Annotated in this window: 35 protein-coding genes (2 of these 35 running past the window's edge); 8 read left to right on the top strand and 27 right to left on the bottom strand. The window is 48.3% G+C overall.

All coding sequences use genetic code 11. The annotated features are described in order from the left end of the window. On the top strand, positions 1-48 hold the 3' end of the coding sequence (locus tag KW844_RS03915) for a sugar phosphate isomerase/epimerase (RefSeq protein WP_218375407.1). It extends 885 nt beyond the left edge of the window; the window shows 48 of its 933 coding nt (coding positions 886-933); the start codon falls outside the window, past its left edge; the stop codon is at positions 46-48. 25 nt (positions 49-73) lie between these two features. After that, a complete protein-coding gene (locus KW844_RS03910; RefSeq protein WP_218375406.1) occupies positions 74-1,513 on the top strand; it encodes a DUF2231 domain-containing protein in 1,440 nt (479 codons plus the stop codon). Positions 1,514-1,562: 49 nt separating this feature from the next. On the opposite strand, the gene KW844_RS03905 is transcribed toward KW844_RS03910, so the two are convergent. From KW844_RS03905 to KW844_RS03870, 8 genes are all read right to left on the bottom strand, one after another. Continuing rightward, positions 1,563-3,368: an endonuclease/exonuclease/phosphatase family protein gene (locus tag KW844_RS03905; RefSeq protein ID WP_218375405.1), complete on the bottom strand. Its 1,806-nt coding sequence runs from the start codon at positions 3,366-3,368 to the stop codon at positions 1,563-1,565. Positions 3,369-3,569: 201 nt separating this feature from the next. Further along, the gene (locus KW844_RS03900; RefSeq protein WP_218375404.1) at positions 3,570-4,736 is read right to left on the bottom strand and encodes a TlpA disulfide reductase family protein; all 1,167 of its coding nucleotides are present in this window, start codon (positions 4,734-4,736) and stop codon (positions 3,570-3,572) included. Continuing rightward, positions 4,723-6,825: a S9 family peptidase gene (locus KW844_RS03895; protein ID WP_218375403.1), complete on the bottom strand. Its 2,103-nt coding sequence runs from the start codon at positions 6,823-6,825 to the stop codon at positions 4,723-4,725. Before KW844_RS03895 ends, KW844_RS03900 begins: the two co-directional genes overlap by 14 nt. 11 nt (positions 6,826-6,836) lie before the next feature. Beyond that, the gene (locus KW844_RS03890; RefSeq protein WP_218375402.1) at positions 6,837-8,501 is read right to left on the bottom strand and encodes a RagB/SusD family nutrient uptake outer membrane protein; all 1,665 of its coding nucleotides are present in this window, start codon (positions 8,499-8,501) and stop codon (positions 6,837-6,839) included. Positions 8,502-8,527: 26 nt separating this feature from the next. Then, positions 8,528-11,944 (bottom strand): TonB-dependent receptor, encoded by a 3,417-nt coding sequence (locus KW844_RS03885; RefSeq protein ID WP_218375401.1) that lies wholly within the window; start codon positions 11,942-11,944, stop codon positions 8,528-8,530. Positions 11,945-11,998: 54 nt separating this feature from the next. Continuing rightward, positions 11,999-13,057: a FecR family protein gene (locus KW844_RS03880; protein ID WP_218375400.1), complete on the bottom strand. Its 1,059-nt coding sequence runs from the start codon at positions 13,055-13,057 to the stop codon at positions 11,999-12,001. 98 nt (positions 13,058-13,155) lie between these two features. Then, positions 13,156-13,752, bottom strand: a complete 597-nt coding sequence (locus KW844_RS03875) for an RNA polymerase sigma factor (protein WP_218375399.1) — start codon at positions 13,750-13,752, stop codon at positions 13,156-13,158. Positions 13,753-13,893: 141 nt separating this feature from the next. Next, complete coding sequence (locus KW844_RS03870; protein WP_255578202.1) at positions 13,894-15,330, bottom strand: arylsulfatase; 1,437 nt, start codon at positions 15,328-15,330, stop codon at positions 13,894-13,896. A gap of 144 nt (positions 15,331-15,474) precedes the next feature. Here KW844_RS03870 and KW844_RS03865 point away from each other — a divergent pair, with 144 nt between their 5' ends. Continuing rightward, positions 15,475-16,893: an amino acid permease gene (locus KW844_RS03865; RefSeq protein WP_218375398.1), complete on the top strand. Its 1,419-nt coding sequence runs from the start codon at positions 15,475-15,477 to the stop codon at positions 16,891-16,893. A 216-nt stretch (positions 16,894-17,109) separates the two neighbouring features. Here the strand turns inward: KW844_RS03865 and KW844_RS03860 are convergent, their stop codons facing one another. Next, positions 17,110-17,544, bottom strand: a complete 435-nt coding sequence (locus KW844_RS03860; protein WP_218375397.1) for a cupin domain-containing protein — start codon at positions 17,542-17,544, stop codon at positions 17,110-17,112. 84 nt (positions 17,545-17,628) lie between these two features. On the opposite strand from KW844_RS03860, the gene KW844_RS03855 reads away from it, so the two are divergent. Further along, the gene (locus tag KW844_RS03855) at positions 17,629-18,249 is read left to right on the top strand and encodes a 2,3-diphosphoglycerate-dependent phosphoglycerate mutase (protein WP_218375396.1); all 621 of its coding nucleotides are present in this window, start codon (positions 17,629-17,631) and stop codon (positions 18,247-18,249) included. Here KW844_RS03855 and KW844_RS03850 read toward each other — a convergent pair. Further along, a complete protein-coding gene (locus KW844_RS03850; protein ID WP_218375395.1) occupies positions 18,242-18,733 on the bottom strand; it encodes an Lrp/AsnC family transcriptional regulator in 492 nt (163 codons plus the stop codon). The genes KW844_RS03855 and KW844_RS03850 overlap by 8 nt on opposite strands. A gap of 150 nt (positions 18,734-18,883) precedes the next feature. Between KW844_RS03850 and ppsA the strand changes: the two genes are divergently transcribed. From ppsA to KW844_RS03830, 4 genes are all read left to right on the top strand, one after another. Next, a complete protein-coding gene (gene ppsA, locus KW844_RS03845) occupies positions 18,884-21,313 on the top strand; it encodes a phosphoenolpyruvate synthase (RefSeq protein WP_218375394.1) in 2,430 nt (809 codons plus the stop codon). A gap of 59 nt (positions 21,314-21,372) precedes the next feature. Beyond that, positions 21,373-21,798, top strand: a complete 426-nt coding sequence (locus KW844_RS03840; protein WP_218375393.1) for a VOC family protein — start codon at positions 21,373-21,375, stop codon at positions 21,796-21,798. 231 nt (positions 21,799-22,029) lie between these two features. Then, on the top strand, positions 22,030-22,764 hold the full coding sequence (locus KW844_RS03835; protein ID WP_218375392.1) for a hypothetical protein: 735 nt from the start codon (positions 22,030-22,032) through the stop codon (positions 22,762-22,764). A 364-nt stretch (positions 22,765-23,128) separates the two neighbouring features. Next, on the top strand, positions 23,129-25,045 hold the full coding sequence (locus tag KW844_RS03830; RefSeq protein WP_218375391.1) for an SPFH domain-containing protein: 1,917 nt from the start codon (positions 23,129-23,131) through the stop codon (positions 25,043-25,045). Positions 25,046-25,227: 182 nt separating this feature from the next. Here the strand turns inward: KW844_RS03830 and KW844_RS03825 are convergent, their stop codons facing one another. From KW844_RS03825 to KW844_RS03745, 17 genes are all read right to left on the bottom strand, one after another. After that, positions 25,228-26,556, bottom strand: coding sequence for a polysaccharide lyase family 1 protein (locus KW844_RS03825; RefSeq protein WP_255578201.1), 1,329 nt, complete (start codon positions 26,554-26,556; stop codon positions 25,228-25,230). Positions 26,557-26,830: 274 nt separating this feature from the next. Next, positions 26,831-28,423, bottom strand: a complete 1,593-nt coding sequence (locus KW844_RS03820; protein ID WP_218375390.1) for a DUF5123 domain-containing protein — start codon at positions 28,421-28,423, stop codon at positions 26,831-26,833. 11 nt (positions 28,424-28,434) lie between these two features. Next, positions 28,435-30,267, bottom strand: coding sequence for a RagB/SusD family nutrient uptake outer membrane protein (locus KW844_RS03815; protein ID WP_218375389.1), 1,833 nt, complete (start codon positions 30,265-30,267; stop codon positions 28,435-28,437). A gap of 20 nt (positions 30,268-30,287) precedes the next feature. After that, the gene (locus KW844_RS03810) at positions 30,288-33,518 is read right to left on the bottom strand and encodes a TonB-dependent receptor (protein WP_218375388.1); all 3,231 of its coding nucleotides are present in this window, start codon (positions 33,516-33,518) and stop codon (positions 30,288-30,290) included. Between the two features lie 567 nt (positions 33,519-34,085). Then, positions 34,086-35,210, bottom strand: coding sequence for a glycoside hydrolase family 88 protein (locus KW844_RS03805; protein WP_218375387.1), 1,125 nt, complete (start codon positions 35,208-35,210; stop codon positions 34,086-34,088). Further along, a complete protein-coding gene (locus KW844_RS03800) occupies positions 35,207-35,980 on the bottom strand; it encodes a rhamnogalacturonan acetylesterase (RefSeq protein WP_218375386.1) in 774 nt (257 codons plus the stop codon). The genes KW844_RS03805 and KW844_RS03800 overlap by 4 nt, the downstream gene beginning before the upstream one ends. Then, positions 35,977-37,836, bottom strand: a complete 1,860-nt coding sequence (locus tag KW844_RS03795) for a rhamnogalacturonan lyase (protein WP_218375385.1) — start codon at positions 37,834-37,836, stop codon at positions 35,977-35,979. Before KW844_RS03795 ends, KW844_RS03800 begins: the two co-directional genes overlap by 4 nt. Then, on the bottom strand, positions 37,836-39,245 hold the full coding sequence (locus KW844_RS03790; protein WP_218375384.1) for a glycoside hydrolase family 28 protein: 1,410 nt from the start codon (positions 39,243-39,245) through the stop codon (positions 37,836-37,838). The genes KW844_RS03795 and KW844_RS03790 overlap by 1 nt, the downstream gene beginning before the upstream one ends. 68 nt (positions 39,246-39,313) lie before the next feature. Then, complete coding sequence (locus KW844_RS03785) at positions 39,314-40,231, bottom strand: glycoside hydrolase family 43 protein (RefSeq protein WP_218375383.1); 918 nt, start codon at positions 40,229-40,231, stop codon at positions 39,314-39,316. Between the two features lie 11 nt (positions 40,232-40,242). After that, a complete protein-coding gene (locus KW844_RS03780; protein ID WP_218375382.1) occupies positions 40,243-43,440 on the bottom strand; it encodes a DUF4450 domain-containing protein in 3,198 nt (1,065 codons plus the stop codon). After that, a complete protein-coding gene (locus tag KW844_RS03775) occupies positions 43,413-45,515 on the bottom strand; it encodes a hypothetical protein (RefSeq protein WP_218375381.1) in 2,103 nt (700 codons plus the stop codon). The genes KW844_RS03780 and KW844_RS03775 overlap by 28 nt, the downstream gene beginning before the upstream one ends. Continuing rightward, positions 45,512-48,334 carry a glycoside hydrolase family 2 TIM barrel-domain containing protein gene (locus KW844_RS03770; RefSeq protein ID WP_218375380.1) on the bottom strand — a complete coding sequence of 941 codons (2,823 nt, stop codon included), beginning with the start codon at positions 48,332-48,334 and terminating at the stop codon, positions 45,512-45,514. The genes KW844_RS03775 and KW844_RS03770 overlap by 4 nt, the downstream gene beginning before the upstream one ends. Then, positions 48,334-51,135 (bottom strand): glycosyl hydrolase, encoded by a 2,802-nt coding sequence (locus tag KW844_RS03765; protein WP_218375379.1) that lies wholly within the window; start codon positions 51,133-51,135, stop codon positions 48,334-48,336. Before KW844_RS03765 ends, KW844_RS03770 begins: the two co-directional genes overlap by 1 nt. 100 nt (positions 51,136-51,235) lie before the next feature. After that, entirely contained in the window at positions 51,236-52,993 is a 1,758-nt protein-coding gene (locus tag KW844_RS03760) for a RagB/SusD family protein (RefSeq protein WP_218375378.1), read from the bottom strand. Between the two features lie 26 nt (positions 52,994-53,019). Beyond that, positions 53,020-56,208 (bottom strand): SusC/RagA family TonB-linked outer membrane protein, encoded by a 3,189-nt coding sequence (locus KW844_RS03755; RefSeq protein WP_218375377.1) that lies wholly within the window; start codon positions 56,206-56,208, stop codon positions 53,020-53,022. Between the two features lie 2 nt (positions 56,209-56,210). Continuing rightward, positions 56,211-57,656, bottom strand: a complete 1,446-nt coding sequence (locus tag KW844_RS03750; protein WP_218375376.1) for a fasciclin domain-containing protein — start codon at positions 57,654-57,656, stop codon at positions 56,211-56,213. 10 nt (positions 57,657-57,666) lie between these two features. Further along, positions 57,667-57,671, bottom strand: partial view of a fasciclin domain-containing protein gene (locus KW844_RS03745; RefSeq protein ID WP_218375375.1) — the 3' portion only. Its footprint extends 1,675 nt past the window's final position; only the last 5 of its 1,680 coding nucleotides appear in the window; the start codon falls outside the window, past its right edge — the gene reads right to left on this strand; its stop codon occupies positions 57,667-57,669.

Here is a 57,671-nt window from a genome sequence, read left to right as displayed (position 1 = left end):
GTATATATGATGCAGCAACTGCGTGCGCGTTACGCCGCTGCCAAATGATCTGAATTACTCAACTATTTTGTGCATGATTCTTTTAGAAAGTACAGGCAGCTGGGCTAGTCTCACAGGGCGTATGCACCCGCTGCTGGTACACTTACCAATAGGCATTCTGATACTGGCGCTCCTGTTTGTGCTGATCAGCAAATTACCCAGGTGGCAGTCACTGCGCGCTGCCATTCCGTTCACCTTGTTCCTCGCCTTTGCTGCAGCGGCTTTCAGCTGTATCACCGGTTACTTACTATCGCAGGACGGTGGTTATGAGGAACGTACATTAGACACACATTTCTATCTCGGTATAGCCGTTGCCGTTATCAGCGGCATCTGGTGGGTGGCATACCGCCTGCTGAAAAAAAGCCCAAAGATAGAATTGGTGCTGGCGCTGGTAATGCTGGCGCTCATCAGTATCACCGGGCATTATGGTGGTACGCTCACGCATGGCGACAACTACCTGGAAGCGGCCATGCCGGCGGCGCTCAGCGGGTTCTCGAAAAAAGCGGTAGCCGCAGGCACCAGTAATTACAAAGACATAGGGGATGCATTGTTGTATGAAGACCTCGTGCAACCTGTGCTCAACAATCGCTGCATCAGCTGCCATAGTCAGCAAAAGCTGAAAGGCGGCCTGCAACTGGAAACATTGGCATTGATGCGTAAAGGTGGTGAAAATGGGCCCGTGCTGAAAGACAGTATGCCGGAGGAAAGCGAACTATACAAACGTATTATACTCCCTGAAAATGATGAACACCGCATGCCACCGAAAGGGAAACCTTCGCTGTCGCCAGCGGAAACAGAATTGTTACATTGGTGGATTGCCTGCGGCGGCCCTGCCGGTAAAAAGGTAAAAGACCTGCCAAAAAATCCCCGGATCAGCGCTGTGCTGGCAGCTATGCAGCCATCCAAACCGGTGGACCAGCTGGTCACCGTGCCTGAAAAAACAGTAGGCGCAGCACCGGAAGCTGCTATTGCAGCGTTGACCTCCAAGGGTCTGAAAGTATTGCCGGTAGCGGAAAACAGCAACTACCTGTCTGTCACAGCTTTTACTGCGCAAACATTTAACGATCAGGATGCAGCGCTGCTGCTGCCTTTGAAGGAACAGCTGATATGGCTGGATTTATCCGGCACCGCAGTAACCGATCAGGTGTTTGGCATCATCGGCCAGCTGAAAAAGCTCACGAAGTTAACGCTGAAAGGCACCGCCATCAAAGGCAAGGAGCTGAAATCGCTCAACCAGTGCGCTGGCCTCATGTACCTTAACCTGGTACAAACGGCTGCCGGAGCGGCAGATATCATCTCCCTAAAAAATAATAAACAACTGGAACAGCTGTATGTAGGCCAAACAGGAATACCTGCAAAAGACTTACAGGAGTTGCAAAAACAGTTAGAGCTGGTAAAAATTGATACCGGCGGATACAGGCTGGCCCAACTGCCTGGCGATACGGTGGAGTATCATAAAGTAGCAAATAATTAATATGCACAGGCTTCACCAGGTTAAATACAACCTGGTGAAGCCTGTGTTCCTATAAGTCAAATGTTCCGATCATCAGGTAATGATCACTTGGAAAACCCGATGGCCAGGTACTGATAATGCTTGTACCGGTATTCTTCACCCCATTCCCCTTGTAATACATCTGGTCAATTCTTACACCTTCCCGATGACTATACCCCGGGTATGTCTTTACATCCGGAAACAGACTTCTGTAGGCATCCGTAAAGCCACTGGACAGCATTTTGCGGGAGGCTCGCGTATCATCTGCGTCACTGTCGGTATGGGGAATGTTATTGAAGTCGCCGGCAAAAATAGTGGGAATGCTATCTGATTGCGCAAAACGCTGCGCATGAAAATCATAGACCTCCTGAAATTGATTCATACCATACCAGTTAGACATCACATATACCTGCTGCCCTTTACTAATGTCGATTTTGGCACCTACGTTCATAAACGGTGCACCTTTGGGAACATATATTTCTTCGATCGGATAACGGCTGAGCACTGAAATATTAGCACCCTGGTTCAGGTAATCCCAATCTACCGTGGTGGCATAATAGTAGCCTAGTTCAGCAGCAATAAAATCGCCCGAAGAGTAAGTTTCCTGCATCATGATGACATCCGCATCTTTTGCACGTAAGATTTCTGCAATGCGTACCCGGGAATCAAAACCATCTTTAGCAGGGGTAAAATGTTTGCCACCATGCCAGATATTCCAGTCGGCTGCAATGAGCTGCGTTTTATTCTTAGGTAAACTTTTAATGGTGGACGGGAAATATTTGGTGTAGGCAGCATTAATTTCTTCCGGTGTCAAAGCCCGGTCGTATACCATTAACTTATCCAGTGCAAAATCCGGGCGGGAGAGTTTTTCTGCTGCCAGGTAAGTATCGGCGACTTCTTCCCTGACAAAAACTTTACCGTTGGAAATGCCATAGAGTTTCAGCAGGGGGGCCAGTTCCATGAACTCGCTGATTTGGTGTACCGTATATGGATTTTTGCCCAGGGCTGCCCTGATTTTTTGGATGCCGCTCAGGTCGGGTTTAACTAAGCGGTTGCTGTCAGCGCCCATTTGTTTTTTTAACAGGGCAGATTTTTGAGACACTAACGCTGACGGGTCAACGATCAGCATCTCAAGGTCGTCATTGGTAAGAGGAGGCAACCGGAAGCTATTAAAGCTATCCAATAGTTCCTGCAGTTTTATGGCTCCCTTTTCTATTTCCGGCCTTGAATTAACCTGCTGCTGCACCCATCCCGCACGGAGATCAGCTTTGCTGGCGAAATTAAAGCCAACAGCATCTGCAACATTAAACAGTACTTTATTATCTCCATCAAAAAATAGCCGGATGGTTGATTGCACATGATTATAGGTCATAGTAAGCTGATGCCATTTCCCATCGTTGAGTGGCATGATATGGCCGTTACTTCTTTCATGCGTGATACGGCGGTTACCACTACCCATGTTCCAGGCCCAGGTACCACCGTATTGATAAAACACCCATCCTGCCAGCTTCTGGGAAGCCAGACTGTTGTCAGGAAAATCCTTCTGCGATAATAGCACTGCTGTTTTATTGGCATCCATAGTAGATTTCACCCAAAACTGTATGGTGAAATCCTGATCAGGCCGGAATGGCAGCTTTTCGGCCGGAAAGGACAGTAACGTATTGTTACTGATCTGCAGCGCTTTTCCGCTCAGGCCTTTCGTGTAGGCAGGCTGTGAAATAGTTGCGGGAGCTATATCCTTGTTTGTGTCGAACTGCAGCGACAAGGGTTGCGATTGCCCTGAAGCAGCGCTGGCAGCTGCCATCAATGATAAAGCCAGTACAAATTTGTTTTTCATGTAGAGGTAGTTATTCCGCTGTTTTAGCAGAGATTTCAATTGTTCACTGTATGTAAAATAGGAAATTACTGCCAAATCGTGTAGCCAATGAGGGAAATAATCCCTCTCTGGCTACTCACGCGCTATATCACATACCTGGCATAAAAAAACCGTGACACATCATTGTGTCACGGTTCGTAAAGGAATGGTTGGTTGGTATAATTATTTCACGAATTTCTCCAGTGCCTTCTCCAGTTCTTCCCCTCTGAGGTTCATGGCTATTATTTTCCCGTTAGGATCAATCAGGTAATTAGTAGGAATGCCGTTTACCATATACATCTTAGGAATGCTGCCATTGAAGCCCTGCAATTCGGCAATATGGTGCCAGATTAATCCGTCATCGTTGATAGCTTTCAACCAGGCTGCCTTACCATCGGGCCGGTCGAGTGACACGGCGAGTATATCAAAATTCTTATCCTTAAAACGGTTATATGCCTTTAGCACCGTTGGATTTTCGTGACGGCATGGTCCGCACCAGCTGGCCCAGAAATCAAGCAGTACATACTTGCCTTTAAAGCTCGCGAGGGATAGTTGTTTCCCGTCTTTATCAGGCGCAGCAAAGCCAGGTGCGGGCTGACCAACATTAATACGTGCAGAGCTTTCTATTACGGCGGTAATTTGTTGACCCAATTGTGATTTTTTCAGTGCAGGTGTAAACGTGTTGAAATCAGCTTTTGCCTGCCCTATATCTTTCGCCCTGTTTCCTATCATCCTGCTAAACGTAAACAAACTTACGTAGTACTCCGGATGTGCTTTAATGTAGGCACGCTTAATACTATCCTGCACACCTATTGCAGCCATTATCCGCTTGCTGTTGGCAACTACTGCGGCAGTGTCTTTGGCGGTCAATCCACGATTTACTTTCCTGAGTTCATCCAACAATTTTTCAGAAGGTGCCAGGATGGCCAGCAATTCATCCTGTTGTTTCGTATAGGCGGAACCGGTAACCACCGCTCCTTCCATACTATTTTTATCACTTTTCATTTCCGGTTGAGTAATCACTGTTACGTCCCCGGGTTTTACGAAAATACGACGATAGCCAGGTAACACATTTTGACCAGGTTTGCGCAACACAGCTGAAATCATCCCGGAAAAAGGCTGATGCGTGGTATCTTTCAGCTCAAATTTCCCATTTTTAATAACCGCAGAATCCAGTAACGATGAGCGTAAGTTGCCATCATCCCTGATTAGGTAGATAGTAACGCCGTTAAGTGCAGCCGGAGCGGTACCTTTAATAATACCAGGCTGTTGCTGTGCGTGTGCAGGCAGGATATTGGCAGCTGCCAGCAGGGCGGATGCGGCCCACCGGATAGATTTATTTTTTATCATCAGTCAGGTTTAAAAGGTATTTTTTTTGAAAAAGGTTCATTACCTCATTGTAATGGGAAAGTTTTTCAGATATCACACCGTGCCTGTTGCCAGGGTACACCATCAGCTCAAAGTGTTGGTTATTATCACGTTCCAGTTTATCTACCAGTGAGAGGGTATTATTAATATGAACGTTATCATCTTTTACTCCATGCATCAGCAATAGTCTACCCTTCAGTTTATGCGTATACGTTAGTACGGATGATTTTTCGTAACCTTCCGGATTATCAGCAGGCGTATCCATGTAACGCTCGGTGTAATGGCTGTCGTACATACGCCAATCCACCACACTGCCGCCGGCAATGCCGTATTTGAAATAATCCGCACCGTAGGTAAGCGCATAGCAGGTCATATAACCACCGAAGCTATATCCACTGATACAAACTTTTTCGGTATCCACAGGTACATTGGCAATAAGCCATTTTAGACCATGTATATAGTCTTGCAAGGCCTGGTAACCCAGGTTACGGTACATATAATTTTGTCCTGCTTTACCAAACTCCCCGCAGCCCCGGTGATCAATACTGGCATGAATTATTTCTTCCCCACTGGTAAACTTTGGGTTTACAAATCTGTCGTATACATTGGAGGAGCCGGGCCCTCCATATATTACAAGTATCAATGGATACTTTTTACCGGGGGTAAAATTCCGGGGCAATGAATAATTGATAGGCAGTTCGAATTTACCATCTTCACTTTTCACGTACACGGTACGTCGTCTTGCCGCTACTTCCTCATTGAAAGCCGGTCCTTTACTATCTGCCAGTTCCTTTACTATTTTACCAGTAGTAGTAACAAGGGCAAGTCGGTCAGGAGTGGCGGTATTGCTGTATTTGGTGGTAAAATATTTTGCATCCGGCGAAAATTTCACCTCATGGTTATATGGCCCAAAAGTGAGGCGCTGGAAATTTTTACCATTGAAATCCACCCGGTACAAGTCCTGCCGGTTTAATCCGTCTTTATTACAGCTGAGGTAGATAACTTTCTTTTGCTCATCAATGTACTGGATATCGTTAACTTCAAAGTTGCCGCTGGTGAGCTGGTTTTTCAAGGTACCATCTGCATTGTGCAGGTACAGGTGCCGGTGTCCTGACTTATCAGAAACAAAAATAAATTGCTTCCCACCGTTTACAAACGTGATGCGATCTTCTTCATCCAAACTAATCCAGGTAGGTTGTGTTTCATCATAGAGCAGTACTTTGCTGCCATTAGATGGGTTTACGGCCTGCAGCTGGTAATGATTCTGATCGCGATTCACCCACTGCACCAGCAGGGATTTATTATCCGGGCTCCATACCGGCGTACCGAAGTATTGATCCACGGCAGGGTTAAAATCTGCCCAGGTAGTATTACCGCCGGTAGCTGATATGATGCCAATTTTTACAGATGGATTGGCATCCCCAGGCTGCGGGTAACGTTGCTTTTCCACATAACCATGGTAGCCTGTTCCAGCATCAGTTATAGTGTATTCAGGTACTTTACTGTCGTCAGTCTGAAAATAGGCGATGGACTTGCTATCGGGGCTCCACCAGAATGCCTGGCCTTCGTACTGGCGGCCTAGTATTTCTTCCATGTACACCCAGGAAGACATACCGTTCATGAGTGTGGCGGTCCCATCGAAGGTAAGCCTGGTTTCCTTACCGGTTGAAAGTTCCAGGGTATATAGGTCGTGCTGCCGGGTAAAAGCGATGCGGCTGCTGTCTGGTGAAAACACCGGCGTTGCCTCCGGAATGCTGTCATGTGTTAACTGTTTCCTGTTATTACCGTGTTGCAGGAAGATGTCATTGTCGCGCACCACGAGTTTTTTCTGTACCGGTTTAGGCCTAGGACGGTAGGTGGAATCAATAGTTTCCTTTCCCGTTGCAGCATCTACTTTCAAATAGGTGGTACGGTATTTTTCATTTGTCTGGGAGAGAATGAAATGCTGGTTATCGGTCCATTCTACCAGTGTCGGCAGCGGTCGTACATAATCGTGATCTCTCTGCTGTGCCATGGTGCTGACGGAAATCAACATCCCTGCGGCCATGAAGCCGTTCCTGAGTATTTGCATCTAAATTGACTTTATTTCCAGTAAGTGTTTTGGATCATTTTTGAATTTGCCTGCAACTCCGCATTCGGGATAGGCATGCAATAGTTTTTCAGCTCAAAGAACCGGCTTTCCAGCAGCACGGGGCTACCGTATACTTTAGTGGCACCGGAAAGTTTGATGCTGGCGCCGTAAATCTTTTTAAAGTCATCTTTGTCTGCAATATGCCAGCGGCGCACATCCCAGAAGCGCTGATCTTCGAATGCGAATTCGATTCTCCTTTCGTGGCGGATGCGCTGGCGCATCTGATCCTGGTTAAGACCTTCCGGCAGTGCAGGCTGTTTAGCACGTGTGCGGATGGCATTAACGGCATTGTACACGGTAGCATCCGGGCCTGTTGCCTCGTTTTGTGCTTCGGCATAGTTCAGCAGTATTTCCGCATAGCGGAGATATTGCCAGTTCTGATCGCTGCCGTAGGTAGCATCGCCGAGGAAGTTGAAGGATTCGTTGCAGGCTTTACGCACCAGGTAGGTAGTTTGTGTTTCGTATAACCCCGCATTCGTTTGATCGAAACCGTTAGCATAGGTTTGCAAAACAGATCCTCTGTAGTTAGCGCCATCATAGGCTACACTGGCGTAAAACCTGGCGTCCCTGTTAGCATAAGGAGTGGCAGGATTGTAAAGGTCTGACCCCAGCGGTAATTTCCCATCCGTCATCTCATAATCATTAATGAGGTTCTGGGTGGGATTGCTCCTGGAAAAACCACTCATAGAACCTACGGCCATATCCCGGTCGTAAGTATGCCCTCTCTCCTTAGCCATATTATTATGCTGCACAGAGAGGATACATTCTGCGTTGTTTTTTACTGTAAACAACGTTTTATAATCAGGATACAAACTGTAGGTTCCCAAATCCATCACTGCCTTGGCAGCAGCTGCTGCAGCCTGAAACCGCCCTGCATACAGGAGTACACGCGCTTTGAGCGCCATAGCTGCACCTTTGGTAAGGCGGCCGGAAGGGCTGGTGAAGCTGGCAGGAAGCGAGCCTAGTGCGGTTGCCACCTCGTCCAGTTCTCCTGTGATGTAATTCACAGTTTCCCTGCGGGTGCTGCGGGGAATGTTGAGTGTATCCGTACCATATTGTTGTGCTTTTTCTATCAGCACTACGCCAAGTGCATCCTCATACCCATCTACAAGCCCTGATGGCGCCGCAGCGCCGGAAGCTTTGATTGGATCATCTCCAAAAAAGTTCAATAATTCCGTGTAGTAATATGCACGGAAAAATCGGATTTCTGCCTTCATTTGCCTTTTGAGGACAGAATCACCTTTCACTCCATCAATGTGCGCCAGGAAATCATTTGCCTTACGGATATTTTGATACGTGCTGGTATAGTAACCATTGAACGGCGCGTTGGTGGCATTCCAACTGGCATCCATGGTAAGAGGTTTGATAAAAAATATATCGTTTGCCAGGCCGTTCATACCATCATCAGTAGCGGCTGACAGGTAGTACCCACGGGTATAACCACTTTGCAGTGTCGAATAAAAATAGTTCACATAATTACCTACCAATCCTATATCATTCCACACGGTGATTTCGTTGATACTATCCTGTGGTTTTTTATCAAGAATATCTTTTGTGCAGGAAGCAAAGCAAACCAGGCCACCAGCCAACAGACCGAATATTATATTTTTTTTCATGACATTCAGGTTAATGGATTAAGAAATCAGAAGCTAACGTTTACGCCTGCACTGAGTGTTTTCTGCGGGCCGTAAGGCGTGAGGTTATCATTTTCAGGATCAGTGAATTTCACGCGGGAGAATACCAGCAGGTTACCTCCCTGCAAATTGATCACCACGTTATTAAATCCTGCTCTTTTCAACCATTGCGGTGCAAGCGAGTAGGCCAATCGCAAATTACGTAATCGCAGGTAATTGCTATTTAATCCATAATAATCTGACACACGGGTATCACTGGCTACCGATCCCAGCTTAGGCCAGGTAGCATCCGTATTTTCCGGCGTCCATCTGTCCAGCTGGCGGGAGTCGTAGTTGGACCATGTTTTATACAGGTAGATATTTGTGTAATCACCTATCCCCTGAAAGGTAAGGTCGAGTGACAACTGTTTCCAGGTGCCCCCCACTGAAAATCCATAGTTCAGTAAAGGCATACTGATATTATCCTTCACCATCACATCCTGTTGGTCAATGATATGATCCCCGTTCAGGTCTGCATATTTTATATCGCCCGGGTTGATGGTGGTATTATTTCTTCCATCCTGTACCGCCCATGCATTTATTTCTTCACGCGTCTGGAATAATCCTAATGATTTATATACACGTGTGATATTGGCGCCCCAACCATTTACCTGTCGGGTGTCCCAGGCTGGCAAGCCGCTCTGCTCACCGGAGAAATCAGTAATTGTTTTGGTATGGGAGATATTGCCACGTACGTAATAGCTAAAATCTTTGGAGATTCGATTGTTATGCGTAAGCGATAGCTCGAAGCCACTGGTATGATTGCTTCCCCTGTTTACCCTGGGCGTGTTGGCTCCGAAAGTGAGTGGAACATTATCAGACACAGAGATGAGAATATTGGTGTTATTCTTACGATACACATCAAACTCGGCGCCCAGTAAGCCTTTAAACAAACTGATATTTAAGCCTACGTTGGCAGCTTTGATTGTACCCCAGGTAATATCGAGATTAGGTGCGTTGTTGCCCGGGTATACGGATGGCACATAGTTGCCACCGAACACGTACCCGTTTTTCCCGGTGGTAGAACTTGGTCCTGAGTTCTGACCAACGCTGAAGTTGTAAAGATAGGAGCTATATCCAGAGCCGGTTTCATCACCTGCCATCCCATAGGAAGCGCGGATTTTCAGCTCATCAATCCAGGAAACATTATCTTTAATAAAGTGCTCTTCTGACATACGCCAGCTGGCAGATACCGATGGGAAGGTTCCCCAGCGATGGCCCGGCGGATAGTTCACAGATGCTTCTGAACGGAAGCTCGCATCCACATAATACTTACCATTAAAGGAATATCCTACACGGCCTACATATCCTACCCTTCCAAACTCAGTAGCAGTACCGTTATTGGTAGAGTTGGTGCTGGCATCGCCGGCAAAGATCTGGTCGATACTGGAAGAAAATATATTGGACCTGGCAGCACTGAGTGTACTGGAATTAGATTCATTCGTGGTATACAACAACATACCCGTTACACGGTGTAAGCCAAAGGAACGGTCGTAGTTAAATCCAAATTCGGTATTGGTAAAGTTAGCGCGGTACAGGCTTTCGTTGATGTTCGGTTTAAGATCTGCACCTTTATTATCTACCCCTGATACGGGAATATACTGTCCATTGGCATTTTGCCGGTACAGTTTATAGGGCGTATTAAAAGTTTTATCTCCGTAATTATTCCGGTCAAATGAAGCCATGGCATGCGCAGTCAGACCTTTTACAAACGGGATGTTATAATCCAGGCGCAGCTTACCGTTGAAATAATTACCCGTTTTGCGATAGTAGCCGGAGCTGGATTCCTGTACAACGGGATTAGTGATAGTGCCTGTATAATTAGCTGCCGGCAGCCCATTACTGAAATAAACCGGCTGCAACGGTGATGCCAGGTATACATTATTGAGGATACCATTGGAGCCAATGGCCGCAGGGTCATTCAGCTGTTCATTAACGAAGCGGATATCGAGGCCTACTGTCAGGTTCCTCGTTACTTTTGCATCCACATTGGAGATGAGGGTATAACGTTTGAACGCATTATCAGACACTAAAGAACCCTGGGCATTATAGCCTCCGGCCAAATAGTATTTAACGCCTTCCGTACCCCCGGAAACATTCAGGTTATAATTTTGCCCTTTAGCCCAATCCTTCAGCGCTGCTTTTCTCCAGTTGGTATTGGCATATTTATCCGGATTAAGCCCGAGCCTGATGGTATCCAGGGTTTCATCTGAATACACAATGCCTCTGTTGGAGTTTAGGGAGAATTCATTTTCCAGCAAGGCCTGCTGATAGCTGTCTACAAACTTAGGCTGCTGGGTAGGCTGGGACCAGGTGCTGTTAGCGGTGAAATTAAAAGCTGTTTTTCCTTTCTTCCCTCTTTTGGTAGTGATGAGAATAACACCGTTACCACCGCGTGATCCATAGATGGCAGTGGACGCTGCATCTTTCAGCACCGTAACCGATTCAATATCTGCGGGGTCCAGGTCGTTGATGCTGGCTTGCCCGGCAAAACCTCCGGTGCTGTTATTATCATTCAACGGCACCCCATCTATTACTATCAGTGCAGTATTTAAGAAAGAGGAACTGCGTACCAGCAGTCTCGATCCGTCCCTGCCAGGGGAACCGCCGGATTGCCTGCCAAACAATCCCGGTATGGTGCCTATCAATGCATTACTCAGCATAGGAGTAGGCATCTGCGTAATGGTTTTATTGTTCACTGTACCCACTGCATTCGTCAGTGCTTCTTTTCTTTTAGTGCCGTAGCCCACTTCCACCACTTTTACTTCGTCCAGGTTATTGATGTTCTGGCTCAGCGCAATGTTCACCGGCTGTCCGTTGAGTGCAATTTTTTTAGGATGATATCCTACAAAGCTGACCACGACTTCAAATTCCTTGTGATCCATATTTACATTACGTAGTACAAATCGTCCGGTATTGTCTGTCAATACCCCCTGGCTGCCGTTTACCGCCCTGACAGTTACGCCTGTCAGCGCTTCCCGGGTGGTGGAATCATATACATACCCCCGCAGCTCCGTAGCCTCTAACAATGCCGCTGCAACCTGCGGAGACGGCTGTCCCGCTCCCGTAGCCAGTTTCTGCGCTGCCGCACCGGCAGGTCGCTGTATGATCATGTAGGTATTGTCACTTACATACACAAACAGTAGGTTGGCTGGATACAACACCCGTTTCATCACTTCTTCCACCGGCAGCTTTGGCAGGTCAGTCACATTAATATTGGTAGACTGCCCTTTGAGCAAATCCGCTTCAAACACGAAATGTGTACTGTAACGTTTGGTAATCTGTTCCAAAGCCGATGCCACCGGAATTTTTTTACCACCATTGACTGACTGGCCATAGGTTGCCACCGTCAGAAAGCTGCATAGCAATAGCAGCCAAAATTTCATTGAAATTTTTTGCATAAGAATAAGTTGGTTAGCGTTCTGATTTGGTTGAGCCGACTAATTACGTTGTTTGAAAATCAGCATGTGATCTTTTTTTTCAATGTTCATCTTTAAAATTCCGGACAGAATGAAAATGATATCATCTTCATTGTTAACGGTAATATCACCTTGAATCTTCTTATTTAAAATAGTTGAATCTGTAATCGTTGACTGATAACCGTAGGTATCTTCCAACAGCTGTGTTATCTGTTGTACGGTCATATTGTTCATGATCAGCTGCTTATTTTTCCAGGCGCTGACGGTGTTTACCTCTTCTGTTGTACGTTGCAGCTGTTGGGTGGTTTCGGTAAAGCGGGCTACGTCTCCCGGTTGTAATAACAGCTGCTGGCCCTGATGGGATTTCAGTTGCACGGCGCCGGAGCGTAATCCAACTTCGGTAACGCCGCGTCTTTCCTTCACATTAAACACGGTTCCCAGTACCTCTACGTCCAGGTGTTTCGTGTGCACAATAAATCTCTCTGAAGGGCTTACCGGCAGGGAGTCCTGCTTCAGGTGGCGCACTTCAAAATATGCTTCTCCGTTCAGCCAAATTTCACGCGGCTGTCCGTTTTCCCAATTCTTTTTATAGGAGATGGTGGAGTTCGCGTTGAGCAATACCTCCGAACTGTCTGGCAGCATGATGCTGGCCAGTTTACCATATTCGGTATGTACCTTTTTATCAGCCAGCTGAAAATAGGCAGTAATGCCAACTACTAACACCGCAGCGGCGGCCGCCGCTACCATCCAGCGTTTGCGTACCACCCGAAGATGTGATTGGTGTGTGACCTGTTCAATACTGGTTCGGATGGACTCCCAGACTTCCGATTCCGCTGTGGCGGAAGGCAGGATGCGTTTGGCAGTGAGGAGCAGTTGCAACTCCGCTCTTGCAGCCTGGAACTCGCGCAGGTTGGGCGGTGCTGACTGAACATATTCCTCCCAGGCATCACTTTGTTCCCCGCGTACGAAGCGGACAAAGCTGTCATCGTCCAGGAAATCCTGTTTATTATATTGCTGATACAACTCACTCATAACTACACTGGCAGCCTTCCTATAGAAGGCTCCTTTCTCAATAAACACCGGGGGGATTCAGATCACCCCATGGAAAATGAAAAAAACTTTAATTTTTTTTCAGCTGGTAAAAACTGAAAAATCCAAACAGGGAAAAAGGAAGTAAACTACCTGCTGGCAGCGACTTTCAGCAGGCATATCAGCGTAATGAGGGAGATATCCATTATTTCCCGCAATGCTTCAAGGGATCGGGCGGAGAGTTTATAGGCACCTTTTACGGAAACATCCATGATAGATGCTATTTCTTTATAATCTAACTCCTGGTAGTAGCGAAGATAAATAATTTCCTTTTGCCGGGGGGTGAGCTGCTCCATGGCAGCTTGCAGTGCGGCGAGTTTTTTCTCATTCACTTCCCGCTCTATATAAGCGGCTTCCGGAGAAAACTCCAGTTCAAAATCATAATCATCTTCCAGGTTGTTGATGCGGCGGCGCTTCTCGTCCCTGAACTTATTATATATAATTGCACGCAGGGAAAACAGGAGGTAAGGTTTGATTTTGGTGGTGGCGGCCAGTGAGTTCTTATTAGTCCATATCTTCACAAATAGTTGCTGAATGCACTCTTTCACAAAATCTTCCTCCTCAGAAAAACGCATGCCGTACTCGTACAGCATAGAAAAGTGCGAACGGTATACCTGCTGAAATGAGTGGTCGTCGCCCGCGAGGAGCAATTGCCATAATTCATTATCATTGGTTTGTGTTAGCATGCCTATTCAAAAACACCTTCCGGGAAAATGTGGAAAAATACAACCATTTCCTGAAATATTTAAAATAGCGGCGGTAGTTTTTATATTACAAATGCGAACGGGCCCAAGTTGGGCCCGTTCGCATTTGTATATTACTTTAGCTTATCGCTGACCAAACAGTGGAAACACAGCGGATTCCACATGTTCTCTCTTCATAATATCATTCATCTCTGCCACAATTTTTGGATACTGCGCAGCCACATTATTTTTCTCCTGGGGATCGGTAGTTAGTTCATATAACTCTAGTCCTGCTCCGGGATCTTTCTGCACATTGTATTTCACTCCTTTCCAGTTGCCCATGCGTACTGCCTGGCGGCCGTTGTTTTCATGGAACTCCCAGTACAGGAAAGGATGCTGTTTTTGTTTGCCTTTGCCTGTGAGTTCCGGTACAATGGAGATACCGTCGATATTGGCCGGGGCTTTTTGTCCTGCCAGTACAGCGAAGGTGGGCATCATATCCCAGAAAGCTCCTGCGTAATCGGAGGTGGTGTTAGGCTGGATTTTACCGCTCCATCTGGCAATGAAAGGCACTCGGATACCGCCTTCATACAAATCTCTTTTGATACCCCGGAATCCACCGCTGCTGTTGAAAAACACCGGATCGGCGCCCCCTTCGGCATGCGGGCCGTTGTCGCTGGTGAAAATCACGAGGGTATTTTCATCGAGTCCCAGCTCTTTCAGCTTAGCCATCACCTGGCCTACGTAAATATCCAGCCTGGTAACCATTGCGGCAAAGTTGGCGTGCGGATATTGCTGGGATACATAGCCGTGCTTACCACCGCCGGTATTATATTCAATGCCCTTGTATGGTTTTTCCGGGTACTTGCCTTTAAACTGTTGCAGGATACTGTCTTCCGGCACCAGCAGCTCTGCATGCGGCAGGTTGTAGGTGAGCCAGAGGAAGAAAGGCTGGTTTTTATTATCGTCCATAAAGCGCAGTGCCTGTTGCTGGATGCTATCCGGGGCATATTGTAACGTATGTTCCAGATCGCCGTTGGCGGTGAGTTCCACGCGGGTATCGTTGTTCCAGAGGTGAGAAGGATAGTAACGATGCGCTTCGCTCTGACAGTTATAGCCATAGAACTGATCGATGCCCTGTGTGATGGGATCACCTTCAGATTTCACCGGCCCCAGGCCCCATTTACCGAAGGTTCCGGTTTTGTAACCACCTTTTTTCAGTACTTCAGCCAGGGTGATCACGGTATCGGCAATAGGCTGCTGGCCTTCCGGCTTCATTTCTTTGTTGCCTCTGATGTAGGTATGTCCGGTATGTTTTCCGGAGATGAAAGAGCAGCGGGAGGGCGCACACACGGAGGTGCCGGCATAAAACTGGGTGAAGCGCTTCCCTTCAGTGGCCAGTTGGTCGATGTTGGGGGTCGTGAATTGCTTTTGTCCGTACACACTGAGATCGCCGTAGCCAAGGTCGTCAGCTAAAATAAAAATGATGTTGGGCTTTTTCTGTTGGGCAGCCAGGGGCGACAGGCCAACTAACCCTGCCCCGAGCAGGGCGGTTAATCCGATTCTTTTCATTGTTATCATGCACGCGGTTTTTTCTGGAAGCTAAATTAACGTTCAAAGTACACTTATCATAGCCAGGGGCGATCTTATATTATTTTTTTACGAAGATTATAGCAAAATTGCTCATATTGCAGCCTACCTATAGCAATCAACTTAACAACTACAATGGCTAAATCAGAAGAGCAGCATCTTAAGAGAGGGCTGCAAAACAGGCATATACAGCTTATTGCCCTGGGAGGTGCTATCGGAACGGGTTTGTTCCTCGGCATTGGTCCTGCGGCGGTGCTGGCCGGTCCCTCCGTTATTTTAGGCTATGCCCTGGCAGGTGTCATAGCATTCTTTATTATGCGCCAATTGGGAGAAATGGTGGTAGAAGAGCCGGTTTCCGGCAGTTTCAGCCACTTTGCCTATAAATACTGGGGTACCTTTGCCGGTTTTGCTTCCGGATGGAACTATTGGATCTTATATATTCTGGTGAGCATGTCGGAGCTGACCGCCATTGGCGTTTATGTTCACTTCTGGTGGCCGGAAATACCACTGTGGGCCAGCAGCTGCTTCTTTTTTGTGGCTATCAATGCGCTCAATCTTACTTCTGTTAAAGTATACGGCGAAGCAGAATTCTGGTTCTCCATTGTAAAGGTAGTGGCCATCATCGCCATGATTATATTTGGGGTATACCTGCTCGTTAGTGGCAGCGGTGGTCCGCAGGCAACGGTGGCCAACCTCTGGAACGACGGGGGCTTTTTCCCTAAAGGCCTTATGCAGGCCGACGGGCACGGCGGCTACCAGGGATTACTGGCGGCCATATCGCTGATCATGTTCTCCTTCGGGGGATTGGAGCTGATAGGCATCACCGCTGCGGAAGCGGATCAGCCGGAAAAAACAATTCCGAAAGCTACTAACCAGGTGATCTATCGTATCCTGATTTTTTACGTGGGTGCGTTGATTATATTATTCTCCCTATCTCCCTGGAAAAGCATAACTACGGACAGCAGTCCGTTTGTGATGGTATTTGAAAGTCTGAAAGGCTTCCAGTTCACTATGTTTGGCAAAACTGTTTACTTCACCAGCCTCATTGCCAATGTACTCAACCTGATTGTGCTGACAGCTGCGTTATCGGTATACAACAGTTGTGTATATAGCAACAGCCGCATGTTGTACGGCCTGGCAGAACAAGGCAATGCGCCAAAATTTCTCTCTAAACTCAATAAAAACAGTGTACCGGTGCAGGCCATACTCGTTTCAGGCCTGTTTGCTGCCATCTGTATTATTGTAAATAAGCTGATGCCGGAAAAAGCGCTGGAAGTATTGATGTCGCTGGTGGTGAGCTCCCTCATTATCAACTGGATCATGATCAGCGTAGTGCACCTGAAGTTTAAGCAAAACAAACAATTACACCAGGAAAAAACAAAATTCCCTTCCTTCATATACCCGGTTTCCAACTACATCTGCCTGATATTTTTAACGGGCATACTGGTGCTGATGTGGATTACCGGAATGAAGCTGCCGGTGGCACTGATGCCAGGCTGGCTGCTGTTTCTGTATATCTGTTATATGATTGTAAAGAGAAATAAAGCCAGTTAAACAACAACTGACCGGGCATAGACCTGTTCGCGAATAACAGGGTACTGGTGGTACCCTGTTATTCGCGAACAAAACCTGGCACTGCAGAACCAGCAGAACGAAGATGTACCACCAGTACCCTGTTAACCGCAAACAAAGCCTGGCATTGCAGAACCAGCAGAACGGGATGTACCACTAATACTCCGTTAATCGCGTAGGGTAAAGGCTAAAAGCTCCTCACACAAAATGCACCCCATACTTACCACAAATAGCTGCCACCGCAGCCAGATCAGGTGGACCTACAGGCAAACGTCCCAGTTCATCAAACATATGTTCTAACCCCGAAGGATACACGCTGCATTCTACCCGTGCAGGGCTATTACCTGTTATTTTGAACCCATGTGCCACCCCTTTCGGCAGAAAAACCATATCACCTGCCTGTAAAATGTGTAAATCGTCTTCTACCATAAATTCTACCTCACCGCCGATCACATGAAAAAATTCATCTTCATTCGTATGCCTGTGCTTGGGAACCTGTACCCCTGGCGGATTTTCCTGGATAAACGTGGTAAAGAGTCCTCCGGTATCTTCCCCGGTAAATTTAAAAGTTTGATTATCTCCCAACACTACCAACCGGGAGCCTTCTGCTGATCGGATAACTTTACTTTTCATAAGGGTATGTTTTGGGTTTATATTTGATAGAGATGTGGGGTATCAACAAATTACTTTATCTAACTGTAATATACAAAAAGACCCATGAGCGTTAAATTGTTTTTAATCCGCCACGGCCAATCCCTGTGGAATCTGGAAAACAGGTTCACCGGCTGGAAAGACATAGACCTCTCCGAAAAAGGGGTGCAGGAAGCCATTGATGCAGGTAAGGAATTACGGGGCGAGCCGATAGATATTGCTTTTACATCTACCCTGATACGGGCCCGGCATACGCTGGACCTTGTGCTGCAAAACTGCGGTGAAACAGGCATCCCTGTTGTGATGGATAAAGCACTGAACGAGCGCGCCTATGGCGACCTGGAAGGCCTCAACAAAGCTGATACCGCAGCGCAATACGGCGAGGCGCAGGTGCATATCTGGCGCCGCTCCTTCAGCACACGCCCGCCAGGCGGAGAAAGTCTGGAAGATACCTATAATCGCGTGGTACCTTATTTTATGCACACCATACTGCCTCATATGGAAGCAGCAGAAAATGTGCTGATCGTAGCCCATGGCAATAGTTTGCGTGCACTCGTGATGTTTATTGATAATCTGACACAGGAGGAAATCCTGCAAAGAGAGATAGCTACCGGCTTTCCGCTGACCTACCATTTTAATCGCGCCATGATGGATAGCTTACGGGCACGATATGGCCTCACTATTTAGTGCGGTTAATAAAATCAGTCTTTAAATGTAACCCGGGCTCCTGCTTGGTTTCAGATAGTACAAACAGACTCCGGATTTTACGGATATTATCCAGTTTGGAGAGTTTATGGGAATAAAAACCATCATAGGCCTCCATGTCAGCGGTCACAATTTTGAGGAGGTAATCGAACTGGCCACTCATCTTATAGCACTCCTGCACCTCCGCAAAGCCGTTTATGCTTTCCTCAAAGGCCGATAATCTCTCGTGCCCGTGCATATCCAGCGTAACGCTGGTATAGGCCACCAGCGCGTTTCCCAGCTTATTTTTGTTGAGTACGGCAATGTAGCCCAGTATATAACCTTCTGCTTCCAGCCTTTTCACACGCTCGAATATAGCAGTAACAGACTTCCCCAGCTTTGCGGCAATCTCCTTATTGGTGGTGCGCGCATCCTGTTGAAGTATGTCCAAAATACACATATCGAGCATATCGGGGATGAAGGCCATGTCTGATTTTCTCCAAAAATAGGTATCCGGTCACAAATGCTGAAAAAAATTCCGAATCAACACCCTAATTCGGATTTGTTTTCGGTGTTGGGAATCAATCGATTCAGGAACCCGTATCGGGGGATACCTTCATTGCCTAAACAGCAGGTTATGAAAGATCATATAATTCTCCCACTCGAAGCCGTGACGATGGAATCGCTGCCGCTCGTAGGTGGCAAATCCGCCTCCCTCGGTGAAATGATAGGCAACCTCACCCAGGCAGGTGTGAAAATTCCAACCGGTTTTGCCATTACCACCAAAGCGTATTACGACTTCCTGCAACATAGCGGGCTGGAAACCTATATCCGCGAACAGATTACCCATATTGACTTTGAAGATATTACCAGCCTGCGCCGCGCGGGCATGCGTATCCGCCAGGCTATCAGCAGCACCCGCTTCCCATATGAGCTGAGCAGCCAGATTATTGACGCTTACAATGAGCTGTCCCGCGAATACGGACAGGATCAAACGGATGTGGCGGTACGTAGTTCTGCTACTGCGGAAGACTTACCAGACGCTTCTTTTGCCGGTCAGCAGGAAACATTCCTGAACGTACGCGGCCCTGTTGCGCTGATTGACGCTGTCAGAAACTGCTTCGCCAGCCTCTTCACTGACCGTGCCATCAGCTACCGCTCTACCTTTGGCTTTGATCATTTTAGTATAGGCTTATCCGTATGTGTACAGAAAATGGTGCGCTCCGACCTGGGGGCTTCCGGTGTAGCCTTTTCCCTCGATACGGAATCTGGCTTCAGGGATGTAGTGCTGATCAATGGTTCATGGGGTTTGGGAGAAATGGTGGTACAGGGCGCCGTGAGCCCGGATGAATTCATTGTTTTCATACCCTTGCTGGACAAAGGTTATACGCCCATCGTAGAAAAGAAGCTCGGACAGAAAGATAAAAAAATGGTGTATGGAGAAGGTGGTGATGAGAGAACGAAAATTATTCCGGTAGAAAAACAGGCCTTGCATAAGTTCTGCCTCAGCGATGCGCATATTATACAGCTGGCCTCGTGGGTGAATTGCATTGAGGCTTACTATACACAGAAGAAAGGCCACTGGTGCCCGATGGACATAGAATGGGCGCTGGATGGACTTACCAACGAACTGTACATCGTACAGGCAAGGCCGGAAACCATTCATTCCCGAAAGGATCATAATAAGGTGAAGTCGTACGTGATCAATGACAACGGTGCGCCCCGCGAGGAAATCGTACGCGGTATCGCCGTGGGTGATAAAATTGCCGCAGGCCATGTCAACATCCTGTTTTCACTGGATAACAGGCTCAATGCGGGGCTTGGCTTCCAGCCCGGAGATGTACTGGTAACCGACATGACCGATCCTGACTGGGAACCGATTATGAAAATGGCGTCGGCCATTGTTACCAACAAAGGAGGAAGAACTTGTCATGCTGCTATTGTTGCCAGGGAGATGGGAATTCCGGCGATTGTTGGCTGCGGCGATGCCACCGACAAACTCACATCAGGGCAGCCCATCACCATCAGTTGCGCAGAAGGGACCGAAGGTGTGGTGTATGATGGCATCCTGCCGATAGAAGAGCTGGAAATGGACTTATCCCTGCTGCCGCAGGTAAACACCCAGCTGATGCTGAATGTAGGCACGCCGGCCATGGCATTTCAATATACCCATTTGCCTAACCGGGGCATAGGTTTGGCAAGAGAAGAGTTTATTATTAACAACTATATCAAAGCACACCCGCTTGCGTTACTAAACCACAGGGAGTTGAAGGATGCAGATCTCACCAAAAAAATAACGCAGCTGATAAAGGGGCATGACAGTGAATCTGATTACTTCATTAACCAGCTCGCATATGGTGTAGGCAAGATTGCCGCCTCCTGCTATCCGGAAAAAGTGATTGTGCGCTTCTCTGATTTTAAGAGCAATGAATATTTCAACTTACTGGGAGGTAAGTATTTTGAGCCGGCAGAGGAGAACCCGATGATTGGTTGGAGAGGTGCTTCCCGCTATTATTCCGATGCGTACAAACCAGCGTTCCGCCTGGAATGTGAGGCGATCCGCAAAGTACGTGAGCAAATGGGTTTAACAAATGTAGTGGTAATGATTCCTTTTTGCCGTACCGTAGAAGAGTTGCAGAAAGTACTGGGTGTAATGGAAGAATTTGGCCTGAAACGCGGCGAAGAAGGTTTGGAAGTATACCTGATGGCGGAGCTGCCAAGTAATATTATAATGGCGGAGGAGTTTTCGGAATTCATTGACGGATTTTCCATTGGCTCTAATGACCTCACCCAGCTCACCCTGGGGCTGGACAGGGACTCCAGCATAGTAGCCCCTTTATACAACGAAATGAATCCGGCGGTACAGCGCATGATTGCCAGGCTTATCAGCGTGGCAAAAGAAAAAGGTGTAAAGGTGGGCATCTGCGGCCAGGGGCCCTCCGATTTCCCTGAGTTTACGCGGATGCTGATCAGCATGGGCATTGACAGTATTTCCGTTACGCCTGATGCGGTAACTAAAACGCTGAAAGCCATCCAGGAGGCAGAGTTGGAAGCAGTAGAAATTTAACGATACATCTATCTGCATATGGATTTATTTTACTAAATTTATTAGCAAAATACATCCATATGCAGCAAAGGCTAACACTTATAACATTAGGCGTGAGGGACCTGAGTCGCTCATTGAAATTTTACGAAGAAGGATTAGGCTGGAAGAAATCATCTGACAGCCAGGATGCGGTAGCCTTCTTTTCGCTGGGAGGCATGGTGCTTTCTTTATTTGGCTGGGATTCGCTGGCAGCAGATGCCAACCAATCTGCAGCGGGTAATGGCTTCAGAGGAATTACGCTGGCTTACAACACCCGTAGCCGCGAAGAAACCGATGCTGTACTGGCGCTTGCGGCAAAAGCCGGCGGCACGATAGTAAAACCGGCAGAAGAGGTTTTCTGGGGAGGCTATAGCGGCTATTTCACAGATCCTGACGGGCATTTATTTGAAGTGGCGCATAATCCATTCTGGGAAATGAATGAGCAGGGGCAAGTACTGCTGCCTTAAGATATTTATGAACAGCTACCCCGGGGGTATTTACCCACCATAGCTTCCGGAGCATGAAAATGCTGATTATCGGATACCCACACATTGACCGATGTACAGCTGGCACAAAAGGTGCCGGCTGTGTGGGTTCCAGCCTTTCCTCCCCAACAAGATAAATTTGCGGCAAATGAGCTGCGGAGTGAGCGCAATTTTTAATACTTTTGCCCTCAACCCAACTAATTTTTATCGCTTATGAAATCGTTAGCCATTGCTTTTTGTTTGTTGATGTCTTTCTGCTTTACTGTTGTAGCCCAGGATTCAACCGGTTACTTACGTACTTCGCAATACATCAATGCTATAGACCAGCTCACTATGGGAACAAATATGGTGTACAACTTTACTACCACCGCCAATACAGTTGGCACTCCTTACCTTTATGACGGATGGGCTTACATGTGGCTGGATTCACTGGACAACAAACCGGTACAGAAATCAGTTATATATGAAGCCAACCTGGATCTGCAAAAGAATCAACTAATCATCAAGGGAGGTAACGGCAAAGCCTTTGCGCCGGAGATCTATAACGTGCAGGCGCTGCACTTCAAAAAAGGAGATGAAATGCGCTTCTTTGTTCGTGCCTACCTGAACGGTTCCATGAAATTTGTGGAACAACTGTCATCCACAGGAAAATATACTTTACTGAAAGATGTAGCCATACTGTACTCCAAAGCAGATTACGTGGATAAAGGTATGATACAAACCGGTAAACTTTACAATGAGTTCAGACGCAAGTATACTTATTACCTCGTGCAAAACGATAAGGCTACCAAAGTGGTACTGAAGCGTAAAAACATCCTGGCCGCATTCGACAATGATCCGCAGGCAGCAGAAACAGCCAAGAAATTCATGATTGCCAATAACGGCTTTGATGAAGTAGTGCTGGCGCAGGCGGTGAATGCAATCAATATGGAAACAACTACTAAATAAGCAATGATTTCTCCCGGCCGGTGGCCGGGAGAAATCATTGCAAAGGCCGGGCCTCCCAGCCTTTGTAACAATGAATATTCTTATCTACCCCTTCAAAATAATTTTGCGGATTCCGGGATTTTCTCCACATTTACACCGTAATTTCAACCACAATGGAATCTGACAATTCGGACATTATAACGTTCCTCACTGCCTACATCTTATCTAAGTTCAATACTTCTCCGCCTCGCGCATAAAATACTTCTGGCATACCTTTTGGATATATAGCGCCACAAAAATTAAAGGGGGCCCCTTTGATGTATGACTTCAGCTACATAACCATCTGATGTAATTTTCAACACAAACATTTCTAACATCCCTAACAATGGAAAACGTATCTACACTTACGTGGGTAATAGCTATTGCTGTGCCCATACTACTCCTGGTATTGCATAAAGTCATACTTCGTATGCTCTTTGGCGTTGTGATTGTACCGGAGGACCGTATTGGTCTGGTGACCAAAAAATTTGTGCTGCTGGGTAAGCAGGAACTGCCGGAAGGCCGCATTATTGCTACAGACGGACAAGCGGGTTTCCAGGCGCAAACACTGGCCCCCGGCATCTATTTCTGGCGCTGGATATGGCAGTACAGCGTGTCGTTCCAGCCGTTTACCATCATCCCTACCGGTAAGATCGGACTGGTGCTGGCAAAAGATGGTATGGAGCTGGAAACAGGCTCCATACTCGCCCGCAAAGTGCCTTGCGACACCTACCAGGACGCAGCCGCATTTCTGAAAAATGGTGGGCGTAAAGGGCGGCAAACAGCCATCATCACACCAGGCTCCTATCGTATCAATACTTTCCTGTTCGAAGTGGAGTTAACAGACAGTATCACAGTGCCTGAAAATGCAGTAGGTATTGTTACCACACTTGAAGGTAAAGCACTGGAAGCCGGCTCAATCGCAGGTAAACATATTGACCATCATAACAACTTCCAGGATGTGGACACCTTCCTGGAGAATGGCGGCTACAAAGGGTTACAGGAGCAGGTAGTACTCGCAGGTTCCTACTTTATCAACCCCTGGTATGCGCGTATTGAACTGGTGAAAATGACGGAAATCGCGATCGGTCACGTAGGCGTGGTGATCTCCTTCGTAGGTAGTGATGGCATAGACCTCAGTGGTGCGGAGTTTAAGCATGGTAACATCGTCAGCAAAGGCAATAAAGGTGTATGGGCCGAACCCCTGGGACCAGGTAAATACCCTATCAACCCTTATATCATGAAAGTAGAACTGGTGCCTACCACCAACCTGGTGCTCAACTGGGCCGCAGCCCGCAGTGAAGCACACCAGCTGGATAAAAACCTGTCTACCATCACCGTGCGTAGTAAAGATGGTTTTACTTTCAACCTGGACGTAGCACAGATCATCCACATCCCTACCAACGAAGCACCTAAAGTAATTGCGCGATTTGGTAACATGAGCAACCTGGTAACGCAGGTGCTGGAACCTACTATCGGTAACTATTTCCGTAACAGTGCGCAAGGGTCAGATGTGATCGGATTTTTAACCAGTCGTAAAGAACGGCAGGACTCTGCTAAGGAACATATCGGCCACGTGCTGGAACAATATAACGTACACGGCGTTGACACCCTCATCGGCGATATCGTACCACCGGAAACACTGATGAAAACCCTCACCGATCGTAAGATTGCAGAGGAGCAGAAAGTGACCTACGACACGGAAAGACTGGCGCAGGAAACACGTCAGAAACTGGAAAAAGAAACGGCGATTGCAGAAATACAGAAGGAGATCGTAAAGGCCGACCAGGGTGTTTGGATCGCTGAACGTATCGCCGATGCCGCAGTGAAAAAAGCTACCGGTGACGCCAACAGCGTACGTTTGCAGGCAACCGCCGAAAGCGACCGCATGAAACTGATGGCTGCCGGGGAGGCCGAAAAAGTACGCTTGCTTGCGAAAGCAGAAGCAGAACGCACCGAATGGACCGCGAAAGCCGATGCAGAAAAAATCTCCCTCATCGGTAGAGCAGAGGCAGAAAAAATTCTTGCTACCGGTCAGGCCAGCGCAGAATCGTACAAGCTCGCCGTAGAAGCAATGGGTGGTGATAACTTCACCCAGCTGAAAGTGATGGAAGCCATTGGTGAACAAAACATCCGCATCATGCCTGAAATCCTGATAGGCGGCGGAGCAGATGGCACCAGCGGCCCAATGTCCGGACTCCTCGGCCTAAAGCTGCTCGAAGATGTAGCAAAAAGAAAGTCAGATAAACAAAACGAGCAGTAACTGCTGCTCGCCTTCCGCCATCTATAGCCACCGAAGCGCTGCGTCTGCAGCGCTTTTTTTATTTCCCGAATAATTCCGACACGCAAAGAGGCTGTATCAAAAGTATGATACAGCCTCTGGTCATTCGCATGCCTGATGAAGTCAGGCAATTGTTTACGTCGTTTATTTTTGATGCAGCACAATTATTTCACCAAACTATTCAAATACACTTCCAGGTTTGTATACCCTTTATCCAACTGATGACCATTACCATCCGCCACTTTCGCATTCAGCCCGTTGGCTTTTTCCCAGGCGTCCGGCATCCCGTCGCCATCTGTATCCTGCGGAGCAGGTACTGATTTGAGCTCCGGGTAGCCACCCGCTTCGGCCGGTGTATCTACAATCCCATTTTGTTTTTTACCATTTGTGGAGATGCCGGATTCCACTTCGCGAATGATACGCGTATCCACCGCGTCTCTCCGTAGGCTGGCACCGGCGGAGGCCAATACTGCTTTATAGGCATTGAGCGCATCTGTGGTGGTGACAGCGCTCACTTCGAACGGCACCTTCACCACGGCTGCTGCAGGATCGTTACATTGTACGCCCCCATTCGTATTAGCGGCCGTTACGGCAGGGTCCTGATAAACGAAGTTACCATCTACATAAAACTGCCCATAGGGCTCAGAAGGATTAATAATCCTGCTCCTCACTTTCTTCTGTGTAGCCGGGCCTGCTTTGTAATAGTTGTTCACCATGTTATATCGCCCTTTCTCCCCACCATAAGAACTATTGAACCCCCAGTTATACACTACGTTGTTGCGATAGTCCACCAGTTCATCCGCACTATTGGTAGTGCTGCTGGAACCACTGAAACGGGGATTACGGCTGTTATTATTAGCGATCAGGTTGTGATGAAAGCTGGCCTTCCTCCCACCCCAGATACCACCATATCCATGTGCCCCTTTGATATGAAACGATTCATTCAGCGCTTCTGCCACCAGGCACCACTGCAGCGTGAAATTGCTGTTATAGTAGAAGGATGCACATTCATCCATCGCCCAGCTTACGGAACAATGGTCAATGATAACGTTATCTGTGTTGCGGCCGCCAAGGGCATCGCCTTCCTTATGGGAGTCATCTCCCAAACGGAAACGCATATACCGGATGATAACATTGTTAGCCTCTACATAGGTCGGATAGTTGCGTACACAAATCCCATCGCCCGGAGCCGACTGCCCCGCAATGGTGACATCGCCTTCCTTAATACGAATGGGAGATTGCAGCGGGATGGTGCCGGACACACCAAACACAATGGTACGCGGCCCTTTGGCAGCTAATGCCGCCCGAAAACTACCCGGACCATCGTCTTCCAGGTTGGTAACATAGATGACTTTTCCATTCCGTCCGCCGCTGGCAAACTGCCCAAACCCTTCGGCACCAGGAAAAGCCTGCTGCTGCGCATTAGCATCGGCAGCTAACAGGCATCCTCCCATCATCATCTGCCAGAAAAAATTTTTGCTGATGAATTTCATATGAATAACGTGTTAAATGATTTTTCTCGCGAAGGAGGGTATTTTATCTTTTTTTCTCGCAAAGCAGCAAAGCAGGAAAGCAGCTAAGGATTATGTTTTGTTGGTTATGATTTATTCTTAAATGGTCAGCCATTGGCTGACCATTTAAGAATAAGGAGGAGACCTTCGGTCTCCTCCTTATTCAGATAAACTTTTTGGAACAAATGCAGGCCTTTGCTGCTTATGCCCCTTATGCTGCTTTGCGAGAAAAAAAGATCGCGAAGGCCGAACGCCCTTATCTCCACCGCGGATCACCGGCAATTGATTTGCCAGGGAAGCCGCTGTCCTTAATTCTGAAGATTCCGTTATATGGGTCGGTGAACAGCGCTGATACAGTGCTGCTATAGGCCGTTACACCAGGTATCGCATTAGCTGTTGCGGAATAGTCACCAGTAGTATAGGTACTGCTGGAAGATATAGAAGTACCGGTACCTGCGCGTGCGCCCCTTACCGTTATTGCACTTCCATTGATCCTTCCATGGCCAATGATGCAACTATTGAACTTAATACCACCGGTTACGTTGATGGCGTTGAAGTCCACCAGGTAGGCGCTACCGCCGCCCTGCGGCGCTTCGTTGATGGTGCAGTTAGTAAATTCTACTGTTTCTGCCTGTTTAGCGCCCACTACTACCTTCTGCATTTTATACAAAGTGCTGTTGGTAAATTTAATATTAGCCAGGGCCGATTGTGCATTACCATTTACAACTCCGTAATCTGCAATACTATCAATCACACAATTGTTAAAGCTGATGGTATTGATGGCTGTACCTGCTGCATCTGCTGTTTGTACGCGTACCACACCACGGAACATTTCCAGGTTGCAGGATTCAAACTTCACTTTACCAATGCTGCCGGCTTTATTGATGTTCATCACATAAGAACCGGTATATACGGCACCTTTCAGCGTTACTTCCTGGAATTGCAGAGAGTCAATAGTGGCACCGGCAGTCAGGTTCATGGCGCTGTTAAACGTAATGACCGGATAAGCAGGATTAAAACTAATTTCAGCTACAATGCTCAACGTCTTGTTCAGCACTACTTCTGAGGTGATAGCGTAATTTTCTGCACGTCTGAGGATGATGGTGCTGCCGGAAGGCACCACGCCAATCGTATCCATCAGTACAGAAGGGCGACCCGTGATTTCAGAAAGATCTATCACTGCGCCGTTTGCAGGCACACCACTTTTGGTAGTGAAGGATATATAACCTTTGCTTTTTCCTGCGGCATCATATATCTCTACATTATAGAGTGTAGCTGCTTTGAGACCATTCACCTGAATGTGCCCGGCCTGACTGGCAACTGCATCCAAAGGCACTGTAAGCGCCGGTAAGCCGTTTGCTTTCAGTTCCAGCTTCACGAAGCCCGCAGCTGGTTTCCAGCTGATCACAGCTGCCTTGTCGATGATATCGGTAGCAGCAGGATTGATCAGCCATTGTTCCCCGGAGATGGAGAAGCTTTTGCTGGTCAGCCAGTGCGAATTTTTCGTACTATCGGCATCGTTAGTGCGTATTCTTACAAAATATTTCGTACGCGGTGTCAGGTAGTCATCACTGATCCTGATGCCGGAGGTATCTGTCGTAAACCGATGTTCGTAGGTAGCGAAGGTAGTATCCTTCGATAAATCCACCGTGTAGGTAGCCTTCGTGGTATATAGTGCGGCCTTCCAGGTAAGGATAGCCACAGTATCTTCCGAAGAGATACTGATATCACCGGATGGCATGAATGCACGCGGCATGGCCAGCTCATCTTCGGTACGCTTGCAGGACCACAGGCCAGCTACTGCCAGCAGCAGTACTATGATGGAATTATATTTAAGTCTGATAGTCATGATAGGGATATTTATTTGTAACCAAAGTTCTGCTCAAGTTTGTAATTACTGTTCATCGCATCCAGCGGAATCGGGAACAGCTCTTTCTTGTTGGCTTCGAAGTAGCGTACATACCCTTTGCGGTCGCCGCTGATATAATCTTCATTTACAGATGCCCGCCATGCTTTGGAGGTGTATCCTGATCCGCTTGGTGCAGAAGCGGTACCGAGGCCCGGCTCGAAGAATACTTTGGAAGCTGCGCCACCATACAGATCCAGCGTAGACATTTCTTCTGCGGAGGATTTCACGCCGTAGGCGGCTGCTTTGGTATAGATATATGCCGGTACGTTAGCATATCTGCCGGTACCATTCATAAATTCACGCAGCTTATCTTTAGTTTCAGCAAATTTTGTTGCTAACAGGTTCCACCTGATAAGGTCATATTTACGGATACCCTCACCACCAAACTCCAGTAATCTTTCCTGTACAATAGCTTTGAAAAAACCTTCTTTATCCTGTGGCACATCCGGAACTCTGCTCTCAAATCCTGCGTAGGCACGTTTACGTACTTTCAGCAATGCATCCTGTGCAGTAGCAGAAGGTGCACCGTTGATTTCGTTGTCCGCCTCTGCATACATCAGCAGGATATCTGCGAAACGCAGAATAGGCCAGTTTACAGCCAGGTTCTGTGCGGTTCCGATGATGCTCGTCCAGGAACGTCTGAACTTACCATCCGTCATGGCAGCACCGGTAGTAGCGATTTTTTTGCTGTCCGCGTCAATTTCAAAGCTGTTAAGGGTTACATCTCTCCTAACATCCCCGATAGAATCAAACTCATAGAAATAGGTTGGAATGGCATTGATACCACCGCCACCACCACCATACTTTGAGCTGGCATTGTGACGCATACCGTTGTAATATCCCAGCTTACTATCAGAGCTGGCGTTACCACCAAACGCACCCACTTCAAAAATCAGCTCATGCTCATTATCCAGTCTGGTAGCGGAATGCAGGGTTTTAAAGAGATTTTCATATACCGGGTTCAGGGAGTGTTCCGTAGGATGATCCATGATATCTTTACACTCATCCATCGCTATCTGGTAGTACTTTTTGTATTCACTTCCGCGCTCCATCGTTTGGGATGTGCTACGGAGTGCATAACCACCACGCGCCAACGCAATTCTTGCACGCAGGCCTTTTACGGTAGCTTTGGTTACACGGATATTCTGGTCGGGCGACTCACTTCTCCACGGCACCATATCTTCCGCAGTGGCCAGGTCGGCGATGATGTGGTCCAGGATACTATCCTGGTTGGTACGCGGCAGGTAAGGATCGGTAAGGTCCGCAGCCGGTACAAAATGCGCAGGCAGATCCCCCCAGTTACGTACTGCCTCATAGTAAAACTGTGCACGTAAGGTCAGCGCCTCACCCAACATCTTACGCATCATTTTTTTATCATTCTCCGAGCCGGAAGTATATGGCTTGGACAATGGAATATACTTGATACAGTTGTTGGCACGTTCGATCCCTTTAAACAGCTGGTTAAAGCAGTTGGGCAGGTCAGTATTGGAAGGACTGGCACCATAGCAGCTGATACCCCGACGGTCGTCCGCGTTATAGTCGCCGGAAGTTCTGAAATCATCACCGGATTGCGGGAACAGCGTAGCAATACGGCTACCGTAACCGTTATCCCCGATCAGCATGGCATAGGTACCAACGATGGCGCTGTTGGTGTTAGACACGCTGTTGAAAGTATCGTCCAGCAATACAGTAGAGGGCGAGTCTACTGTCAGGTATTTTTTACAGGATGCCACGGTAAGCATACCAGCAGCAGCCACGATTGTATATAAAGTACGTTTACGCATAATGAGTCACAATTAAATTCTTAGAAAGAAGCATTAATACCAGCCAGGATGAAACGGCTACGTGGATACGCAGAGTAATCAACAGACGGTGTCAGCGGATTATTGCGACGGGTATTAGCCTCCGGATCAAACCCACTGTACTTGGTGAAAGTATACAGGTTATTAACGGTAGCGTATACACGGAAACGAGAGAATACATTCGTACGTTTCAGCAGTTTATCCGGCACGGAGTAACCCAGTGTGAGGTTGCTGATACGGAGGAAAGAACCGTCTTCAATGGCAAATGAATGCAGGAAGTAGTTACCACCTGGTGCGGACCAGTACTTGGTATCTTTATTCAATGCTTTCAGCGCTTCAGGATCTGTTACTTTCATGCCATTGTCGTCATACCATTTCCACTGATCTTTCATGATCTCCAGCAGGTTATTGTCTTTATAAAGGTACTGCGTGGTAAACTCCATTCTGTTGGCATTGTACACTTTGTTACCGTAGGAGAAGTTCAGGAAGATGCTCATATCAAAGCCATTCCAGGTAAACTGGTTATTGATACCACCAAAGAATTTAGGTTGTGCATTGCCCAATACCGTTCTGTCGTTGGCACCGATAATCATGTTTTTATCGTCGGTGAGTTTTTTCAGCTTCAGGTCACCCGGCTGAGGATCTCTGTTGCCTAAGGCTACTGCGCCGGCGTTAGGCACATCTGATTTCAGGGTATACTTCTGGGTAGATGCGTTGTAATCAAAATCATCCACACTGTAGTAGCCATCCGTTACGTAACCATAGAACTGACCAATAGGTGAGCCTACCTGTACGAGGAAATCGTTCAAACTGTTTACCCATCCGGATTGTGCGAAGTAAGAGTTCAGCGGTTTGCCACTTGGATCAGTACCTAAGCTAACGATGGTATTTTTATTATGTGCGATGTTGAAGCTTACATTCCAGTTGAATTTCCTCTTAGCAAAAAGGGAAGCATTCACCTGTAATTCCACACCGGTATTTTTAGTTTTACCTACGTTCTGCATCTGTGTGGCATAACCGGTAGTTTGCGGAATCTGTACAGCCAGCAGGAGGTCGCGGGTATTGTTGTTATATAAGTCAAGGGTTGCGTTGATTCTGTTATCCAGGAAGCTCACATCCAAACCGAGGTTACGGGCAACCGTTGTTTCCCATTTGAGACGTGGGTTGGCGAGTGCTACCGGCGCCAGGCCTGGTGTTACCGCTTCTTCAAAAGCGTAGCTGGCAGTTTTAGGATCAAACACTGTGCGGAACAGGTCATTGGCAATACGGTTGTTACCGGAAGTACCTAAGCTGGCGCGGAATTTCAGATCTGACAACCAACTGATATTTGCTTCTTTAAACCAGTTTTCCTCTGCCACACGCCAGGCGATTGCTGCGGATGGGAAGAAGGCAAAACCATTGTCGTAGTTGAATTTGGAAGAACCATCATAACGACCGGTTAAGGTGAGCATGTATCTGCTATCGTAGGAGTAGTTTACTCTGCCGAAGAAGGAGATCAGGCGGGCCTGCGATTCACTGGTGGAGGCAGGGTCCTGGATATATCCGGAAGGCGGCGTTGCTTTATCGATACCTGCAAAAGCCTGTTCCGGCGTGAGGTCCACCGGCATAAATTTAACGGTGGAGTTAAAAGTAGTGGCTTTTGTTTGATATAACTCCTGACCAAGCAGCACGTTTACATTATGCTTTCTGGCGAAGGTGTGTTTATAGTTCAGCGTGTTGGAATTAGTGAGGGTGGTAGTTTCACCGGTAGTAATATTAACTACGGCCAAACCTGCGTTGCTACGGGCAACACTGGTCACTTCACCATTGTAGGTATTTGCACGGCCATTGTTGGCAGTGATACCTGCCACTGACTTGAAGGTCAGGTCTTTGGTGAGGTCATAACTGAAGTAGCCGCTGAAGTTACCGTCATTGCGGTAATCATATTTCAGTTCGTTGTGTGCCAGTAATACCGGGCTGGTGAGGTTGGTGAGGTTGGCATATTCCGGATCGAATACATCCACCACATCTTCCTGACCTGTACCTATAAATGGTTTGTAACGAACGGAGTTACGTAAACGGTTGGTACCCTGGGAACCTGTATTGGAGGTACCTACACCGTCTACACGCTGACGGCCGTAACGTGCCGTGAGACCCACTTTCAGCCTGTCGGAGGCCTGGTGGTCAAATCGGAATGACAGCATATTGCGGCGATAACCTGATTCGAGCATTATACCGTCGTCTTTCAGGTTATTCAGGGTGAGATTAAAGCTGGTGGTTTTAGAACCGCCGCTAACGGTTACTACGTTCGTCAGGTTTTTTGCATCCCGACCAAACACTTCATCCTGCCAATCGGTAAACGGCATATTTTTGTATAATTCCAGGTCTTCCCAGCGGCCGTATTTATCACGGAAACCATTGGCCGTAGCTTCATCTGTATTGTAGTTATATACTTTGTACTGATACTTTACATAGTCATAAGGTTTAAGTACGGGCAGTTTGTTGACGATGCTGCGCGTACCGGCATAACCATCATAACTAACCTTCGTTTTCATTTCCTTACCGCCTTTGGTGGTGATGATGACCACACCGTTTGCACCGCGTGCACCGTAGATGGCTGTGGAAGCGGCATCTTTCAATACATCGATGCTTTGGATTTCCTGTGGAGAGAGCAAGGAGAGGGCATTTTCTACCTGGATACCGTCTACAATGTAGAGCGGAGAGTTATCCTGTGTGATGGAACCGCCGCCACGTACGCGGATGAGGATTTCTGCGCCAGGGCGACCTTCCGTAGTGGTTACCTGCACACCGGCGAGGCGGCCTGCCAGTGCTTCCGCCACGGTGTTGGCCGGAATGTCTTTTAACTCTTTGGTAGCATTGATGCTGGATACGGAACCCGTAAATTCCCTGCGGGACATGGTTCCATAACCTACCACCACCACTTCATTCATGTTGGCATTGGTTTGATCCAATGAAACATTGAGGGTTTGACCAGGTTTTACAGGCAATACTTTAGACTGATAGCCTATGTAGGTAAACTGCAATTCCGCTGCATTGTCATTTGGTAAAGTGATCGTGAAGCGGCCGTTAACATCTGTATTAACCCCTGTTGAAGTGTTGCGAAGGCGAACAGTTACTCCCGGTAGGGGATCGCCTGCTTCTTTGTTGGTGACAGTTCCCTTTACCTGACGGGATTGGGCAAAGCCAGCCATACTGCCACATATAATGGCAACAAGGAGAAGAATTCTTTTCATAAGTGGAAAAAATGATTTAATGTCCGGTGAAGAACTCCTTTCGAATGAAATTTAGGTTGATAGAATCAGCTTTTCAGCTGTATAACGTGCTATATATTGTTGGTGTCTATAGGTCAGGAAGCATTCTTTTGATTAAGTTTCATTAACGTGTCCAATGAAAAGCTGATAGCCTGTTAGTCGGTCAGATCCATAGCTCTGGTAACAAGTTTACTGTCTAATTTTCTAATCGCCAACTGTTTGACCCTATTTATTTACGCAATCGTTCCCAAAAGGGTCATTTTGACGTAAATGGGCATGAAAAATCCCTCGCCGGAAAACCAGCGAGGGAATGGGCAAAAATACACCGCATCTACTCAAAACGGTATCTTGAAAGAGGTGGACCTCTTTTTAATTATTTTGTGACCCCGGATTAAATCAGGCCTTCGGCCAGATTTAATCCGGGACGGGAGGCGCCGGTGGTGCGGTGAAAGTTCGACAACTGGCTTTCTCCGTTTAATCCGGGAGCGGCGCCCGGTGGCGCCTCTCCCTTGTGAACGCTCGACAGCCGGCTTTCAGGCTTTCGGGCAATTACTTTTTCCGTAACTGATACACCTCTGACCCTGCCAGCAGGAAGCATCCCAGTCCATAATCCTCAAAATCAGGGATTTTATCGTAGCTCACCGGCTGGCCGTCCTTTGGCTCTTTACCTGTGCTCTGTACCCAGCCCAGTGCCCCGTTAGGGTGCACACAATCTTTCAGCATCGCATTCCAGGCTTTGCTCAGCACCGGCAGGTACACCTTCCGGTCGATGATGCCTTTGTTGATACCCCAGGCCATACCGTATACAAACAGGGAAGTACCGGTGAGTTCCTGGCCAGGGTATTCTGTAGTGTCAGCCAAACTCACATTCCAATAGCCGTCTGCGCGCTGAATCGGCAGCAATGCTGCCAGCATATCTTTATAATCCTGCAGGTATTCTGCATAGTGAGGATCGGTTTTCGGCAGCTCCTCCAGGGTACGTACCAGGGCAGCTACCACCCAGCCATTGCCCCTGCTCCAATAACACTGTTTACCACCTGCGGAAGTATACGGCGGCACAAAATCCTTATCTCTCCACCACAACTTATCCGCCGGATTATATAACCCGTTTGTACCATGCTGATGTTTGGTATAGCTGTACATCCGGTACATAAAATCGAAGTAGCTGTTATCCTTATTATCCACGCCCAGCTTCACAAATACCGGCATTGCCATCTGAAGCGCATCTATCCACCACCAGTCGTCCACTTTGTCGGTGCTCTTCATATTGTCGATGGCGGCCTTTACTTCCCTGATATATTGCGGGTCTTTATCGATTCTATACAGGTCGATATAGGTTTGACCGGCGCAGATGTTGTCCGCGTTGCGCACCGTAGGTCCTCCCCAGAGGCCCCAGTTGTGACTCTTTCCCCAGTCCAGCGCATACTTTTTATAAGCGGGCTTTTTATCGATACTGTACAGGGCCATGAGTCCTTCGTAGTATACGGCTCTTGTCCAGAGGTTCGAAGGGCGTTCCTTTTTCACGAAAGTCGGCTTGCCGGGATCAGCATATTTATCCATGAAGTACTGGTTGGTGAGTTCCAGCGCTTTCAGTGTTTCCTTTTTGTTGGGCACCTGCTGGGCATTTGCCTGCAGGGTTCCGATCATCGTTAATGCTATCAGTATCTTTTTCATCTCAGGTAACTATTAAGCGTACATCCAGGTATTTGTTTCAGTCCTTCTACCACGGAGGCTGCGTTGAGTTCCGCGCCCTCTTTACCGGTGTGGGTATGGTCTCCTTTAAACAGCGGGGCTACTTTTTCTTTGCCCAGCACATCGTATTTATCAGCAATAATATTATTCAGGTCAATGAAGAATGCGCCGGTGGTATCGGCTGTTTGATGCGCCCACATGCCATAGTCGGCATTACCACGCTTGGCTTTGTCGCCGTTCCAGTTGTCGCGCGGCACCGGTGAGCAGATGATGGCGATGGCGCCTTTTGCTTTGGCTTCCGCCACATATTTGCGCATGTACCAACCATAAGTATGCACTACTTCCTGCTGCTTGCGGATAGGATTGTAAATTTCTTTCGACTCCTCTCCTATGCCGCGGATGGTGCCTCTTGCCCTGCTCGTATCGTCCAGCGGGCCGGCATCATTATGTCCGAACTGCATGATCACGTAGTCACCCGGTTTGAGATCTGCCAGAATTCTTTCCCAGCGGCCCTCTGTGAGGAAGGTGCGACTACTGCGGCCACCGATCGCATGATTCTGCACGTCTATTTTAGCAGTATCAAAAAAACTACCTATCAGCGTACCCCAGCCCCATTGACCGGTGGTACCTTTACCATCGCCGTTTTTCACGGTGCTATCACCGATAATGTACAACACTGGCTTATTCACCTGCACAAAAGCGCTCATGATCAGGCACATGGCAGCCAGGCTCAGATATTTTAATGTCTTCATGGTTTTACGATTTTGATGTTAGGCTTCGCAGGCGCTTTCATGCCTTGTCCCAGGTGATAGCCGGTGTGTGGCGGCTGGTTGTAGCCCACGTTCTGCCAAACAATGCTCAGGCGGTACTGCGGGTCCTGCATGAGCGTATACAATTTCACGTCAGTGGGTATGGTGGTGGAAAAAATGCGCAGCTCTTTGTTATCTGCGGTGCGGTAGATCACTTCTTCGCGCCAGTCGCCAAACAGATCGGCGGACAGTACCGGGTTCGATTTAGTACCATTGTTACTTACACAGCCGTACTCCCGTGCATCCAGCAGTCGGTTAGCTTTGGTGTTGGCGTAGTCCCATTTATCGATTGTAGTACCATTGAGCAGCTCACTCAGTACATCTCCATCCCAGTAAATACCCATGTTGCAGGAAGGGGGCACTTTTTCGGAGATCACATTTCCTTTGGCGTCGAAGAGTCCTCTGATACCGGCACCTGCCACCCAGCATTCAGAACCTGGGTAGCGGGGATCTATGTCCAGCGCGAGTCCGCGGCCGGGGCCTTCACCATCATCACCGGCTTTTACAGAAGCTTTTTTCCAGAGGATTTCTCCGGTGCGGGCATCGCGGAAGCTGGCGCCGGCATCATCAAAGCGTTCCTGAATATCGAATATTTCGAGGCCGGGATGTTCCGGGTCCAGGTCAGTTACATGCAGTGCATCACCGTGACCGAGGCCGGTGGAATAAAGCCCCTGGCCGTTATCGTCGATGACCATGGCGCCGTATACAATTTCGTCTTTGCCGTCATTATCTACATCAGTAACGGTGAGGTTATGGTTGCCCTGCCCTCTGTACTTGCGGTTTTTGCCTCCTGGCTCATCGCTGTCGAATGTCCAGCGGTGGGAGATTTTACCGGCTTTATAATCCCAGGCTGCGAGTACGGTGCGGGTGTAATAACCGCGTGTCATCACAATGCTGGGGTGCTTACCATCGAGGTAGGCTATACAGCCGAGGAAGCGGTCCATGCGGTTACCGTAACCATCGCCCCAGATAGCTTTGAGCTCTTCTGTGGTAGGTGTGAGTGACGATGGGTGGCGTGCAGGGATATAATCGGTAGTGGCCATGGCCTTACCCGTTTTGCCGTCGAATACGGTGAGGTATTCGGGGCCGGCTAAAATATATCCGTTTGCGTTACGATAGTCTTTCGTGCTGTCGCCTATTACATTGCCGAGTGCGTCCATGGAGCCGTCGGCCGTTTTCATCACTACTTCCACGCGACCGTCGCCATCGAGGTCATATACCAGGAACTGTGTATAGTGGGCACCTTCGCGGATATTTTTACCGAGGTTGATGGTCCACAGCAGCGTTCCATCCATTTTATAGGCCTGGAACACCGGTGGATCTGTCAGACCTGCATGAGAGTTATCATGTGCTTTACCGGTGGCATGGAGGATGATATCGTACGCACCATCTCCGTCTACATCACCTACGGAACCGTCGTTAGCGGAATAGCCTTCGGGGAGTTGCAGTGGTATAGATAAATATGGCTTACTACCGGTATTTTTTGTAAAGACTTCGCTGCTTTCTTTTTCTTTACCATTCACCACCATTTTCACCTGGTAGCGGAGGGTAGCGGCTGTGTCGGCGGCTTTATCCAACAGCCAGGTAACGGCTTTTACTGGTTGGTTATTGATTTTTACGTTGCCCCGGTATACGTTGAAGGCAGCGTTATCCGGATCGGTTACCAGTGAGCGCCAGCTAATGAAGTTCCCTCCTTCCGGTGCTGCAATAGCTACCACACCTCTGTTGAGGTATTCCATATTTCGTTGTGCCGTTGCCGTTACAGGGAGCAACAGGAGGCCCCATAAAAGATGTTTCATTACTCGTTGATTTGAACGTTTTTCGAGTCGGTTACCTGAAAAGGTTTCTTATCGGCGGCGCTGAGTTTACTATTGGTGATATTCCAGTTTTGCACTTGTGTGAGCGTACCTTTACTTTCTGCACTGATGTCTAGCTGATCGAAGCTGAAATCCTCCAGTGGTGATGAAGGCAGGCCTTGTGCCGTGATAATACGGCGTACATCTGTAGCTTTAATGTTGCTCACATGCACGTTGCGGAAATGAGGCGTACCACGATCGGGTGTTACCTGCATCAGCATGGTTTTCCAATGAACAGGAATAGAATCCGGGTTGTAACCTTCAGGTAAGGTGGAGTAGCTGTAGGCGGGGTTCCAGTTCATGGTGAAGTGGAAGGCCGTGGTTACATGCTCCATTGTGATGTTGGTGAAATAGATATCTTCTACAATACCACCACGGGTGGTAGCTGATTTGATATGAAAACCGTTGGTGGTACCTTTTGCTTCCAGGTCGGTAGCGAGTACATGGCGGATGCCACCGGAAGTTTCGCTGCCGAGGGTGAGCAAGCCGCCGCCCCTGCGGGCAATGCATTTACGGATGACTACATATTCAGTAGGTCTGTTTACACGGAGGCCATCATAATCACGGCCTGCCTTTAAACAGAAGTCATCGTCGTTACAGTCGATGTCGCAGTTCTGCACCAGTACCCAGGTGGAGGAATCCACATCGATACCGTCGGTGCTGGGACCGGTACCATCTTCGTTGTTGCGGATGACCACACCATCCACAGTGATGCGGGTGGAATACAGCAGGTGAACGGTCCAGAAGCCGGCATTTTTGATGGTTACTTTGGAAAGGGTGACATCCTCGGATTCCTGTACCAGCACGGTGCGTACGCGCTTACTGTCGTAATCTACAATCCAGCGAAGTCCTTTTGGTTCGTAGTCTTCCTTACGCATTTTCCAGTATTTATCCCAGCAAAACCGGCCACGGGCGTTGATCACGCCTTCACCTTCCAGGGAAGCGTTTTTCACTTTCAGCAGGTTGATCATCGCAGCAGGCCATCTCATTTCGATGCCGGCAATACGGGTGTCGATTTCGGGATAATCCTCAAAACGCTGGGAGCCCAGCAGGGTAACACCCTTGTCTATACGTAAACGAACATTATTTTTTAGAAAGATGGAGCCAGTTACATAGGTACCTGGCTTGAATGCCACAATACCACCACCTTTGGCGGCACAGGCATCAATAGCTTTCTGTATAGCTTTGGTATTAACGGTAACGGTATCATTTACCGCACCATAAGTATTGGCATAATATACCGTTGTGCCTTTTGGAACGGAGGCGGCACCCACCTTTTTCACCCAGTCTAACTGTTGCGCATGCACGGAAAGGGTAAATAAGCAAAGTATCAGTAACGCGGATCTCATCATAACGGTAATTATCGGTGATCAAAATACAAGTTCAATTTTGTGAAACTATCCTGTGCCTACCTGTATAACTACCGGGGAAGTTGGTCAAATATGGCTTTACTTACTTTAAAGACAGATCCATGGCGGATGCCGGCAGGCAGCTGTAATTTATCGGATTCGTCCTGGCGGCCCTCTCCTGTTACTTTTACGAGGCCGTATTTATGGTCGCGGTACTTATCAAAATACACCAGCCAGCCGTTACTGGTATGCAAGGCGGTGGGTCCTTCCGCCCAGTAATTGCCGGTAATGGGTGATCCTGTCATTACATATCCTCCGGTGAGCTTTTTACTGTAGGCTACGCGAAGGTTTTTAGCAGGCGGATAGCGGGTTTCATCCTTAAAAAACATCACCCACTGATGACCATCCTGTTGAATGGTGGCATCAATACAATTAAATCCCGGATCGTACAGCAACGCCGCTTTTGAATATTGCTTAAAATCCTTTGTGAGCGTATAATACAGCCGGTGATTATACTTATCATCCCCGCTGGTGTCACCCGCTTGGAAACGACCAGGTATAGTGGTAGCCCAGTAAATCATATACTTTTTACTTCCAGGATCATACATAATTTCAGGCGCCCAGCAGTTCTTGGCTGTTGGTTCATGTTCCATTACCGGCACTGTTTGCTGTGCGCTCCAATGGATCAGGTCCGGAGAGGAAGCGTAACCAATAGTCCGTTCATTCCAGCTCACCGTCCATACCATATGGAATAATTTATCCGGCCCCTGGATGATGCAGGGGTCCCGCATGAGTTTATCTTTACCGGCAGTAGGTTTCAGCAGGGAGCTATCCCCGTTGAGGGCAACCCATTTATAACTGTCCCGACTATACGCCAGGTGCAATCCATCCTTTCCGTTATCTTTAAAATAGCAGAACAGGTATACGGAATCCTGCGCAACTGCGGATATACTTACAAATGTTAAAAGCAGCAACAACCATCTCTTCATAAAAAAATATTTTACCTGCATAAGGTGAGGGACATGAGCCCGATTACTACATCATTTGCCTGGGTGTGCACACTTAGTGTGGCCAGTGTTTTATCAGGTTGCAAACGCATTTGCAAAACTGTGGCTGCGCCACCGTCTACCGCCCTGGTAGAATACCCTTTGATGGATGCATACTGCTGCATCCCTTGCGAAAACTCACCCTGCCTCAGGTAGAGTCTTTCCGGCACTGGTGCGTCGGTGGTAAACGCTTTGCCATCATTGAGCAGATCCTGTTCGATAGGCCACCAGTTCTGCGGATTGCGCAGCAGTAGCGTATCGCTGGAACCGTCCGTATAGGCAACCCTTACAAAACCATTGGTAAGGCGACTCTGCATCGCATTGGTACTACCAGCCATGAGCAGCCAGGCGCCTTTCGCCTTGCCGCTGAGCGCGATGTTTACGCTATCAGGATAGTTGTCCCACAGGGACGTATAAACGATATTTTTTTCTGAAACATTTCCAGGCGTTTGGAATGGAACACCAGCGGCATTGTGCACCTCATTAGCTGCGCCTGCTGTGGCTCTCAGTCCGCTGTCATCGATATTAGCAGTAGCCAATGGATAGCACCAGTTACCTATTCCCTGCGTTGGCAGCTGCAAGGTAGGGACCACAGGACGCGGACTTAAATACTGTTGCTGGAAGATGTCGGTAACTTTACTGTTGAAGTATTTTTCCAATGCCACTTTCTCATAGCTGGTGCCATAATCTGCCTTTGCAGTGACTGGTTCCTCCGGACGAAAGCTCCTTCCGGGCATCCACCAGGTGAACCCATCTTCTTCGAACTTATCAAAACTCACCAGCTGCATCTGCTTGCGGCCTGCCAATTCCAGCTTGCGCGCGATATGCTTTGGTGGGGTAGTTACCACCACCTCATAACTGGCCGCGAGCGGCAGTGTTATCTCCATCGCAGCACCACCTATGGCATCTGCCACTGGCTTATAACTCACAGGCTTACCATTTACAGTTATTTTTATTCCGGTAGTCACAGGGGCAGGAATGATCATGCTTACCTGTAATTCCTTTCTGAAGGAAGGTTTGATAACATATTTCCTCTGTGCATATCTACCCGCATAGGTAAACGTTATATCCGGTGTTTGAATGGATGCATTATTCCATGCGGCCGGGAATCCTGGTTTCAACAGCAGTTTACCATTCAGCGCATCCGGCTGAATTCCAAACAACCCTTCCACCAGTGAACGCGCAGCCATTGCTACCGGGTCCGCAAAGTCTCTGTACAGTTCCCCTCTGATCGCATCTTCCTTTGCCAGCTGTTCAAAATTCCCCGGCGATGATCCCATGAACATACTTTCTACCAGGGCACTGCGCCAGAGCTGATACGCCTTTTCCGGGTTACCACCCTGCCAGTAAGCAAGGGAAGTATGCAGGTTTTCGGCCAGCGCTACGTTGTTGAGCGACCACGTATAGGGTTGCCAGTTAGTAGTACTGAGCAGGTACATATCTTTAGCAACAGCAATATGCGGAATATATTCGTCTATATAACGCAGGCAGGAGTATGCCTGAAAAGGATCTGCCACTTTGGAATCCAGCGCGTGGTAGATCGTCCATAGTCCGGCATTAGGATGCAATAGTTGCTTGCCCATTTTATCCTTATACTCTGCAAACCAGCCCTTATCCGGCATCCACAGCTGTTGCTGCATCGCTGCCAGTATATGCTCCGCCTCTTTTGCATAAGGGGCAGGATCTTCTCCTATCAGTTTGGCCAGCTTAGCAGCCGTAGCATTCGAGAAATAATTATAGGCAGATGAATGGGTAACGCCACCAGCATTGTACTGTAACGCATCACTGGCCCATATGCAGGCGTAGGCATCATACAGCCCATCCCCATCGGCATCAAAATTTCTTTTTTCCCACGCGAGGTGACGGGTAATCACCGGCCACATTTCTTTCACATAGGCGGTGTCGCCCGTCCAGTTGAAATGGCGCAGCAGCTGGTCAATGAACACCAGGTTCATATCGTAGTGGTGCGCACGTATGTCGCCATTCGGATTGCGGCAGATGTAGCCGTCGCTGAACATCGCCGTCCCGATTTTTTCCAGTTGCCTGGCCAGGTGCAGGTTGGTATCTGCCACCACTCCCAGTGTAGGCGGTACCGTTACCTGACTTTTGGCATAGCTGGAAAAATGTTCCCGTGCGCGGTCGTGCCAGCCGAGGGCATCGCCAGCGTAGGCGCCTCTCCATGCGTTGAGCCGCATGCGCCAGGCCACCGCCCCATGCAGAAAAGTAGGACTTTCCCAGATCGCGTCTGCCGCCAGCGCGAGGGCGCTACCCAAATTATTGATATAGGAGTCCGGTGTACTTACTTTAATACGGTCCGCAATATTCCTGGCTGCTGCTTTCGTTTGTTCAAACAAACCGGATAAGGCCACCGGTTGTTCACCTGTGTTCAGGGAGATGTCAGTCACCCCGTTGGTCAGCGGCAACTGACCGACTAATATCGCGGCGCGTGTATCCCTCGCCGTTAAGGCAGCTGGAAGCTGTTCGGCTTGTTGCAATCCGTTAGCATCACCAATAGCCAGTGTGGTACCTTTGGGGAACGATCCGGCTATGGCCTTACCGTTAGCAAGCTTCAGCCTGAACTGATCCGGCAGCAATTCATAAGTATTGCCGGCGCAATTAGCCGCATGGAGATCAAACAGGTTGGGGGAATCCGCACCAATATCACCGTCGCGACTAAACTTTTTTCCGCTGGCGCCACCATATACACAATAGAGCGTTACACCGGCGGGCAGTTGCTGCGCATTAAACCGGGCAACCAGCCCCTCTGCGCCATACAAGGCCATTACCGTCAGCGTAAGCTTGCCGGGGCCTAAAACAGGATCGGAAATCACGTACTGCATAGCACCATGCCCATACCGGGAAGTGATATCCGCTGCCTCATTCAGCCACTTGATATTTTTCCCTTTTTTGACCGCAAACTTCAGATTTCCGCCCATTCCGGGCAGGTACATGGCAAACAGGGGCTTGTCGCCGGCCTCCACACGGAAGCCGCTATTACCACCATACAGCGCACGATTAAACTTCAGCGCACCGTTATGAATCACGAAATCGCCTCCCTGCGGCTGGTAACGCATTTCGCGTTGTGCAGCCGCAGTAGCGGTGATCAGGCAGCAACCTGCTGCTATTAAAATATCTTTGTAAATCCTTCGCATTTCACTTTCCATTGTCCGTTGTCAGGGAATCCGTTTGTAAGCGTAGGGTCCGCCGCCGTACCGGCGCACATCATGGCGATGGCGCTGAGCAGTCCCCCGTTTCCAGGCAGGTAAATGGTGAGTCGCTCATCCTGGAAGTTATGTCCGTTTACCAGGTAGGTATTGGTACGGATAGGCTTCAGCAGCGCCTGCACCGCTCTTTCCGGCTGGTGCAGCCTGGTGGCCGCCATGGCAGTCAACGGAAAATCCCAGCCCCACGTATCATCCCATCTCCACTTATCCCAAACCAAATCCAAGGTACGCCGCATAGTAGCGGTATCCAGGGCAGGACTACCAGGGATACTGGCATAGGCACCCAACACCGCCGGGTGATCCCCGAGATAACGGGTGTTCGTGTAACCGTCGGGGTTACTCTCTGCCGGTAAATACACTCCATTTAACACAGGCAATGGAGCCAGCTGTGCACAAACGGCATCCCATTTGGCTACACGTGGCAAGCCGGCTCTTTCCCGCCACTGTTGTGCGGTTTGCAATGCCCAATGCCAATAGGCGAGTTCATAAGTAGGATTAAAAGTTTGTAGAGGATCAAAACATTCCTGTGCAGGAATCAGCCCTGGTCCCAGGTTGTAGCGGTGCTTCACGGAATCGTAGCTGGCATAATCAGCCATGAACTCCGCCGTTTTATACACCAGGTCCGCATACTTCTTAATTACCTCCGCGGAGTGTTGCTTACTCTGGTACAGCAACTCAGTCATGTAAATAAAATGCGGTTGCTGCCATAACAGGAACGCACCTACGGAAGATGGTGATTCATCACCGCTGTGGTCCACCATTTTCTGCCAGCGCAGGCCGCTGTAGTGCTGCCTGTCCGCCAGTTTCTCCGCCTTGACTGATACCGTTCTGTACCAGTCCAAACTCTTCTCCATCAGCTCCGGACGCCCCCATAAAGCAAAATGAACGGCATGCCACCAATGCATTTCCAGGTGAGGCTTGCCATACCAGCTGTTGTAGGTTAGCCCGGTTTCCTGCGGTGGAAAATTACCGGAACACTGCAGCTTGGTAAGGTATTCAGATAACACCACCCTGCGCTCCACTTCTTTTGCACGCGGGTCAGTGCTGCCTGCAAAGTCTACCGCGGCACCACTTTCCCAAAATTGCTTCCAGCCTGCAATGCTGCTCCGCTCCACCTGGTCAGCAGTCGTAAAATTAGCTGCGCGACTGGCAGTATATTGCACCGTAAAATTCAAATCCTTTGCACCGGCCGGCTTTACTTCATACGCATGCAAACCCGCTTTTACCAATGCAGCACTGCCTCCCACACTAATAAACCATTGGTTGGTATCTGCCGCACAGGCAATGGAACTACCGCTCAGCGAAGTACGTAATTTCGTATATCCTTTAAAGTTATCTCCACCGTCTTTCCAGCCACCTGCAGGCTCAGGTACGCGTATGAGCACACGCAGCCGGTTTCCGGCTACCAGCGGCGACTTCACCTGGAAGCCCACCATATCCCGATCCTGGTGGCAACTGGTAGTCACCTCCACAGGCACACCTTCTACAGTAAACTTACTGGTGATAATGCCGGTATATAAATCCAGCTCCTGCCTGATCTGTTTAATATCGGCAGCCGTAGCCAGACTTTTATCCTTCAGGGTAATTTCCATGCCCACACTTCCCAGCTGCAAACGATGCGGGTTGATGCGGAAATAATCGCAGGCATCACGGTTGCGGTCCGGCGATTTTATCTGTACGGAATAAGGCCTTTCCTTTCCCTGTAAATCATAATTTCTTAATGTTTCCTCAAATTGGTAGTGGTTGGTATTGGGAAAGCTGTGCCATCCCCATTCCGACTGCGTACCCAAAGGCACGCCCCCAGCGTATAGCGCGGGAAAAGACTGCATGCCGGTAGCATCCACTGTAAAAGCAAATTTTCCGTTGCCCACCGACAGCGACGACAGGCTGTCTATCTGTTGTATCTGCACATTATGGCGGGTAACCACCTCATGGCGATTGATACGTTGTGCTTCGCTGAGGTGGGCAATACCCAGCAAAAGCCCGATCATATAGGTTCTCATAATAACTCGTTTACCTTTGGTCTGTTGAACTGCTGGGCATTACCGGCCGACTTAGGCAGTCCAAAATAGAAAAATAAAGTACGTGTGTGCATCCCCGTTGGATGGTTTAATTCGCTGGCAGGGCCTAAGGCAGCAGTGCCGTTTGTGATATTAAAAGCCAGCTTGGTGCCTACGGGAGGAATGGTTTCCAGGAAGGAGATATCGCCGGAAGGTAACCCAGGGTTAGGCTTCACATCTTTCACTCCGTAAAATTCAAACAGGCGCACATACAATCCGGGATCGGAAGTTCCTGCGTAAAACTTACCCTGTACGGTATTAAACTCCATCCAGGTGATATCAGAAAAATAGCCTTTAAACTCCGGGAACTGCCATGGCGCGGAGCCCGCAGCAGCATTGTTATAAGCGTTTTCCCATACATCCAGGGTTACACCCTGTAGTCTGTTTTTCCAAACCCTGTAAGGGCCTTTACCCAGCCATTTGGCGCTGAGCATGTATTGTTCCGGATAATTGAAACTCACCCCTGCGAAAGGTGCGTCGCGCTTGAGCTCCCAGTTATATTCCATGCGCAGCCAGCCGTTGTTGTCCATGTACCATTTCACCTCTTTCATGTCGCCGTTGTAATGGAACACCACGGTATCTCCCACCACCTGCATATCCTCCGCAGTGGCTTTGCCGGAAGTGAATACCGGCCCACCGGTAAACGACAATTGATCAGCGGCCGCATTGCGCACGCTCCTGATCATGCCGGTACCACGGTCGAATAATACGGTTACCTGTCCACCGGTAAGGGTTACACTGCTATCAGTAGTAGTAACAGTACCAGCACCGGTTGCGGTACCTGTCAGGTCTTTTATCAATACGGAGGCGGGCTTCACATGCCATACCCAGGTATATAACTCATGACCCAATGGATCGGTAGCGGTTAAACTCAGTGCATCGTAATTTTTCCAATCGGCAGGCAGGTTCAGTTGAATATTACCTTTTGCCACCGGCGCCACATCTGGCGCTGTTGCCTGTCCGGATTTCATTACAAAATTGCCGCTCTGGGAGTCAAAGGGCTTGCGATAATTACGTAGTTCCCATTTATAACTGCACTTATTCAGGTTCGTGAAATTGTACCTGTTCTCCACCGGTATCTCCCCGGAAAAATTAGCTGGCAGCTGTTGCATATCTATTTTTACGGGAGAATAAATTTCTCTCGCTGCCCAAAAGCTGCCTTCTTTTTCGCGGTGAGGGCCCAGCAAACCATCCGGCGCATTAATGCCGTTTACATCAATGATGTTATGCTGATCTCTTCTCACCACACCCTCATCCAGCATAGCCCAGATGAAGCCACCAGCGCCCAATTTAGCGTTCCAGTGCAGGTCCCAGAATTCTTTAAGGGCAGCAGCGCCACCGCCATCGTCCTGCGCATGCAGGAACTCCGTTGGCATATAGATGCTGGTATCCTCCAGGATTTTTTTAGTGCTGTAGTAATCTTCGTAGTGGTTGCAGTCAATGCCGTTAAACTGGTTACCAGGGCGGTGATGCGCATGTATCACCGGGCGGGCGGACAAATCATATTTCCCGTAATCATCATCCAGCTCTTTGTTGTGACCACCTTCGTTACCATTGCTCCAGAAAATAATGCTGGGATGGTTTACATCTCTCTCCACCATTTCCTTCACCAGCGGTTCACCGGCTTTGGTGCTGTAAGCTTTTTGCCAGCCTGCCAGCTCATCGATCACATAAATACCAAGGCTATCACAATACTCGAGGAAACGCTTATCCGGCGGGTAATGCGAGCACCTTACGGCGTTCATATTCATTTCCTTTATCAGCAGTGCGTCCTGCAGTTGTATGCTGTCGTTCAGGGTACGACCGGTTTCCGGCCAGAAGCAGTGACGGTTAATCCCCTTCACTTTTATCTTCACTCCATTCACGTAAATACCATCCTGGCGGCGCACTTCAATGGTCCTGAATCCAAATTTTTCTGATAAACTGTGAATAGTTTTTCCACCACGTTGTAACTGCAAAGTATACTTATACAACTCCGGTGTTTCCGCACTCCAGGTGGCCGGGGCGTTTACACTACCTTCCAGTAAGGTTTTGGAAGATGCCGGTGCTTTTATTTCAGTTACTTTCTTTCCTGCTTTGTCGGTAATAGTGGCCAGCAGCATATCGCCAGGCTTTGCCTCTGTGAGCTCAGCCTGTATACGCAGGTCACCATTAGCCTTAGCATCTACGGCTACCTGCTTGATATGTGTAGCCGGCAATACTTCCAGGAATACCGGTCTGAAAATCCCACCAAACACCCAGTAGTCGGCCAGGCGCTCCGCATTGTTCACCGATGCGTCGGCGGACATTTTGCTCACCGTCACTTCCAGCGTATTAGTGGCTCCGTATTTCAGCAAGGAAGAGATATTGTAGCGGAAGCGGTAGAAGCTGCCCTGGTGGATAGCTCCGGCGGATACACCGTTTACTTTTACTTCTGCATCCGTCATCACGCCATCAAATACAATATTGATCGTTTGTCCTTTCCAGTTAGCAGGTACCTGGAAGGTGTGTTTGTATAATCCCTGTTCGTCAGCGAAGCGGAAATTCTTTCCGTAAGTTTTATAATCCCTGCCATAATTGTAGCTACCAAAGCCTTGCTGCTCCCAGCAACTGGGCACTGCAATCCTTGTCCAGGTGCCGCTGTTGCGGCCGCCGGTGCAATAGAAGTCCCATTGCACCGTTGGGTTATTATCTTTGCCCGACAGGTATTGAATTAGTGTAGATTGAGCATAGGTTTGTCCACTCAGCAACATACCCAGCAGCACTGCAAGTTTCCGTTTCATTATTGTCGTGGTTTATTTATACTGAAGTCAATGAGTTTACGTTGAGGCGTTAGCGTTACTTTATCTAATAAGCCGGATGGTGTTGGCTGCCATCCTTTGGTGGTGAATAACCCGTCCTCACCGCGGTTTTCCGGGAGCCGTGCCGGCATATTGATGTTATAGAATTTTTTCCACTGCACACCTTTTTTCTCCAGCGCAATCATACGATTGGCCATACCATTGGTCACGAGAATACGCAGTTCATTATTTTCTTTGAACGCACTGGCCGGAATCATTACGCTATAATCAGGTCCCAGCAAGGTAGTAATACTTTTGCCATTCAAAAATACTTCTGCTGTTTCGCCTACTTTTCCCAGGTTCAGCTCCCAGGCATCCACATTGCGTTGTGGCTTTTTAATGTTGATGGTATAAGCGGCTGTTCCGGAAAACTCATTAGCATGCGCTACCTGTAAGTCGGTCCAGGAGCCTGTTTTAGTGGTGATGGTTCCTTTCGGAATTTCCGGACCACCTTGCAGGAACTGCAGTTGCCAGTTGCCGGTAATTTCTTCCGGCAGGCCTGCGGAGATCATGTAAGGGTAAGCAGCAGCGGTAGATTTTTCATTCGAGGTTTGTAAGATGCAGCTCTCTCCGGCTTTCAGGTGCATATATACTTTCTGGCCCATCGTGTGTGCTACTCCTGCTTCCTGTGTCATCGGGTTATACTGGACAATTGAAGCAAATGGTGTAGCCAGTGTGATGTAACTCCAGTATTCCTTGCCGGTGGTGTTGGCAATAAAGTAGGTATGGCCTTTGTCCCAGCTGCGGCGTTCGAAGCTGAGGCCGTTCATTTCTTCTTTCACGATACCGGCTGCACGCATTAGCTCCGACAGGTGGTTGTTAAGCGCAGAGTTATTATTGGCGCTGATTTCCGCCAGTGTTTTCTGGAAAGCAGCCCGTTTATTTTCCAGGTTATGATAACCGGTTACATCCGCAGGCAGGTTTTCGAAGAAGAGTATCTTAACGCCGGACTTAGCCAGGGCATTGAGTTTCTGTAATGTTTCCAGGGGCAGGTATTTTACATCTGCCAGCAGGATGGCTTTGTATTTACCACCTGGCATCTGCACCTTTCCGTCAGCAGCTTTGCTTTCCAGTATTTGCCGGTCGGATACCATGTCGAAGGTCCATCCTTCTCTCAGCATTTCTTCTGCGACTTCTTCAAAGTAGGTACCGGAAAATCCTTCCATCCCATCAAAGTGGTGCAGCATGTCTCTGCCAGGCTGCATGTTACGGTCGTGGAAAGGGAAATACAGCAGTACATCATTATCCGGCTTTCCTGCCTGTAAAAAGCTCTGGCAACGTGCTACGTATTCATTGAGGGTATGAAAATCCTTCCAGAAGGAATTGGCAGGCGTAAAGTGCACTGCTGCATAAAACAACCATCCCGGATAGGGTTCATTCTGCGGAGAGTAGTTGGTTCCGTGATAGAAGATGTGGTTAACCCCTCCCACGAAATATTTGTCCATTGCAAGTTTTACATCTCCCAAAGAAGATTTGAAATGCTCCCCTAACCAGGTAGCCGCTTCCGCACTGGCGAAGGGTTTACCACTCACGTGTGCGGCAGAGGAGGCAAATTTGAAACGTAAAATTTCCGTGCCTTCAGTTTCGGGAATATCAATGGTTTCATACAGGTCAAATATATTGGACGGCGAGCCATGGCTTTGGTTGCGGATCAGCTTTCCCTGTGCTTTTGCCCAGCTATGCCATGGCTGCGTGAATTTTTCCAGGAGCAGATCAGAGATCGTCATGCGGTAATCATAGAGTACACGCAGGTGATCCTGACTATTATCTTTTGCCAGCAGGAGTGGCAGTACAGTACGAAGGTCATAACCGCGGAGGCGCTGGAATTCTTTGAAGAATTCAGGTGTCCAGTTGGCCTGTCCGCGTGCGTCATCTACTTCATAGGAGTCGTTGAAGTAGCTGCGCAGGGTAGCGGTATTTCTGCCTTTGAAGGCTTCATCAAATTTTGCGAGGTAGTGTTGCAGGGCGGGTAAGGAAAAGTGATCAATGGCGAGGCCTTCTCCACCAGGGGCGGCCCTTTCCACCATTTTACCATGCCAGCCCATGAAGAGGGCGTAGATGGTTACATCTTCCGGGGCATTCCAATTAAGGCGTCCATCGGAAGTTACGTATTGGGTTACATCGGTTACGGTGCCTTTGCTGTTATAAGCAAGCACGGATTGCAGGGGTAGCGGCTTTCTGAATCGCACCTGATCGATGGCCAGTTCCTGCAGATTTTTATTGGCACTGATGGGCTCCAGTACTTTTGTATCCGGCGGCAGCGGTTTAGGATTTGCGCTGCGCAACATTGGTTCCTGGATAAATTCTAATTTATCAGAAAGGCTGGCGCCTTTCTTCAACTCAAATTTTTTATACGTTACATACTTGCTGGCATCTTCATTTGTTACCCATGGTCCACCGAATGGCCAGCCGGTGCCGGTAGCCATATCGATTCCCATATTAAGTCTGGAAGCCTCGGTGAGGGTGTATTCCAGCATGGTCATCCACGAAGGGGAAAGAAAAGGTCTGAATTTCGCCTCTGTACCTTTCACACCATAGATCGGTGTGATTTCGAGTCCACCGAGGCCAGCCTTTGCATACTGCTCCATGGCTGCGGTGAGCCCGGAGGAGTCTACAGCACTACCCTCCCACCACCAGCGTGTCCATGGTTTAGCCGTTTGCGTGATAGCGGGCCATTGTACCTGGGCTTGAGCGGCATAGTTACATACGAGGAGGGCGGCAATCTGTAATACTTTTTTCTTCATCTCAACAAAATATAAAAACATGAGCATAATTTCCCCTTGTAAAAGCAGCAAAAGCAGCAAATTTCTCTGCTGCTTGTTTGCTATGGGAATCGATAAAAAATCAGAATTTGAATGGCAGGTACCAGCCGGACTTATCCATCAGTTTAGCCCTTGCTGCTTCTGCACCGGGAACGTTATCTTTCTTCAGTTTCTGGTACACTTTTTCAGCAAGGAAAGACGGATCATTTCTCCGCAGCGCTACACGCAAGAGGTCTGGCCAGCGGGTTCCTTCATATGCATCCTCTAATGCAGTTTCATTAATCAATCCACTTTCGATGGCCAGTGTACTGTCCGCCCCTGGTGCTATGGCATAGTTTACCAGGTTCGCTCTTCTGCGGATACCGATGTTGCGGTACCAGGAAGCGCGGTAGTAAGGAATACCGGAGGAGCCACTGTTTCTTGCATCGAAGTTGAAAGGATATGGTTCAAATAAGGTGTTGTGATAGTTGGTAACATCAGATGTTGGAGCAGGGTAAGCTCCGGCGATGCCGTTGTTAAACAGTCCCCATGCCAGCAGGTGTTTGCCGGCGCGGTTAGCTGCTTCCGCAAATCGCATATGCAGGTGCGTTTGCTTAAAGAGGAACCAGGTACTGTTTCTCTTTAACATATCTACCGGCAACATGGTGGACCAGTTGAGGTAGTTCCACAGGTACTTCATCACTACCGGCTGGCCGTTAATGTTCTGGCAGGTTAGTATCCCACGCGCATCATATGGCAAACCAGGTACGGCAGGTGCAGAAGTATTACCCAGCTGTTGCTGGCTGTTCCAGTTGTCGAACGCTTCCTGGCTAGGCTTCACGAGGTATTTACCACCGATTGGGGAAAAAAGTTTCACGAAAGGATTTTCCGGTTTGAATTTGGAGTCAAACGGAATGGCCCATACCCACTCCCTTTCGTATCCTTTGCTGTTGGCCGCCTGCTCGTACATGATGCGCCATTGGGTATTCCATACCAGCGACTGTGCATCACTGATGCGGCCGTAACTGATGTAATGGTCCATGTCGCCATTGGAATCCCAACCCAGTTTATACATGGTGTACATCGTTGCATCGTTGGAGTTGTTGGCGGCAGTTTCCATCACCTGGCGATAATACGTGGCCGCCTGTACGTAGTTTCCTTTCCAGAGGTTCAGATCGCCCAGCAGTACTTTTTTATTGATAAACCACTTTACAGTAGGATAGCCATCCACATTGATGTTTGGTGAAGTACCGGAAGGATATTCGTCTTTATATGTCAGCGCTTCGGTAGCTTTAATCAGCGTATCCAGCAAGGCGTCGAAGCTCAGTTTAGGATAATTTTTAGCATCTTTCACCGCTTCTACAGATTCCAGAGGAGAGGTAACATAAGGAATTTCACCGTAGTGAATACCCAGCTGGAGGTACAGGAAGCTGCGCAGGCAGGTGATATCTGCATAGCGGGATGCGTATTCCGACTCCTTCATTTTTTTGTCCTTCAGCATGATGTCGAAATTTTTCAGCACATCATTGCAGTTGAGGATTACCTCGTAAAACGGTCGTGGGCTCGCGTAGGGGTTATCTTCGGCAACACTGTGGCTACTGAGCTGGCGCAGGTTTTCATCTGCGTTTTCGGTATAGTTAAGCATATCCGCACGGAGTTCATTCAGCAGGATATATCTTTCGGCCAGTCCCTGGAACTTACCGTAGATACCAATTACAGCAGCATCTGCGTCATATACGTTGCGGTACATCTGCGACTGGTCCAGTTCATCACCCGGCATTACATCCAGCATTTTCTTACAGGAAGAAAGTACGGTACAGAAACAGGCCGCAGATAAAAATAATATGGTGAGCTTTTTCATGCTAATCATTTCAAATTGTTAATAACCTAGAGGCCTATACGAACTCCGAATGTCACATTAGGGCTGATGGGGTCCAGACCTGTATCAATACCCTGTGCCAGCGGGCTGTTGCTGCTGCTGAACTCAGGATCATATCCCTGGTATTTGGTGAGGGTAACGAGGTTGTTACCAATCAGGTAGATCGTAGCGTTTTTGATCACTTTACGGTTTACCGGGAGATAGTATTGTACAGATACAGAACGGAGACGGAGGTAAGATCCGTCTTCGATAAAGCGGTCGCTGAAGCGGCTGTTGCCCAATGGATCACCCCAGGTAGCCTTTGGCATATTTGTTTGCTGCCCTTCGTACTGCCAGCGGTTATTTACGCTTTGCAGCTGGTTGCTGGCATCGCTCATGGACTCCATGCGGTAGCGGGTGTAGTTGAACACATCGTTACCCTGTGAGAAAGTGATGAGGGCATTCAGTTCGAAACGTTTCCAGCTCACGCGGTTGCTGATACCACCGATGTAATCAGGATTAGGATCACCGATTACGGTGCGGTCGTCCGCATTGATCAGGTTATCACCATTCGCGTTGGCGAAGCGTACATCACCTGCGGTGAAAGCGCGGAGACTACCATCTGTTTGTTTTGAATACAGCTGTGTTTTAGCCGCATCAGCGCTGGTAGCATATACGCCATCTGTTTTATAACCATAGAACAGGTTAGCCGGCTGACCGTTGGCGGTCAGAATAGTAGCACCTGCAAAGTCCGTAGTGAAAGACCCACCAGGCACAGCAATCACTGTATTTTTGTATTTGCTCACGTTTACACCCAGGTCCCATTTCAGGTTGCCTTTATCCACAATGCGGGCGTTGAGCGACAGGTCCACGCCGGTATTTTTCATACGGCCGGCGTTGGTCAGCATTTGTTCGAAACCGGTAGCCATCTGTACATTTTCATATACCAGCATGTTTTTGGTTTCTGATTTATAGGCGTCCACACTGAGGGAGAGGCGCTCGTTGAGAATGGCCACATCAATACCGCCGTTTAACTTCACGGAAGTTTCCCATTGCAGCTCAGGGTTGGCGATGCCTTTACGTACCAGCCCCTGCAGGCCAAGGAGGTTTTGCGTTACATATGTCTGGCGGGCCGTGTAGTTACCGATATCATCGTTGCCGGTAACGCTGTAGCTTGCACGTAGTTTCAGCAGGTCAATTTTAGAATGTGCCATGAAGCTCTCGGACGATACCAGCCATGCGCCGCCGATAGAAGGCATTACAGGAAACTTGCTACCGTTGATGGTGAGGCCTTCTTTTGCTTCTTTACCGAAGCGGCTGGAACCATCCATGGCCACGTTCAGGGAAAGGAACATTTTATCGCGGAAGCCATAGTTGGAGCTCAGGTAAGTATTGAACCAGTTCCATTTACCCATACCACCACCGATTACGCGGAGTGCAGGTATACCGTTCTGAACACTGGTCAGGTCATCGGTAGCGGAGTTGAAGCCGAGCGCGTAATCCTGTTCTGCATTATTTGTTTGGGTGCGGAGGCCGGCACGCACATAGATCTTATGATCCATATTAAAGCGTTGCTCATATTCCGCCCAGGTGTCGTTGTAGAAAGTAAACATGCGCTTTACCTGCGTACCCATGCGGTTTTCCGCAATAGCAGTAGCAAGGGTATCCTTTACAATACCCACACCCGGTACAAACATATTCTCCCTGACTTTATTCAACACCACACCTACAGTGGTATTCAGGTTCCAATGTTTACCCAGGTCGTATTTAAAACCAAAGGTGCCGAAGAAACGATAGTATACATTTGCACCAATCATTTTATCGATTACCGCGGTAGGGTTACCTACACCCAGTAAATCCACATCTGCCAGGTTCGGACTTTGTACCCCTTCTTCGTTCACTTCATGATCCTGGAAGAAAGGCGATTTGGTACGCGCCAGGAACAATGGAGATGTTCTGTCGGCAATACCCTGGTCCTTCAGCTTCTGTTGATTATAGGAGAAAGACAAGTTTGCAAATCCGGTAAAACGCTGTGTAAAGTTGAACTGTGCGTTAAAGCGGGTGTTGTAACGGGTCAGATCAGTACCGCTGATAGTACCCTGATTCTTCATATAACCCATACTGAGGCCATACGTAGCGATGTTATCACCACCGGTAACTTTCAGGTAGTAGTTATTGCTGAAGCCATCCGTGAGCACCTGATCCTGCCAGTTGGTTTGGTTGTGGTACCGCGCATATCCCGGAGTGGCCGGATCATCGTTCATATAAGGCTGCGCAGCCAGTTCTTCCGGGCTCATACCTTTGGACTGCATCATACCGGAAAGGTAGCTGCGGAAATCTGATGCACCCATTACCGGCAGCCCTTTAGGTGCTGCTATATAGCCGCCATAGGCGCCAAAATCGATATGGGTTGCCTTATCCGTTGTATGCGAAGTGGTGATGATAATAGCGCCGTTGGCACCTTTTGTGCCGTAGATGGAAGATGCATCTTTCAATACGGTGATATTATCAATATCCTTTGCATCGATGAGGGATAAAGGGTTGGTATAATAATTTGCGATTACGCTTTCACCGTAGTCGTTGGTATCAAATATCATATTGTCCACTACTACCAATGGTTTGTTAGTAGCATAGAGAGAATTAATACCACGGAGGAACAAGGTAGCGCCGGCGCCCGGTGTTCCTGAACGGCGGGTTACATTGAGTCCGGCGATGCGGCCCTGCAACATATCGTCTGGCATCGCATCGTTCTGACGCCAGCCTTCCACGTTGTATTGCTGTGCGGCGGAGGTAATTTCGCGTTGCGGAATAATATTTACCGGCATCACAATACTCTCCTGGTAGCCGGTGTGCGAGGCATCCATCAAAGTGATATCCACTTTTTTCCTGCCCTGTAATGGCACCATGCGGGAAGCATAGCCATCACCATCCACGGAGATCGTCACATTGTAGGAAGGCACCTCCAATCTGTATTTACCGGAAGTATCAGTAATAGCAGCAGAAAAATCCTGCATGGATACGTGTACGCCGGCAGCTGGCTTTTTAGTAGCTGCATCAATAATTCTACCGGTAACAGTCAGGCTCTTTTTACCGGTAACTGTTTGCGTTGTTTTGCCCGCGTTACCCGCAGCAGATTGAGCAGAAGCGGTAGCTGTGATCAGCAGCAAAGCCGCGCCACATAATAGTTTTATGCCGTTGTATTTATATTTGTGCTGCATAATTAATTGAATGAAGGTTCAATCCTGATATAATCACATACCAGCGGATTTGTGGTTGCGGTGGTGTTGCCTGCTGCAGTGAGGTATATATTCATTGCAGAACGGTATTTGCTGATGGTAAATTCTCCCAGGTAAATTTCTGTGTAGTTGTTCGGTGTTACTGTCACATACGCCATGGACGTATTGGTAGCACTGTCTACACTCAGCCGCTGGGTGAAGTTGGTGGTCATCCAGTCGTTTACCGCCACTACGTACGCCTTGTACTTCATGGTATGCACGTTTGAAATGCGGAAGCCAAGACTGAAACCACTGGTACCATGGTTATACACCAGTACATCTTTAAATGGTATGCCTGCCGGTGTGAGCCTGTCACGGAAGTAGGTATTACTCCTTTTGTTGCTGGTAGAAGAAGTATATTCTTCTCCCTGTAGTATCCATTGCTGAAATTTATTTTTTGGGGAGATGTCCACCTTACCCATGATAAAAATGGTTCCGTTGCTGGTAGTGATGGTACGCTTAATTTGCGCTCCTTCTACCGGCACTTTCACATTGAACCTGGACAACACCGTATCAGGAATATTATCAGCTGTATAGTTACCTTCGGCAGCCAGGTCCTTCAGCACTTCCCAGCTGGCCAATTGTGCAGTGGTATCCATACCACCGGTAGCAAAGTAAGGGTAGTATGTTTGGGTGGCTCCCTGCCAGGCGGCATCTTCCATTACGAATAAAGCATAGCGTTTAGACTCATCTCTCAGGTCGTACACACGTTGCCAGAACAGGTTGGTATTGATAGAATCCGTTCCTGGCTTATAGATCGGATTACCGGTATTGGGATCAACTCCTATTTGTTCGGCATTGGTAGGATCAAATACATTTCTGAACAGGGAAAGCATAAATGCTTTTTGTACCGCAGGAATGGTATTATCATTCGTCAGTGTTTCCCAGATATTATCTGAGAGGGGCAGCAAAGAACTGATCACATGGTACACGCCATTTTTAGCGGGTTTGTTACCACTGGTGATAGTGGCATTTCCCATGAGGGCGGCATGCAGCAGGTGGTACTTACCGTTGAGCATCTGCAGGTAGTTAGCGGCAGTGTCTTCGGTTTTGCTGTTCCATGCCTGCAGCGTGATGTAGTTGGACACAAACGCTTTCAGTTTGGCCGGATCACTCTGTGTGGCCGCATCCAGTTTGGATACGGCGTCGTTATCAGGAGCAAATACAGTGTATACTTTGGAGGAGGTGAGCACGGAGTCCAGACCAGCCTTTTTCACCAGCTCGGCAAACTTGCTGGTAGATGGCTCTGCGGCAATGCGCTCCATCAGATTTTCCTTCAGTGCCTGGTCGTTAACAGTGATGCTGTCTTCCCATTTTTTACAGCCTTGCAGCAGTACTGCACAGCACAGAAAAGGGAGTAAGGTATATGCGATCGTCTTATAGGACATCATAATTTCTTTTTTATT

The sequence above is a fragment of the Chitinophaga sp. sic0106 genome (assembly GCF_019219075.1).
GTDB lineage: Bacteria > Bacteroidota > Bacteroidia > Chitinophagales > Chitinophagaceae > Chitinophaga.
The sequence above is the reverse complement of the archived record's forward strand: the minus strand, read 5'-3'. Positions and strand labels throughout refer to the sequence as shown.

Excerpts from the sequence above, each read along its gene's own strand:
- KW844_RS03800 (WP_218375386.1), bottom strand. The coding sequence starts at position 35,980 with ATGAAGACATTAAAATATCTGAGCCTGGCTGCCATGTGCCTGATCATG.
- KW844_RS03885 (WP_218375401.1), bottom strand. The coding sequence starts at position 11,944 with ATGAAATTTTGGCTGCTATTGCTATGCAGCTTTCTGACGGTGGCAACC.
- ppsA (WP_218375394.1), top strand. The coding sequence starts at position 18,884 with ATGAAAGATCATATAATTCTCCCACTCGAAGCCGTGACGATGGAATCG.
- KW844_RS03905 (WP_218375405.1), bottom strand. The coding sequence starts at position 3,368 with ATGAAAAACAAATTTGTACTGGCTTTATCATTGATGGCAGCTGCCAGC.
- KW844_RS03750 (WP_218375376.1), bottom strand. The coding sequence starts at position 57,656 with ATGATGTCCTATAAGACGATCGCATATACCTTACTCCCTTTTCTGTGC.
- KW844_RS03815 (WP_218375389.1), bottom strand. The coding sequence starts at position 30,267 with ATGCGTAAACGTACTTTATATACAATCGTGGCTGCTGCTGGTATGCTT.
- KW844_RS03860 (WP_218375397.1), bottom strand. The coding sequence starts at position 17,544 with ATGAAAAGTAAAGTTATCCGATCAGCAGAAGGCTCCCGGTTGGTAGTG.
- KW844_RS03900 (WP_218375404.1), bottom strand. The coding sequence starts at position 4,736 with ATGATAAAAAATAAATCTATCCGGTGGGCCGCATCCGCCCTGCTGGCA.
- KW844_RS03875 (WP_218375399.1), bottom strand. The coding sequence starts at position 13,752 with ATGCTAACACAAACCAATGATAATGAATTATGGCAATTGCTCCTCGCG.
- KW844_RS03790 (WP_218375384.1), bottom strand. The coding sequence starts at position 39,245 with ATGATGAGATCCGCGTTACTGATACTTTGCTTATTTACCCTTTCCGTG.
- KW844_RS03770 (WP_218375380.1), bottom strand. The coding sequence starts at position 48,334 with ATGAAACGGAAACTTGCAGTGCTGCTGGGTATGTTGCTGAGTGGACAA.
- KW844_RS03855 (WP_218375396.1), top strand. The coding sequence starts at position 17,629 with ATGAGCGTTAAATTGTTTTTAATCCGCCACGGCCAATCCCTGTGGAAT.
- KW844_RS03765 (WP_218375379.1), bottom strand. The coding sequence starts at position 51,135 with ATGAAGAAAAAAGTATTACAGATTGCCGCCCTCCTCGTATGTAACTAT.
- KW844_RS03810 (WP_218375388.1), bottom strand. The coding sequence starts at position 33,518 with ATGAAAAGAATTCTTCTCCTTGTTGCCATTATATGTGGCAGTATGGCT.
- KW844_RS03795 (WP_218375385.1), bottom strand. The coding sequence starts at position 37,836 with ATGAAACATCTTTTATGGGGCCTCCTGTTGCTCCCTGTAACGGCAACG.
- KW844_RS03870 (WP_255578202.1), bottom strand. The coding sequence starts at position 15,330 with ATGATAACAATGAAAAGAATCGGATTAACCGCCCTGCTCGGGGCAGGG.
- KW844_RS03755 (WP_218375377.1), bottom strand. The coding sequence starts at position 56,208 with ATGCAGCACAAATATAAATACAACGGCATAAAACTATTATGTGGCGCG.
- KW844_RS03805 (WP_218375387.1), bottom strand. The coding sequence starts at position 35,210 with ATGAAAAAGATACTGATAGCATTAACGATGATCGGAACCCTGCAGGCA.
- KW844_RS03910 (WP_218375406.1), top strand. The coding sequence starts at position 74 with ATGATTCTTTTAGAAAGTACAGGCAGCTGGGCTAGTCTCACAGGGCGT.
- KW844_RS03850 (WP_218375395.1), bottom strand. The coding sequence starts at position 18,733 with ATGGCCTTCATCCCCGATATGCTCGATATGTGTATTTTGGACATACTT.
- KW844_RS03785 (WP_218375383.1), bottom strand. The coding sequence starts at position 40,231 with ATGAAGAGATGGTTGTTGCTGCTTTTAACATTTGTAAGTATATCCGCA.
- KW844_RS03825 (WP_255578201.1), bottom strand. The coding sequence starts at position 26,556 with ATGAAATTCATCAGCAAAAATTTTTTCTGGCAGATGATGATGGGAGGA.
- KW844_RS03865 (WP_218375398.1), top strand. The coding sequence starts at position 15,475 with ATGGCTAAATCAGAAGAGCAGCATCTTAAGAGAGGGCTGCAAAACAGG.
- KW844_RS03835 (WP_218375392.1), top strand. The coding sequence starts at position 22,030 with ATGAAATCGTTAGCCATTGCTTTTTGTTTGTTGATGTCTTTCTGCTTT.
- KW844_RS03780 (WP_218375382.1), bottom strand. The coding sequence starts at position 43,440 with ATGCGAAGGATTTACAAAGATATTTTAATAGCAGCAGGTTGCTGCCTG.
- KW844_RS03840 (WP_218375393.1), top strand. The coding sequence starts at position 21,373 with ATGCAGCAAAGGCTAACACTTATAACATTAGGCGTGAGGGACCTGAGT.
- KW844_RS03775 (WP_218375381.1), bottom strand. The coding sequence starts at position 45,515 with ATGAGAACCTATATGATCGGGCTTTTGCTGGGTATTGCCCACCTCAGC.
- KW844_RS03890 (WP_218375402.1), bottom strand. The coding sequence starts at position 8,501 with ATGAAAAAAAATATAATATTCGGTCTGTTGGCTGGTGGCCTGGTTTGC.
- KW844_RS03820 (WP_218375390.1), bottom strand. The coding sequence starts at position 28,423 with ATGACTATCAGACTTAAATATAATTCCATCATAGTACTGCTGCTGGCA.
- KW844_RS03895 (WP_218375403.1), bottom strand. The coding sequence starts at position 6,825 with ATGCAAATACTCAGGAACGGCTTCATGGCCGCAGGGATGTTGATTTCC.
- KW844_RS03760 (WP_218375378.1), bottom strand. The coding sequence starts at position 52,993 with ATGAAAAAGCTCACCATATTATTTTTATCTGCGGCCTGTTTCTGTACC.
- KW844_RS03830 (WP_218375391.1), top strand. The coding sequence starts at position 23,129 with ATGGAAAACGTATCTACACTTACGTGGGTAATAGCTATTGCTGTGCCC.